The organism is Aliivibrio sp. S2TY2 (assembly GCF_028765525.1).
GTDB lineage: Bacteria > Pseudomonadota > Gammaproteobacteria > Enterobacterales > Vibrionaceae > Aliivibrio > Aliivibrio finisterrensis_A.
In genome coordinates this window covers 692,060-748,975 of sequence record NZ_JARACS010000001.1, presented here as the reverse complement: position 1 = coordinate 748,975, position 56,916 = coordinate 692,060, and the positions used below count along the sequence as shown (strand labels likewise).

At 38.0% G+C, this 56,916-nt stretch carries 63 protein-coding genes and 5 pseudogenes (2 of these 68 only partly in view); 60 read left to right on the top strand and 8 right to left on the bottom strand.

What is annotated here, in order from left to right:
• The 7 genes from PVK63_RS03425 to PVK63_RS03395 form a co-directional block, all read left to right on the top strand.
• A protein-coding gene (locus PVK63_RS03425) for a GNAT family N-acetyltransferase (protein ID WP_130087188.1) crosses the window boundary here: on the top strand, window positions 1-153 show its end. It extends 294 nt beyond the left edge of the window; 153 of the gene's 447 nt are visible here — the last part of the coding sequence; its start codon lies off the left edge, out of view; it ends in the stop codon at window positions 151-153.
• Between the two features lie 48 nt (window positions 154-201).
• Window positions 202-621, top strand: coding sequence for a GNAT family N-acetyltransferase (locus tag PVK63_RS03420; protein WP_130047497.1), 420 nt, complete (start codon window positions 202-204; stop codon window positions 619-621).
• A 9-nt stretch (window positions 622-630) separates the two neighbouring features.
• Window positions 631-1,422 carry an SDR family oxidoreductase gene (locus tag PVK63_RS03415; RefSeq protein ID WP_130087186.1) on the top strand — a complete coding sequence of 264 codons (792 nt, stop codon included), beginning with the start codon at window positions 631-633 and terminating at the stop codon, window positions 1,420-1,422.
• Between the two features lie 36 nt (window positions 1,423-1,458).
• A complete protein-coding gene (locus PVK63_RS03410; RefSeq protein WP_130087184.1) occupies window positions 1,459-2,319 on the top strand; it encodes a sulfurtransferase in 861 nt (286 codons plus the stop codon).
• An 18-nt stretch (window positions 2,320-2,337) separates the two neighbouring features.
• A complete protein-coding gene (locus tag PVK63_RS03405) occupies window positions 2,338-2,556 on the top strand; it encodes a DUF6500 family protein (RefSeq protein ID WP_130087182.1) in 219 nt (72 codons plus the stop codon).
• Entirely contained in the window at window positions 2,557-3,006 is a 450-nt protein-coding gene (locus PVK63_RS03400) for a GNAT family N-acetyltransferase (RefSeq protein WP_130087180.1), read from the top strand. It abuts the gene before it with no gap.
• Window positions 3,007-3,128: 122 nt separating this feature from the next.
• A complete protein-coding gene (locus PVK63_RS03395) occupies window positions 3,129-3,593 on the top strand; it encodes a GNAT family N-acetyltransferase (RefSeq protein WP_130087178.1) in 465 nt (154 codons plus the stop codon).
• Between the two features lie 7 nt (window positions 3,594-3,600).
• Here the strand turns inward: PVK63_RS03395 and PVK63_RS03390 are convergent, their stop codons facing one another.
• Window positions 3,601-4,254: a glutathione S-transferase gene (locus tag PVK63_RS03390; RefSeq protein ID WP_130087176.1), complete on the bottom strand. Its 654-nt coding sequence runs from the start codon at window positions 4,252-4,254 to the stop codon at window positions 3,601-3,603.
• 182 nt (window positions 4,255-4,436) lie between these two features.
• On the opposite strand from PVK63_RS03390, the gene PVK63_RS03385 reads away from it, so the two are divergent.
• The 8 genes from PVK63_RS03385 to PVK63_RS03350 all read left to right on the top strand — a co-directional run bounded on the left by PVK63_RS03385 (window position 4,437) and on the right by PVK63_RS03350 (window position 17,829).
• Window positions 4,437-6,689 (top strand): peptidase U32 family protein, encoded by a 2,253-nt coding sequence (locus tag PVK63_RS03385; RefSeq protein ID WP_130087174.1) that lies wholly within the window; start codon window positions 4,437-4,439, stop codon window positions 6,687-6,689.
• A gap of 133 nt (window positions 6,690-6,822) precedes the next feature.
• Window positions 6,823-7,353, top strand: coding sequence for a GNAT family N-acetyltransferase (locus tag PVK63_RS03380; protein ID WP_130087172.1), 531 nt, complete (start codon window positions 6,823-6,825; stop codon window positions 7,351-7,353).
• A 62-nt stretch (window positions 7,354-7,415) separates the two neighbouring features.
• Window positions 7,416-7,766: a hypothetical protein gene (locus tag PVK63_RS03375; protein WP_130087171.1), complete on the top strand. Its 351-nt coding sequence runs from the start codon at window positions 7,416-7,418 to the stop codon at window positions 7,764-7,766.
• A gap of 124 nt (window positions 7,767-7,890) precedes the next feature.
• Window positions 7,891-9,051: a serine hydrolase domain-containing protein gene (locus PVK63_RS03370; RefSeq protein ID WP_130087169.1), complete on the top strand. Its 1,161-nt coding sequence runs from the start codon at window positions 7,891-7,893 to the stop codon at window positions 9,049-9,051.
• Between the two features lie 73 nt (window positions 9,052-9,124).
• On the top strand, window positions 9,125-12,016 hold the full coding sequence (locus PVK63_RS03365) for an alkaline phosphatase family protein (RefSeq protein ID WP_130087167.1): 2,892 nt from the start codon (window positions 9,125-9,127) through the stop codon (window positions 12,014-12,016).
• Window positions 12,017-12,304: 288 nt separating this feature from the next.
• Window positions 12,305-14,197, top strand: a complete 1,893-nt coding sequence (locus tag PVK63_RS03360) for a methyl-accepting chemotaxis protein (RefSeq protein ID WP_274439842.1) — start codon at window positions 12,305-12,307, stop codon at window positions 14,195-14,197.
• Window positions 14,198-14,443: 246 nt separating this feature from the next.
• A complete protein-coding gene (gene mltC, locus PVK63_RS03355; RefSeq protein WP_130087163.1) occupies window positions 14,444-15,598 on the top strand; it encodes a membrane-bound lytic murein transglycosylase MltC in 1,155 nt (384 codons plus the stop codon).
• Window positions 15,599-15,771: 173 nt separating this feature from the next.
• On the top strand, window positions 15,772-17,829 hold the full coding sequence (locus PVK63_RS03350; protein WP_274439841.1) for an HD domain-containing phosphohydrolase: 2,058 nt from the start codon (window positions 15,772-15,774) through the stop codon (window positions 17,827-17,829).
• A 60-nt stretch (window positions 17,830-17,889) separates the two neighbouring features.
• Here the strand turns inward: PVK63_RS03350 and PVK63_RS03345 are convergent, their stop codons facing one another.
• The gene (locus PVK63_RS03345) at window positions 17,890-18,732 is read right to left on the bottom strand and encodes a formate dehydrogenase accessory sulfurtransferase FdhD (RefSeq protein WP_130047487.1); all 843 of its coding nucleotides are present in this window, start codon (window positions 18,730-18,732) and stop codon (window positions 17,890-17,892) included.
• Between the two features lie 133 nt (window positions 18,733-18,865).
• On the opposite strand from PVK63_RS03345, the gene PVK63_RS03340 reads away from it, so the two are divergent.
• The 23 genes and pseudogenes from PVK63_RS03340 to PVK63_RS03225 all read left to right on the top strand — a co-directional run bounded on the left by PVK63_RS03340 (window position 18,866) and on the right by PVK63_RS03225 (window position 38,276).
• The gene (locus PVK63_RS03340; protein WP_130044544.1) at window positions 18,866-19,327 is read left to right on the top strand and encodes a DUF3305 domain-containing protein; all 462 of its coding nucleotides are present in this window, start codon (window positions 18,866-18,868) and stop codon (window positions 19,325-19,327) included.
• Window positions 19,308-19,880: a DUF3306 domain-containing protein gene (locus PVK63_RS03335; protein WP_130087161.1), complete on the top strand. Its 573-nt coding sequence runs from the start codon at window positions 19,308-19,310 to the stop codon at window positions 19,878-19,880. The genes PVK63_RS03340 and PVK63_RS03335 overlap by 20 nt, the downstream gene beginning before the upstream one ends.
• Before the next feature lie 203 nt (window positions 19,881-20,083).
• Window positions 20,084-21,760 (top strand): 4Fe-4S dicluster domain-containing protein, encoded by a 1,677-nt coding sequence (locus PVK63_RS03330; protein ID WP_165371197.1) that lies wholly within the window; start codon window positions 20,084-20,086, stop codon window positions 21,758-21,760.
• A gap of 5 nt (window positions 21,761-21,765) precedes the next feature.
• The gene (locus PVK63_RS03325) at window positions 21,766-22,365 is read left to right on the top strand and encodes a TorD/DmsD family molecular chaperone (protein WP_130047484.1); all 600 of its coding nucleotides are present in this window, start codon (window positions 21,766-21,768) and stop codon (window positions 22,363-22,365) included.
• A gap of 79 nt (window positions 22,366-22,444) precedes the next feature.
• Complete coding sequence (locus PVK63_RS03320) at window positions 22,445-22,642, top strand: twin-arginine translocation signal domain-containing protein (RefSeq protein WP_130044540.1); 198 nt, start codon at window positions 22,445-22,447, stop codon at window positions 22,640-22,642.
• A 12-nt stretch (window positions 22,643-22,654) separates the two neighbouring features.
• A complete protein-coding gene (locus PVK63_RS03315) occupies window positions 22,655-25,510 on the top strand; it encodes a formate dehydrogenase subunit alpha (RefSeq protein ID WP_130087157.1) in 2,856 nt (951 codons plus the stop codon).
• A gap of 13 nt (window positions 25,511-25,523) precedes the next feature.
• The gene (gene fdh3B / locus PVK63_RS03310) at window positions 25,524-26,132 is read left to right on the top strand and encodes a formate dehydrogenase FDH3 subunit beta (RefSeq protein WP_130044538.1); all 609 of its coding nucleotides are present in this window, start codon (window positions 25,524-25,526) and stop codon (window positions 26,130-26,132) included.
• A 16-nt stretch (window positions 26,133-26,148) separates the two neighbouring features.
• Window positions 26,149-27,171: a formate dehydrogenase subunit gamma gene (locus PVK63_RS03305; protein WP_130087154.1), complete on the top strand. Its 1,023-nt coding sequence runs from the start codon at window positions 26,149-26,151 to the stop codon at window positions 27,169-27,171.
• 208 nt (window positions 27,172-27,379) lie between these two features.
• Entirely contained in the window at window positions 27,380-27,574 is a 195-nt protein-coding gene (locus PVK63_RS03300) for a CPXCG motif-containing cysteine-rich protein (protein ID WP_130044536.1), read from the top strand.
• A gap of 311 nt (window positions 27,575-27,885) precedes the next feature.
• Window positions 27,886-28,425: a GNAT family N-acetyltransferase gene (locus PVK63_RS03295; RefSeq protein WP_130044535.1), complete on the top strand. Its 540-nt coding sequence runs from the start codon at window positions 27,886-27,888 to the stop codon at window positions 28,423-28,425.
• 196 nt (window positions 28,426-28,621) lie between these two features.
• Complete coding sequence (locus tag PVK63_RS03290) at window positions 28,622-29,881, top strand: hypothetical protein (RefSeq protein ID WP_130087152.1); 1,260 nt, start codon at window positions 28,622-28,624, stop codon at window positions 29,879-29,881.
• A 746-nt stretch (window positions 29,882-30,627) separates the two neighbouring features.
• Window positions 30,628-30,933, top strand: coding sequence for a hypothetical protein (locus PVK63_RS03280; protein WP_130087150.1), 306 nt, complete (start codon window positions 30,628-30,630; stop codon window positions 30,931-30,933).
• 142 nt (window positions 30,934-31,075) lie between these two features.
• On the top strand, window positions 31,076-31,909 hold the full coding sequence (locus PVK63_RS03275; RefSeq protein WP_130087148.1) for a hypothetical protein: 834 nt from the start codon (window positions 31,076-31,078) through the stop codon (window positions 31,907-31,909).
• A gap of 1,326 nt (window positions 31,910-33,235) precedes the next feature.
• Window positions 33,236-33,568 carry a type II toxin-antitoxin system RelE/ParE family toxin gene (locus PVK63_RS03270; protein WP_023603298.1) on the top strand — a complete coding sequence of 111 codons (333 nt, stop codon included), beginning with the start codon at window positions 33,236-33,238 and terminating at the stop codon, window positions 33,566-33,568.
• Window positions 33,555-33,869 (top strand): helix-turn-helix domain-containing protein, encoded by a 315-nt coding sequence (locus PVK63_RS03265; protein ID WP_105054776.1) that lies wholly within the window; start codon window positions 33,555-33,557, stop codon window positions 33,867-33,869. Before PVK63_RS03270 ends, PVK63_RS03265 begins: the two co-directional genes overlap by 14 nt.
• A 703-nt stretch (window positions 33,870-34,572) precedes the next feature.
• Complete coding sequence (locus tag PVK63_RS03260) at window positions 34,573-35,142, top strand: sugar O-acetyltransferase (RefSeq protein WP_130087146.1); 570 nt, start codon at window positions 34,573-34,575, stop codon at window positions 35,140-35,142.
• A 177-nt stretch (window positions 35,143-35,319) separates the two neighbouring features.
• Window positions 35,320-35,574: a type II toxin-antitoxin system Phd/YefM family antitoxin gene (locus PVK63_RS03255; RefSeq protein ID WP_011263488.1), complete on the top strand. Its 255-nt coding sequence runs from the start codon at window positions 35,320-35,322 to the stop codon at window positions 35,572-35,574.
• Window positions 35,565-35,879, top strand: coding sequence for a type II toxin-antitoxin system RelE/ParE family toxin (locus PVK63_RS03250; RefSeq protein ID WP_274439836.1), 315 nt, complete (start codon window positions 35,565-35,567; stop codon window positions 35,877-35,879). Before PVK63_RS03255 ends, PVK63_RS03250 begins: the two co-directional genes overlap by 10 nt.
• Window position 35,880: 1 nt before the next feature.
• A pseudogene (locus tag PVK63_RS03245) lies at window positions 35,881-36,204 on the top strand (adenylate kinase); the annotation flags it as partial.
• Window positions 36,179-36,589, top strand: a pseudogene (locus PVK63_RS03240) (NAD-dependent epimerase/dehydratase family protein); the annotation flags it as partial. The pseudogenes PVK63_RS03245 and PVK63_RS03240, both read left to right, overlap by 26 nt.
• Before the next feature lie 379 nt (window positions 36,590-36,968).
• The gene (locus tag PVK63_RS03235) at window positions 36,969-37,355 is read left to right on the top strand and encodes a VOC family protein (RefSeq protein ID WP_130087143.1); all 387 of its coding nucleotides are present in this window, start codon (window positions 36,969-36,971) and stop codon (window positions 37,353-37,355) included.
• A gap of 155 nt (window positions 37,356-37,510) precedes the next feature.
• Window positions 37,511-37,659: pseudogene (locus PVK63_RS03230) on the top strand (histidine phosphatase family protein); the annotation flags it as partial.
• A gap of 137 nt (window positions 37,660-37,796) precedes the next feature.
• Window positions 37,797-38,276, top strand: a complete 480-nt coding sequence (locus PVK63_RS03225) for a hypothetical protein (protein WP_130087141.1) — start codon at window positions 37,797-37,799, stop codon at window positions 38,274-38,276.
• A gap of 90 nt (window positions 38,277-38,366) precedes the next feature.
• Here PVK63_RS03225 and PVK63_RS03220 read toward each other — a convergent pair whose 3' ends face one another.
• Window positions 38,367-38,873 carry a GNAT family N-acetyltransferase gene (locus PVK63_RS03220; RefSeq protein WP_130087139.1) on the bottom strand — a complete coding sequence of 169 codons (507 nt, stop codon included), beginning with the start codon at window positions 38,871-38,873 and terminating at the stop codon, window positions 38,367-38,369.
• Entirely contained in the window at window positions 38,870-39,142 is a 273-nt protein-coding gene (locus PVK63_RS03215) for a type II toxin-antitoxin system TacA family antitoxin (RefSeq protein ID WP_065610351.1), read from the bottom strand. The genes PVK63_RS03220 and PVK63_RS03215 overlap by 4 nt, the downstream gene beginning before the upstream one ends.
• 146 nt (window positions 39,143-39,288) lie before the next feature.
• On the opposite strand from PVK63_RS03215, the pseudogene PVK63_RS03210 reads away from it, so the two are divergent.
• The 6 genes and pseudogenes from PVK63_RS03210 to PVK63_RS03185 all read left to right on the top strand — a co-directional run bounded on the left by PVK63_RS03210 (window position 39,289) and on the right by PVK63_RS03185 (window position 41,505).
• A pseudogene (locus PVK63_RS03210) lies at window positions 39,289-39,556 on the top strand (VOC family protein).
• A gap of 11 nt (window positions 39,557-39,567) precedes the next feature.
• Window positions 39,568-39,663: pseudogene (locus tag PVK63_RS03205) on the top strand (YnfA family protein); the annotation flags it as partial.
• A 20-nt stretch (window positions 39,664-39,683) separates the two neighbouring features.
• A complete protein-coding gene (locus PVK63_RS03200) occupies window positions 39,684-40,136 on the top strand; it encodes an NUDIX hydrolase (RefSeq protein ID WP_130087136.1) in 453 nt (150 codons plus the stop codon).
• Between the two features lie 219 nt (window positions 40,137-40,355).
• Window positions 40,356-40,820 (top strand): hypothetical protein, encoded by a 465-nt coding sequence (locus tag PVK63_RS03195; protein WP_130087134.1) that lies wholly within the window; start codon window positions 40,356-40,358, stop codon window positions 40,818-40,820.
• Window positions 40,821-40,895: 75 nt separating this feature from the next.
• A complete protein-coding gene (locus tag PVK63_RS03190) occupies window positions 40,896-41,030 on the top strand; it encodes a hypothetical protein (RefSeq protein ID WP_274439833.1) in 135 nt (44 codons plus the stop codon).
• A gap of 79 nt (window positions 41,031-41,109) precedes the next feature.
• Window positions 41,110-41,505, top strand: coding sequence for an ACT domain-containing protein (locus tag PVK63_RS03185; protein ID WP_130087132.1), 396 nt, complete (start codon window positions 41,110-41,112; stop codon window positions 41,503-41,505).
• A gap of 124 nt (window positions 41,506-41,629) precedes the next feature.
• Here the strand turns inward: PVK63_RS03185 and PVK63_RS03180 are convergent, their stop codons facing one another.
• Entirely contained in the window at window positions 41,630-43,675 is a 2,046-nt protein-coding gene (locus PVK63_RS03180; RefSeq protein WP_130087131.1) for a tetratricopeptide repeat-containing diguanylate cyclase, read from the bottom strand.
• 296 nt (window positions 43,676-43,971) lie between these two features.
• Here PVK63_RS03180 and PVK63_RS03175 point away from each other — a divergent pair, with 296 nt between their 5' ends.
• From PVK63_RS03175 to PVK63_RS03145, 7 genes are all read left to right on the top strand, one after another.
• Window positions 43,972-45,003, top strand: a complete 1,032-nt coding sequence (locus tag PVK63_RS03175; RefSeq protein WP_130087129.1) for a cytosolic protein — start codon at window positions 43,972-43,974, stop codon at window positions 45,001-45,003.
• 169 nt (window positions 45,004-45,172) lie between these two features.
• The gene (locus PVK63_RS03170) at window positions 45,173-45,508 is read left to right on the top strand and encodes a zinc ribbon domain-containing protein YjdM (protein WP_130087127.1); all 336 of its coding nucleotides are present in this window, start codon (window positions 45,173-45,175) and stop codon (window positions 45,506-45,508) included.
• A gap of 5 nt (window positions 45,509-45,513) precedes the next feature.
• Window positions 45,514-45,867, top strand: coding sequence for a YkgJ family cysteine cluster protein (locus PVK63_RS03165; protein ID WP_130087125.1), 354 nt, complete (start codon window positions 45,514-45,516; stop codon window positions 45,865-45,867).
• Between the two features lie 160 nt (window positions 45,868-46,027).
• The gene (locus tag PVK63_RS03160) at window positions 46,028-46,375 is read left to right on the top strand and encodes a RidA family protein (RefSeq protein ID WP_130044516.1); all 348 of its coding nucleotides are present in this window, start codon (window positions 46,028-46,030) and stop codon (window positions 46,373-46,375) included.
• An 86-nt stretch (window positions 46,376-46,461) separates the two neighbouring features.
• Window positions 46,462-46,776: a cupin domain-containing protein gene (locus PVK63_RS03155; protein WP_130087123.1), complete on the top strand. Its 315-nt coding sequence runs from the start codon at window positions 46,462-46,464 to the stop codon at window positions 46,774-46,776.
• A 9-nt stretch (window positions 46,777-46,785) separates the two neighbouring features.
• A complete protein-coding gene (locus PVK63_RS03150) occupies window positions 46,786-47,043 on the top strand; it encodes a hypothetical protein (protein ID WP_130087121.1) in 258 nt (85 codons plus the stop codon).
• On the top strand, window positions 47,040-47,585 hold the full coding sequence (locus PVK63_RS03145) for a sugar O-acetyltransferase (RefSeq protein ID WP_130087327.1): 546 nt from the start codon (window positions 47,040-47,042) through the stop codon (window positions 47,583-47,585). The genes PVK63_RS03150 and PVK63_RS03145 overlap by 4 nt, the downstream gene beginning before the upstream one ends.
• A gap of 62 nt (window positions 47,586-47,647) precedes the next feature.
• Here the strand turns inward: PVK63_RS03145 and PVK63_RS03140 are convergent, their stop codons facing one another.
• Window positions 47,648-48,100 (bottom strand): hypothetical protein, encoded by a 453-nt coding sequence (locus tag PVK63_RS03140; RefSeq protein WP_130087119.1) that lies wholly within the window; start codon window positions 48,098-48,100, stop codon window positions 47,648-47,650.
• A gap of 62 nt (window positions 48,101-48,162) precedes the next feature.
• Between PVK63_RS03140 and PVK63_RS03135 the strand changes: the two genes are divergently transcribed.
• The 9 genes from PVK63_RS03135 to PVK63_RS03095 all read left to right on the top strand — a co-directional run bounded on the left by PVK63_RS03135 (window position 48,163) and on the right by PVK63_RS03095 (window position 54,994).
• Window positions 48,163-48,825, top strand: a complete 663-nt coding sequence (locus PVK63_RS03135; RefSeq protein ID WP_165371195.1) for a hypothetical protein — start codon at window positions 48,163-48,165, stop codon at window positions 48,823-48,825.
• Between the two features lie 139 nt (window positions 48,826-48,964).
• Window positions 48,965-49,420 (top strand): PaaI family thioesterase, encoded by a 456-nt coding sequence (locus tag PVK63_RS03130; RefSeq protein WP_130047377.1) that lies wholly within the window; start codon window positions 48,965-48,967, stop codon window positions 49,418-49,420.
• Window positions 49,421-49,541: 121 nt separating this feature from the next.
• A complete protein-coding gene (locus PVK63_RS03125) occupies window positions 49,542-50,090 on the top strand; it encodes a VRR-NUC domain-containing protein (RefSeq protein ID WP_242511069.1) in 549 nt (182 codons plus the stop codon).
• A gap of 73 nt (window positions 50,091-50,163) precedes the next feature.
• The gene (locus tag PVK63_RS03120) at window positions 50,164-52,089 is read left to right on the top strand and encodes a transglycosylase SLT domain-containing protein (RefSeq protein ID WP_130087117.1); all 1,926 of its coding nucleotides are present in this window, start codon (window positions 50,164-50,166) and stop codon (window positions 52,087-52,089) included.
• A 136-nt stretch (window positions 52,090-52,225) separates the two neighbouring features.
• Window positions 52,226-52,654: a PACE efflux transporter gene (locus PVK63_RS03115; RefSeq protein ID WP_130087115.1), complete on the top strand. Its 429-nt coding sequence runs from the start codon at window positions 52,226-52,228 to the stop codon at window positions 52,652-52,654.
• Window positions 52,655-52,683: 29 nt separating this feature from the next.
• Window positions 52,684-53,283, top strand: a complete 600-nt coding sequence (locus PVK63_RS03110; RefSeq protein ID WP_130044507.1) for a sugar O-acetyltransferase — start codon at window positions 52,684-52,686, stop codon at window positions 53,281-53,283.
• Window positions 53,284-53,407: 124 nt separating this feature from the next.
• Window positions 53,408-53,782, top strand: a complete 375-nt coding sequence (locus tag PVK63_RS03105; RefSeq protein ID WP_130044506.1) for a hypothetical protein — start codon at window positions 53,408-53,410, stop codon at window positions 53,780-53,782.
• Between the two features lie 213 nt (window positions 53,783-53,995).
• Entirely contained in the window at window positions 53,996-54,652 is a 657-nt protein-coding gene (locus PVK63_RS03100; protein ID WP_130087113.1) for a Qnr family pentapeptide repeat protein, read from the top strand.
• A 51-nt stretch (window positions 54,653-54,703) separates the two neighbouring features.
• Window positions 54,704-54,994 (top strand): putative quinol monooxygenase, encoded by a 291-nt coding sequence (locus PVK63_RS03095; protein WP_130044504.1) that lies wholly within the window; start codon window positions 54,704-54,706, stop codon window positions 54,992-54,994.
• A gap of 115 nt (window positions 54,995-55,109) precedes the next feature.
• On the opposite strand, the gene PVK63_RS03090 is transcribed toward PVK63_RS03095, so the two are convergent.
• Both PVK63_RS03090 and PVK63_RS03085 read right to left on the bottom strand, forming a co-directional pair.
• Window positions 55,110-56,330: a NupC/NupG family nucleoside CNT transporter gene (locus PVK63_RS03090; protein WP_130047371.1), complete on the bottom strand. Its 1,221-nt coding sequence runs from the start codon at window positions 56,328-56,330 to the stop codon at window positions 55,110-55,112.
• Between the two features lie 250 nt (window positions 56,331-56,580).
• On the bottom strand, window positions 56,581-56,916 hold the final stretch of the coding sequence (locus tag PVK63_RS03085; protein ID WP_130044502.1) for a LysR family transcriptional regulator. Its footprint extends 576 nt past the window's final position; only the last 336 of its 912 coding nucleotides appear in the window; its start codon lies off the right edge, out of view — the gene reads right to left on this strand; its stop codon occupies window positions 56,581-56,583.

Sequence of the window (56,916 nt, the reverse complement as noted above, 5' to 3'; positions counted from 1 at the left end):
CAATATAAGCGATTATTATTGACGGTGTGCCCTAAAAACACAGGAGCGTATACCTTATATCAATCATATGGCTTTTACTTAGTAGAAGAAGAGCAAGACTATTTTGATATTGGTGAAGATCGTTTAGTTCTTGCCCTAGATATTGTTGAATAACTTGTTATTGTGTCTTTAAAGAATTAACAAGATTGAGACGGAGAGAATATGGAAATCGATTATAAAGTAAATGAACCGATTAGTGCTGAGCAGTTTATAACCTTGCTAAAGAAAACGTCTTTAGGTGTACGTCGCCCCATTGATAATATTGAAAAAATACAAGCTATGTTAGATAACTCAAATTTGATTGTTACGGCATGGGGAGATGGCGAACTCATTGGTATTGCTCGTTCAGTGACAGATTTTAATTTCTGTTGTTATTTATCTGATTTAGCTGTTGATGAGAGCATTCAATCAATGGGTGTAGGTAAGTACCTTATTTTAGTGACAAAAGAAGAAGTATCTTCTGACTGTAAGTTGATTTTGTTAGCTGCCCCACAAGCAGAAGGTTATTACCCAAAAATTGGTTTTGAAGCGCACAACAGTGCATGGGTTTTATCCGATGAAAGTCAGTTGAAGCTGTTCTAAGGAAAAGTCATGACATCAATCAGTGTATTAGGGTGTGGCTGGTTAGGCTTACCGTTAGCAAAACATTTAGTTACTAATGGCTTTGCTGTTAAAGGCTCTGTTCGCAGTGAAGAAAAAATAGAATCTTTGGAAGCTATTTCTGTTACTCCATATGTTTTGGATATTGATGGTGAGATAACAGAGCAATCATGGGGAGCATTTCTAGATTCAGATATTCTAGTTATTGCGATCCCATCTAAGAATCAAACTGGCTTTAGTGCTTTGATCCGTGTCTTAGAGTCTTCATCTATTAAGCATGTGGTTTTTGTTAGCTCAACTTCGGTATATGCGGATAATAATGGAGTGGTTACTGAAGATATTGCTGCATCTGAATCTTCTGCATTATTTCAAATTGAATCGTTGTTTTACCAATCATCGGTATTTACAACAACGGTGATCCGCTTTAGTGGTTTAGTGGGATATCAACGAAATCCAGGGCGATTTTTTCAAAAAAGTGGTCGTTCTGTGAATAACCCTGATGCTGCTGTAAATATGATCCACCAAGATGATTGTGTGGAGCTAATTACGCAGATCATCAAACAAGAAAAATGGAACGACCTATTTAATGCATGTGCTGATAGCCACCCAAGTAAACGCGAGTTTTATACTCAAGCAACTCAGCGAATAGGAGTGAGTACACCTGAGTTTATTGAAGCAGACACTCAAACGTTTAAAATCATCAGTAATGAAAAAATTAAAAAGGCATTGGGTTATGAGTTCATTTACCCTGATGTAATGCAAATTACTTACGATGAATGTTAATTAACAAAAAACGCGATTCAAATTAAGGACAGAATAATGAGTAATCCAATTGAAACTAAACCATTAGTAGCTAAATCATTAGTAACATCGACATGGTTAGCTCAGCATATTGACGATGAGAATCTCGTTATTGTGGATGCCTATATGACGAATGTCGTAGGTAAAGAGCCGTTAGTTTATGATACTTTTTCTTGCCTACCTACAGCGCGTAAATTGGATGTAGAAGCCGATTTTTGTGATCATACTTCTTCTCAAATCCATGCGCTTCCTAATGAAGAGCAGTTTACTCAGGCAATACAGAAGCTAGGTATTAATTCTGATTCAATGGTTGTTATATACGATAACCAAGGTATCTATTCTGCACCAAGAGCGTGGTGGACGTTTAAGGTGATGGGATTTGAACATGTTTATGTCTTGGATGGTGGATTACCTCAATGGCTCAAAGAGGGAAGAGAGACTGCATCAGAATACACAACAACATCGTTATTAGGTAATGCGACTGCGAAAGTGATGAAAGGCTTAGCGTGTGACTCGGACGAAGTACTTAGCGTAATAAATACCGATGTTGCAATTTTAGATGCTCGTGGAGAACTGCGTTTTCTAGGCAAAGCACCAGAGCCACGTGAAGGTGTTCGTAGTGGTCATATCCCAAGCTCTAAAAATCTCCATTTTTCTATGTTGTTAGATAACTATACATACAAAGATGAAGATACATTACGAACTATTTTTGAGGAACGCGTACCTTCAGTAGATACAAAAATTTACTTCAGTTGCGGTTCAGGCATAACAGCATGTATTTTGATGTTAGCTGCTGTATCAATAGGTTATAAAGAAGTCGTTTTATACGATGGTTCTTGGGCGGATTGGGGAAATAATCACTCGTTGCCGATAGAGTAATTAAAATAAGGGTGATCAATGAGAGATACTTTAAGAGCCAAAATCATCACGGTATGTGATAAGAAAATAGAGCAAAAAGGAGAGGGTGTTGGCTTATCTTTTTATGCTTTTTTTGCAAATAAGAACGATGATCCAGAGCTGCTTATGGAGGCAGCAACGTGGTGGATCTCAACACATCAGTTGGATCATTTTGAAAAAGCAATAAAGATAAAAACGATGGTACAGGATGGTTTATAAATGGAAATAGAAGTACGTAAAGGCACAATAGATGATGTAGTTGAGGTTGATGCTCAGATCCCAGAGTTCGATGGTCGAAATACCAAAGAGAAATTAGAGCAACGCTTACGTGATATACCGTATCTAATTTTAATTGCGACGCATAATGACCAACCAGTAGCGTATAAAATGGGTTATGAGTTATCAAATCTTGAATTTTACAGTTGGCTTGGTGGTGTTGTTCCTATTGCTCGTAAAAAAGGGATAGCGACTCAGTTACGCTTAGCACAGGAATCTTGGGCGCATGGGCAGGGTTATACTACGATAAGTGTCAAGTCTATGAATCGATATCCACCAATGTTGCAGCTGTTAATCTCTAGTGGCTACCATATTTCTGGTTATGAAGATGAAGGATCAACGGATAAAAGTAAAATTAAGTTTATAAAGTACATTATGGCCGAAGGGGTATAGAGAGCTCAGGTGCACTAGAAAAGAATTGCTCTTTATAGTCTACAATTAAGACACCATAAACTTATAACCAAACCGTTATCAGTAGTATGTTAAAGCTACGATCGAGAATAAAGGATGATTCAATGGAAAGAATTACGTTTAAAAAAGTCACATTGTGTGAATATCCCTCACTGTTTGGGATATATAAAACGTACTTTCATTCTATAGTCGAAGGTTCACTTGGTTGGGATGAAACTTTTCAACAACAACGATTTATGGAGTCATACCCTCAAGAATGGTTTGATTGGGTGATGTTCAGTGGAGAGCGCTTAGGGCTCATTTGTACCCACTTAGAGCAAAGTAAAGCTCATGTACATCTGTTTATTATTTTTAAAAAATATCAAAACAAAGGGGTTGGTGGCTCAGTGATGAAATGCTATCAGCACCATTTTAGTGATCGCGTTGGAAAAGTGAGTTTATCTTCTTTTAAAAATAACCCTAAAGCCATTCGGTTTTATCAAGGATTAGGTTATCAGATCATTAGTGAAGATGAGCATTTTGTAGATATGGAGCATTCGCTGCTTTATTCTGGCGAAATAGGGTATTAAACAATGCTTAAAAATCACCAAAAATTATGTCATCTGCATCTTTGTGCCATTTTGGGTAGGTAAACATCGCTTTTGAGAAAGTTGGATCATTATAATGATTCACCAACCACGCTCTTAAATAAGGAAGTGGAGCTTGAGCGTACCATTTTTTATCGACTCGTGAAAACTGACGAATAAAGGGTAAGATAGCGTAATCCACCAAGCTGACTTTCTCTCCCATAATATAAGCATGCTGAGTTAGAACGTGTTCAATCTCCATTAACCATTCACAACAGCGCTCCCTGCATTCTTCTTTATTGCTATCGTGATAACGAGAAGCAGCTCGATATTTCTGTAATGCATCAACAAACTCATGATCACTTCGATGGATCAACTCAAGCATTTGGGGGAGTTTCTGTTTATCATGTGAATAGAATAGGTTATTAGGATCCGATTGAGTTAGTGCCCAAACCATCACATCAAGACTTTCGTCGATTACTTTACCATCACTTAACTGCAATACAGGAACCGTACCTTTTGGTGAAATCGATAGCATTTCTTCAGGTTTATTCTTCATATCAATATCACGCAGCACCACTGTTTGTTGTGCATGTAAAATACCCAAACGAGAACGCATCGCATAAGGACACTGTCGAAGGGAGTAAAGAATAGGCATTGTCATGATTAAATACTCAAAAGCTAACGTGTTTTAAATCATATTAATGGAATAAATCCTTGGTTTCACGTTTATTTCTTTATGATCTGGATCAATGAAAGCGTAATGAGTGGTAATGAAAGCGTGAGACGAGTAGAATACTCGCTCAAAAAAATTATTACATATAATAAGAAGCGAGCAATTTCATAATGAGTAGAAAACTTGAATTATTGGCCCCAGGTGGTGATGTAGAAGCGATTAAAGCAGCCATCGTAGCAGGAGCAAATGCCGTTTACTGTGGTTTAGATGTATTTAACGCACGTAACCGCGCTGCCAATCTTTCATTTGATGAGCTAAATGGTGTATTACGATTAGCTCATGAATATGGCTGTGAAGTTTTCCTAACATTGAACATCGTTCTTCTTGAGCATGAAATTAAATCAATTTCAAAGCTACTTAACCAACTAGTAAACACCACTATTGACGGCATTATTGTTCAAGATCTTGGTATGTTTAATCTAGTAAAAAAATACTTTCCAACACTAGATATCCACGCTTCAACACAATTAACAACACATAACGATGGTCAAATTCAGTTTTTATCTAAGTTAGGTGTTTCACGCGTTAATTTATCTCGAGAGCTTAATATTGGTGAGATTAAATCCATAACAGAGCTAGCGCATGAGCACGGTGTATTAGTGGAAGTATTTGTTCACGGTTCATTATGTATTGCTTTTTCTGGTCAATGCTATTCAACATCAGTCAGTGTAGGTAACTCTGCAAACCGTGGACGCTGTAGTCAAGCATGTCGTGATGAGTATGAAGAGACTGATGTTGGCAATAAATACCCATTAAATTTAAAAGATAACTCAGCTTACTTTGAATTACCTGAATTGGTTGATGCTAAAGTAGATTCACTGAAAGTAGAAGGCCGTATTAAAGGCGCTCATTACGTTTATACCGTTATTGAAAACTGGCGTAAAAATATCAATAAGTTTGTTGAGTCGGGTGAGTTGTATGAAGATGATTCAAACCTACATAAAGTATTCAATCGTGATTTTACCAACTCATTCTTGAAAGGTAATTTAACTAAAGACATGTTTATCGATAACCCGCGCGATAATAGTGTGAATTATGCCGTTCAACAAAGTAATGCGATTGATGTAGTACAAATTCAAGAAGTAAAACAAGAGCTTTATAGTGATAAAAACGCACTTGGGGCAACACTAGAAGAAAAAATCAAGTTCTTAGATATCAATAAGATTTCTATCACGATCGCTTTTAAAGCGGTTCTTGGTGAACCATTAGTTGTAACGATAACATCAAGTAATAAAGAGCAAGAAACGTTTGAGGTGAAATCGCAATCTCTGCTAAGTGAAGCGGGCGAGAAATCGATTACTTCGTCAGAATTAGAAAAAAGATTCAAAGGTGTAATTAACGCTAATTACGAACTTACCGGTTATGATTTTTCTGAGTTGGCGGATAATTTAGCTATTCCATTTAGAGAGTTAACAGAACTTAAAGATCAAGTGGCTTATTTACTAAATGGTTCTAAAGAAGTACTTAAGTTTGTTGATGTACCAGCATTACCTAAGTACGCGAAAGTAGAAGAGAAACTTAAACTATCAATGCTGATTGCAGATGTCGCAGACTTAAATGTATGCGATGCAACAGATGCAGATATTTATTTTAAATTACCTGAAAGCTTTAGAAGAAATGACACTAAGTACATTAATATCTTCTTAGAAAACCCTCGTTTAATTCCATGGTTCCCAGCGGTATTGATTGGTAAAGATTATAATGAAGCGGTTCGAGTTCTTGAAGAAGTTAAGCCAGCGCGTATCGTAACAAACAATACAGGTATAGCGTATAAAGCGTTTGAGATGGGCATTGAATGGATTGCAGGTCCATTCTTAAATACCACTAACTCACACGCATTAGTGACAATGAAAGAAGAGTTTAATTGTTCGGGTGCCTTTATCTCAAATGAGATCAATAAAGGACAAATTAAGCATATTCGTCGTCCAGAGAACTTTAAACTACTTTATAGCATTTACCACCCGGTATTAATGATGACAAGTCGTCAGTGCTTTTTCCAACAAACAGTTGGCTGTAATAAGCGTGCAATTGAAGCAGGTTGTATGTTGAAGTGTGAAAAAGCGACAACAATAACCAATACAAGAGGTGTTTCTTTTGCGGTAGATAAGCAAAAAGGCGGCTACCCAAGTATTTATAATCACGAGCAATTCTTAAATATGGATATTGTGACTGATATGTCGGATTTATTTGATGAGTTCTTTATTGATTTAACTAACATTGGTGGTGGTTCTAAAGTTCAAGCTGATAAAGTTGAATTAGTAAAACATTTTGAACGTTTGTTGAATGGCGATGAGCAAGTACAAGAAGAGCTGTTTACCATGGTGCCAATTAATACACATGACCAATATAAAGTAGGTCTATAAGCGTTAATTGTACTGATAATCTTAAGATAGAAGCCGTGATCACATATCACGGCTTTTTTTTGTCTATAATTCAATAATAAATATGAGTTTGATATAGCAAAAGTGCAATTATAAACAATGAGAGGAATTGGCTATGGTGACACTACAACTACTCAAAACAGAAGATGCAGAAGCGTTATTAGAGTTTGAATTGGTCAACCAAGAATGGTTTGAATCCTATATTGAAGCGCGTGATGAAGACTTTTTTACTGAAGAAGGGATCAAAGAGCATATTGATTTTTATCTTTCTGAATATGAACAAGACCGAATTTATCCAATGTTACTGAAAAATGCCCAAGGAACCATTTGTGGGCGAGCTAATCTTTATAATATTAATAGAGAAAAAGAATCCGGTTTTATTGGTTATCGAATTGGAGAAGAATTTATTTCTCAAGGACTCGCAACTTATGCGACTGAAGTGCTAATTAATGTAGCAAGAGAGACGTTGGCGTTGAGCGAATTAATCGCCACTGCAACAACGGATAATTTAGCCTCACAAAGAGTATTAAGTAAAAATGGCTTTAAGCAAGTTGGATTTAAGCCTGAATTTACCATTGTGGATGGCGAGATCATTGATTGTTATGAATATCGTTGTGTAATTAAGCAGTTATCAAGTGTGGTGTAGTTTGAGCGTAGCCGTAGAGCGGGGCTTGATATATACTTTCTTATTTCAAAGGAATCTCTATAATGGAAATGATAATCGTCTCTTCTGAGCGACAAAAGCGTATGATCATGATTTTTGGTCGCATGAAAGCAAAAATGTCAGATAAGGCACTGTTGAATAGTTTAGATTCACGTGAAGTGAATTCAACAGCTTATCCTGCATTTAAAAAAGCACCAGATCTACGTGTTGAGCGCATTCAACTTCCATTCGGTGATGATAAAACAGGCTCTTTAGATGGTGGTGATTTCTTATATCGTTACTTATCAAAAGGCTATATTTGTTTAGGTGATTTTGAAGGTCAACCAAAGCCAGATCTAGCACCATGGGGCGTTCGCTCTGTACGTCGTCAACCTAAAATTGGTTTCGGACTGTAATCGATTAAATTTATCAATTACATGATAGCAATAACTGCATCGTAATATTTACGATCTAAGCAGAATTAAATTGCAATGGGAGTATTCTATAAAATTCATATTATGAGTTTTGTAGAGGACTTCCATGAATAAATCTAGATTCCCACTCCTTATATTACCTTTGTTGTTTACTTCAACTTTACCCGCAAAAGAATTTGATTTTTCACGCTATTTTTCAATACAAGATAATGAAACGCCAGGCTGCGGTATTGGTGTTATTAAATCAAATAAATTAGTTGATCAATACTATGTTGGCCAATCCAGCATTAAATACCAAGTTCCCATTGATAATGAAACAGTTTTTGATATCGGTTCGGTCAGTAAGCACATGACTGCATACCTTATTATGAGCTTAGAAGTGGAAGGAAAGTTATCTCAAACTCAAACTTTAGCCGATTATTATAAAGAGGGGCCTGATTGGTTTAAAGACGTCACACTGTCACATTTAATGAATCATCAAAGTGGTATTCCGGACTATTTGAATGATGAGAAAGCAGCTCTTTATTTAATGCAGCGATTTAAAAAGAATAATGCAGAGTTAAATAATGCACTCTGGGGTGGAATGGTCGATAAAGCATTTATGTTCTCTGAAATAGTTGAATACAGTAAACAGATTAACACGCCAACGTTTACTCCGGGCTCTTCCATTTCTTACAGTAATACTGGCTATGTACTTCTTGCTGATATTATTGAAAAGGTGACGGGCGATAAGTTTGAAGAGGTCATTGATCGTCGAATTTTCACACCATTAAACATGAGCAGTAGCCAAGCATCAGGAAAAAACAATTTTATTTTAGAATGGAAAGCATCAAGCTACTATGTCGATAAATATGGTAACTACGCTCATAGTCATTCTGCCTTACCGGTTCAAGGTGATGGTGGTATACAAAGTACAGTTCCTGATATGGGGAAATGGATAGGTCACCTCATAAAGCCTCAATATGAAGATAAAGCGCGACTTAAATTACTTGCGTTATCACAAGGTGAGCATCCCACTTTTACTCCGAGTTGGGGTACGAATGAATTTAGAATGGGTGATTCAAAGTATGTGAATGGGCTCATTGCGAATAATTTATATGATGGAGAGTTTTATAGTCATTCCGGTTACTCTCTGGATGGAATGGTGAGTGAGTTTTGGTTCTCTCCACAGCGAGAGATTGGGTATATTCAAATGTGTAATTATAAATACTTAAGAGTGCCACCAATGAAGCAAATCATTCAATATTATCTAACATCTTCGAATTAACTATTTGATAATTCTGTATACTAAGCGGCTCTGAACGATAACTTATTCAAATCGCGATAAAAAGGAAGTTAAAGTGAAATACAGACCGTTTTCGTCAATATTTACGATCAGTGTGTTGTCTCTTTCGATGTTAAGTGTAAACAGTTTGGCCAACGTCAGTTCAATACCTGTCGTTGGCGGAGTTGTTAACTCAGCAGAAATACTTAAAAATCAGATACATTCTTCTGTAATATATACAACGGAAACGGTTCGTGATGCCGCTATTTTTACTATTGCAGGCATCACATTAGATGCTTACATTTTATCTCTTCCACTGGATAATGATGTTAAAAAAAGCATCATTGCAAAACTATCCAATCCCTCATACGCGATCCCTTTAGGTCATTTTCTTTATACCTTTGTTGATAAATACGGAGATATGGATAATGAAGATGCTTTTAAAGCCTATTTAAAAACTCAATATGATGAAGAAACACTTAATGGGTTCAGTCATTCTTTGTTTACTTTAAATGATGTTAAAAAAGAAGAGAAACCTGAGTTAGCTGATAGCCATCATCAAGGGCTAAATATTGATCGTAAATTCATTGCGAACATGGTGATTGTTTATGATGAATTAGTGCAAATTGGTGAATGGAAGGATCTTGAGGTTTTACCCGAGCGCTATACTTATCTCTCTGATACTCCAGAAGACCGGAAAATAATAGATAAAATTCAACCAATCATCATTGCTGGAATGACAAAAGCGGTCACAAGTATGGATGAGGGAGAAATGCGTGGGGCGTTAGAACAAATCATTGAAGAGGGTAAGCCTGAGCATAAAGGCTCTGTGAATAATAAAGCAGAAGCATTAACCATTACTCTTATTGATTTTGTTCGTCTTAATGTATTGAAATCATATCGTCAGTTTGTTTACCAAGAGCAGCGACAAGAGGTGCTGAATAAATGGTTACAAGAGAGCTTTAAAGAGAATTCAGAGACGGTTATTGCTTATTTAGAATCTCGTCAGCAACGTAGACTAGCCGTTCAGATCACGGTCGATGGTTTGCAACAAGGTCTGCTTGAAGGTTTAATGTCACCGATTGAAAAGCCATTTATCAAACAGGTGTATAAAGATCATCTTAAGCATGAAACCTATAAGCCTCAGAATGAAATCACCACGCAACCAGAACATGAACAGCAATTATCATTCTTAAAAAGGCTGACAGAGAAAGAGTATAACGACTCATCTTACTTGCCGTTTTTTACTGAGTTATACCAAAATTACGATAAAAGTATTGTTAATGCTGGGATATCATCAACGCCCACCATCAGTGTTCGTAATTTACCGATAATAAAGACGGGTGCGAAGGTTTCTGGTAAAGGTGGAACTGGAATACCGAATTTCCACTTTGTTGACCGACAAGAAGATCGCGCTTATTACTTTTTCGGCAACGATGCTTTGCAGCTTGATCGCCTAATGGATGCGAAAAAAGTTCAAACCATGTTTGATCGCCTGGATTACCTAGTCACTTTAAATTGCAATGCTCAATACGATTGGAATGCACATACGACTTATGATGGCTTAGTGAATCTAGGAGCCGGTGAGAGTTTACGAGACTTTGGTGAAAAACGTTGTTTACGAGAGTTAACACAACGAGCCAAAGTAGAAAAAACGATTGTAAAGATGCGCTCAGAGTTAATTGATGATATTCGTGTTTATGATGATATTTTTGCTTTGGATATCTACAGTAAATTAACGCAAAAATGGAAGATCCAACAGAACTTAAAATCCTTATCGAAATTAGAACAAAAAGGCATGCCAGATTACGCTTTAATCTATAACCCATGGCCTGATCATTTTGCTCATTTCACCGGCCCGTTTAGTGATGAAATTCTCATGCCGACAGGGGAGTTGAATCGATTAGATTATTGGTTAACGCAATTTACTAACACATATAAAGAAGCGGGTGTATACGACAGAACACTTTGGGGGATGGCTGGGGATCACGGTTTATCGCCCGTGTATTACTCTCTTAATCCAGAAAAACAGGTGTTCGACTCTCTTCAAACAGAGCTTGGTTATCCGTTAGTGGTTAAGAAGATCTCTTCGGATGAAGGTGAAGGACCTAAAATTACTAACGCGCTTAATTATGAAAGCAATAAAGAAGTTGATGTGGTGGTCGCCTCTACAGCAGGTGGTAACTTTATGATGGATTTCTTTAATTCAGCCGAAGGCTGGAAAGTGCAACCTACATACGCAGAGCTAACAACGTGGACGCCTGTTAATGCTCAAAAAGGAGGCTTTATTAATGTGGTTAATGAAATCGCATCACGCTTAAAAGAGTCGTTAGATTATCTCGTTGTTAGAGAAACAAACTGCACGCTAGAGGAATGTAAAGCTCGAATTATTGGTTTTAAAGACGGTGTTAGAGTTGATGAATTAATATCTAAAAAAGGTAATCGACTGTTTTACCAACCAGTGATTGGCTCATCCCAGCTACTTGAACTTGATATTTTAAATCCATATAAATCGCAGCTAACTGACGCTGAATTAGCATCATATCAAGAGTTATATCAACGATGCATGGTATCTGCTGTTAGCGACAATGTGAAATCATGGTGTACAGAGCAAGAGTGGAGAGAATTAACGGCTTACACTGCGCGACCAGATTCTGTAAATCAATTAGCTAAATTGTATGAAGAAGACAGAGCAGGGACGATAAACTTATTCCCTAAATTTGGGGTTGGTTTTAATACTAAAGTACCTGGCAGACATGCAGGAGAGCATTACTTAGAAAAAGATGCCTTTTTAGGGTTCTGGGGAGCACCCGTAGGATCGGATGCGTCGGAATTGAAGAGTAACGCGAATGGTTCACTTGCTCCGACACTATATGAATACCTTACTCAAGAAACGGTTATCGAGAATGAAAATGGATGGGGATTTCCTTCTTTGCTTTCAGAACTGGATATACAAAAAAGCAAATAAAAAAGAAGAGCAAATACCATTCTCTTTTGAGTTGGTTGTGAGCATATCGTTAAGTGTGCGCACTTATAATGTTAAGCATTATCTTTGTCAAAAAATGAAAGTGATCTCATGCATATTTTTGAATTTATTTTGTGAAAAAGAGCACATTTTTAAATGATAAGACTGTTAAGATGACTCATAATTTAACCGCTTGTCTCATTGGTGAGTCGCGCAATGTGGAAGGTGTAGGCTCCACTGATAATTCTGCATTGCTTTATATTATTTAGAATTATAAAAAGTAGACATATTATGTATTTAACATTAAAAACAAAGCTTGTCATAACAAGTGTTGCTCTTATCATCTTAACGATTATCTCGCTGGGTACTTTTTCATATCAAACAATGAAAACCCAAGCATGGGATGGTATTCGTAGTGAGAGTGGAAATACTGCAAAAGCATACAGTTTGGGCATTGGAGATTGGTTCAAAGGTCGTCAAGATGCCATTACGGGCATGAAAGAAGCCATAGAGCGTAATCCTAATTTAGACCCTGTTGATCAGCTAAAACAAACATTAACGTCAGGGCGCTTTGGATTAAGCTTCTACGGTAATGAGAAAGGAGTAATGGAACGTCATGATCCTTCGTTGAATCAAGCGGGTTACGATCCTAGAACTCGCGGTTGGTATAAAGAAACTTTAGCTGCCAACAAAGCGATTACCACAAAACCTTATGTTAGCCACACGATGCAGGCATTAGTAGTCACATTGACTGAACCAGTACGTGAAAATGGAAAAATCATTGGTGTTACAGCATCTGATCTCTCTTTATCAACTTTAATCGATGATGTACTGGATATTCCTGTCCCAGGAAAAGGTTACGCCATGCTGCTTGATGTCAGCAATAAAATTGTCGTTGCTCATCCAAATGAAAAAATGACACTAAAGCCGATTTCAGAATTAGGTCAAGGGTTTGATGCAATAAACTTAAATAGTGAGCTTGCCTCTGACGGCTTCTTTTTTACTGAGCAAAATGGAGTAAATAAAGCCGTAATGGTAACGGCTGTCCCTAATACTAGTTGGGCTATTGCTCTTGTAATGGATCAAGACACGCTAGAAGCGCCGTTAAATGCAATGCTATTTAAATTAATACTTATTGGCGGTTTAATTTTATTATTTGTTTCATTATTTACGGGCTGGTTAGTCACTCGCCAATTACGTGAATTAGGTACCGTATCAGAAGCCTTAGCAGATATTGCAAATGGTGAAGGGGACTTAACGGTTCGTATTAATGTTAAATCTGATGATGAAGTGGGTAAACTTGCTGAAAACTTTAACCAGTTTGTTTCTCGTCTTCATACAATGGCATCGAATTTAAGATCAATTACTTTAGAACTTAATCGCTCAGCGGCAGATTCGGCAGAGTCAGCCCTGCAACGTAGCCAAAATATTCGCCACCAACAAGACGAAATTACTATGGTCGCGACTGCGGTAACAGAAATGGCGAGTGCAACGCAAGAAATAGCAGGTAATGCGGAGAATACAGCAAAATCTGCAGAGCAAGCGGTAACTTTAACCCAAGAAGGGGATAGTCAAGCAGACCAAAGCCAAACATCGATTGGTAATCTTGCACGTGAAGTAAACAGCGCAGTGGGTATCATTGAAGATCTGAATGGTCATGCTCAAAAGATCAGTTCAATTCTTGCAACTATTCGCTCGATTGCAGAGCAAACGAATTTGCTTGCATTGAATGCGGCAATAGAAGCAGCAAGAGCAGGGGAGCAAGGACGTGGGTTTGCTGTTGTTGCGGATGAAGTTCGTGTGTTATCTCAACGAACTCATACTTCAACAGAAGAAATTCAATCGATGATTGAAACATTGCAATCTACAACACAAGAAGCAGTATCTGTTATGTCAGACGGCCATCACTTGGCAGAAACCAGTGTAAAAGATGTCGATAAAGCGGGTATGAGTATCGAAAATATAGCGGCTCAAATTAATGTGATTAGTGATATGGCGACTCAAATCGCTTCGGCAGCAGAAGAACAGTCAAGTGTCACAGCAGAAATTAGCCGTAACACAGAAGGTGTGCAAGAAGTTGCAAACCAAATGGCGAATGAAGCTGAAACCGCAGCACAACAAGCTGAGGCATTAAAGTCACTAGCAGATTCATTAGAAGAAGAAATTAAACGTTATAAATTGTAGTAATTAATATTTTAAATATACGCAGGAAACCGTCTTTTTTGACGGTTTTTTTGCGTCAAAAAAATGTGATCTTCATTCAAAAATGACGCTAAGGCAACGACTTACAAAATATTTGATAAACATCTTTCATTAGCTATTCCCAAAAGTAAAACAAGGTGTAGAATACGCTTCCTTATCGGCTAACACAGTATGTGTAATCTATTCCAGTGTATTGAAAAATAAGATGAATACACTATTAGGACATAAATGAAAAACGTATTATTTGCTCTTGTTATTTCTTTAGCAACCGTTTCTTGTACTCCAATTTTTGATGGTAACTATAATCAATCTAATCCAGAGTATTGTGATTGCAGTAATGGCTCATCAAATTCAAACGCATGGCAGCCCGGTTCATCAAAGCCAAGCACATCAAAACCAACCCAAACGGTGGAAGAGCAATTAGCAAATCTTGCTAACCAAGTACACAATAAATGGGGAGATAAAGAATTTCTTGAAGCGGGTAAGCATCGTTATGTGAAGTATCTTGATGGATATCGTACTCGCGCACATATTGATTTTGATAAAGGTAAGATTTATATCTCTACCATTTCACAATATCAACCAAAAGAAACGTTGAAGAAAGCGATCATTGGTACCGTATTGATGCCTGCTGACCCATCACATGTCGACTTATTTAGTGATAAATCAATTCCGTTGCGTGGTCGTCCATTCTTACTTGGCCAGATTAAAGATCAAGAGAATAAAGACATTGAATGGCCATGGAGAGCTGGTCGTTATGCCGATTATTTAATTGAAAATAAGCTGCAATCTAAAACGATTAAAAACGGTAAGGCATATTACGTTGAGATCTCAATGGTAGACGACCATTTGGAACAGCGTGAATTTCAATATGCTGATTTGATCAAAAAAGCGTCGAAAGAATACGATATTTCAATTGATTTAATTTATGCCATTATCCAGACAGAAAGCAGCTTCAACCCTTATGCAGTAAGTCATGCTGGGGCCTATGGTTTAATGCAAGTGATCCCAAAAACAGCAGGAGCAGATGTATTTAAACTAGTTAAAAATAAATCTGGTATTCCAACAAAAGAGTATTTATTTAACCCTGCGAATAATATTGATACAGGCACCGCTTATTTTTATATCTTAAAGAATAGATACTTACGAGATATTACTCATGGAACCAATAAACATTACAGCATGATCTCAGCGTATAACGGGGGTTCTGGTGGGGTATTTTCAACGTTTGATCCAAGCAAGACTAAAGCAATTAGTGAAATCAATAGCTTAAAACCAGATCAGCTATATTGGGCATTAACTAATAAACACCCTAAGGCTGAAGCGCGTCGTTATCTTGAAAAAGTATTGAAGTTTCAAAAAGAGTTTAATGAAAAAGTGTAGATAGAATATGTTAATTGAGACGATGAATAAATTGAATTATGCATTCCTAATACGATTTGTTTGCTTCTCATTCTATTAAAAATATAATCAAATTAGTTGGTGGTAACGCTAGATTGAAACAGATTTTCTTTTGTTTATTGTGTTTATATTCCTCACTTTCATGGTCGTTTGAATTGACCACCGAAGAACATGAGTGGCTTAAGCATAATCAAAATTTCACATTTTATAATGATGACTACGATTCGAGGATTTTCTTTGTCGATAATGGAGTTCAAAAAGGACTTTATCCTTATCTTATTGAAGATATTAATAAAAAATTAAATACGAAATTTTCAATAGAAGTTAAAGATGTTGATGTATTACATGAACAATTTAATAAACTTGAAAATGGTGCTTATTTTGATTTTGCGAATACAAAAGAAAGACGTGAAAATTACTTCTTTGTTCCTACTTTATATCGGGTAAGTACTAAGATTTTCTTTAAAGATAGTAAAAATATTAAAGATTTAGTTAGTTTGAACCATAAAAGGATTGGCCTTGTTGATGATTGGTATTCTACAACTAATTTTGTGAATCAATACGAAAGTTCGTTACACTATATACCAGTAAAATATAAAAGCTTAAATGAATTAACGGCAGCTTTGCAGGTTGGAGATATTGATGCTTTTGTGGCCGACACGCAGGTGATTACAGATAAAGCATTTCCAACTCTTGATTTACCTCGATTAGAGAATTTATATACATCATTCGCAATTTCAAAAAACAATATTGAGTTATATACAATTTTAGTTAAGTATTTTACTGATTTAAAATCAATCGAAGTAAAAGATATGGTGAAAAAATCGCGTGAAGATTATTTCATCTATTTATTTAAAAAGAATGAAGAGCTTAAAGGGTTAGGGGTTACTGTCGGTTATGGGATTAATGAGTTTCCAGCCAGCTATCTCATAAGTAATCAGTATCATGGTATCGCGCCAACGCTTTTTGATAGCATTAAATTGATTTTTAAAGATTCAGTTAATTTTACAGAACCAACTCTGGGTGAATGTGTCGATTATGATATTTTACTTTCTACATTTGAAAATAAATGCATAACAGATAATTACTTACTGACTAAGCCTTATTATAGTTTTGAACTTTCTGTTTTTAATAAATTAGAAGGCAACTTTATATCTCGAATTGCTGATGTTAATTATTCAACTGTCGGAATATTAAAGAATGCGTATTATTATGACTACGTGAAGAATAATACCTTAAAAGTTAAAATGGTATTTTTTGATACCTTTGAAGAGATTATTAAAGCGATAAACGATGGAGAGATAGACTACGCGTTTGGCGACCAGAGATTATTACTTAACCATACTATTAATCATGATATGTATGATTTAAAGACAGCAGGGACATTAACGAAAACGTTCTCTGTCTATATGGCAGTAAAAAAAGAGCATGAAGCGTTATTTAAAGCAATTAATTTGATATCGATAAGTTCGGATAATGAGCGTTTAATTAAAAATATCTATATAAATGAAAATGAAAAATTTAAACGTAACGATTTATGGGTACTAACGAGCGTTTTGAGTGGTAGCTTGCTTATTATTACTTTTTTATTGTTCAGAGATTATTTAGCGAAAAAATCACAACGTCGCCTATTAACTATGAATGAATCGTTGATAGGCTTACTGGAAATGGCGTCGTTGTACAGTGATGAAGAGACTAGCGAACATAACAAGCGCATTAATATTTATTCTGAGCACTTATCAAATCTTTTGAAAATGCCAAAAGCGTTTGTAGAAGAGATCAGAATGATAGCTTCTTTGCACGATATTGGAAAAATTGGTATTCCTCATTACATCTTGAAGAAACCAGGAAAACTAGATCCTGATGAATTTGATGTAATGAAACAACACGTAAACATTGGCTATGAGATAATAAAGAATACGGACCTTAGCCTGATAACCAAAAATATTGTGCTGTATCATCATGAAAAGTGGAATGGGAAAGGGTATTTACATCTTTCAGGTAAAGATATTCCTATTGAAGCTCGAATAGTAAGTATTGCGGATGTGTATGATGCTTTAAGACAGAAACGTATTTACAAAGAAGGGTTTACTCATGAAGTTGCTATTAAGATCATTGAAGAAGAAAGGGGGGTATCATTTGACCCTGCGATCGTTGATGTATTTTTGAAGCATCATGAAGAGTTCAGAGCTATTTTTGAGAATAATCAATAATCAATAATCAATTGGGGCGAGTAGAACGCATATTCGCCCCTGTTTTTTGCTACCTAGTGTTTAATCCCCAAGTACGCCTTCACCTTTCACATCAAAATTGATTTTCTCATGTCCAGCAAACACTTGGAAACGCTTGCCTTTTGCTCGGGCAATAATCGTAATGCCAAATTTCTGAGCCAAATCTAAACCCATTTGCGTTACGCCTGAGCGAGAAAGTAAAACAGGAATACCCATTTGAGCGACTTTAATGACCATTTCAGAGGTTAAACGACCCGTAGTGTAAAACAGTTTGTCATCACCGGTTTCTTGTTTTAACCATAACTCACCCGCTAAAGTATCTACCGCATTATGGCGACCAACATCTTCCACAAATGAAAGCACTTTATTGTCTTTGCACACCGCACAACCATGAACCGCACCAGCCGCTTTGTAAGTATCATTGTGATAAGTCAGCGCTTCTAACGATTGATAAAGGTCGGATTGGTTAATCGTCACTTGTGGTACTTGATAGTTTTCAAGCTGCTTCATTACGTTGCCATACATGGTGCCTTGACCGCAGCCAGAAGTAACCGTCTTCTTCTTTAGGTTTTCTTTTACATGCTCAGTGGTTTCTTTGGTATTTACCGCGGCTGTTTTAGTTTCCCAATCAATAATGACGGATTCTAAAAGAGAAGCGTCAGTAACAAAATGCTGGTTTTTTAAGTAACCTAAAACTAACTCCGCAGGGCGAGCACCAAGCGTCATTAACGTTACCACTTCTTGCCAATTCAACATCACGGTTAAAGGTTGTTCGCAAGCGATCTCTTTTGTCAGTTTTTCGCCATATTCGTCATACACATCAACAGAGATGGTTTGGCTTGGTACAGCACCTGTTGTAATTATTGTTGGTGATGGTTGATTCACGGCAACGCTCCAAAAAATTAATAAAGACTTGATAAACTAGGCAAATACTATACCACTCTTAATAAAATGAAAGGAGTTGGTATAAGGTTTGCTTTAATTTAGGTAATTATAATCGACATGACGTAGGTGACTTGTGGGTAAAAAGACAGAAAACCAATGGCCACTTCAGTTTGAAGTGATTGAAGAAATCAAACAAGTAGGGCGTTGGAGCGCACCATCATGGCGCATTGGTGACGTTCATCTTTATGAGTCAAAAACACAAGCAGCACAAAGCAATGGCATCTTATTTGAGCGTGATCTTGAAATATTTTTAGATGAACGAACTGATTACCGTTTTAACTTAAGCTCTCAAGATCCAAAACTATTTTTTGCCTTTGAAAATGATAATGACGTACTCATTCCAGTGATGATTACTGCTTCACAAAGCTTGATAGGGCAATACATGGATGGTGATTACGTTGTGTTATCCATTGGAATGCCACTACCAGTACAAGCATGGTTAGAAGCTTTTATTGGCAAAAACGGTGAACTGATAGAAGTTCGTAGAAAGAAACGTAAAGGTGCGGGGCGCGCGAGTGAGCAACTTCCTAAGTAGATGGGTACTGAGAAAACAGAAGGTAAAACAAGGTGAAGAGGTCAGTGATGAGCCTATTCAAGCATCGTCAACACCTGTTATTGAAGCCTCTATCGATGATGTTGAAACAACATCAATCCTAGAAGAGTCAGAAGTAACGCCTGAGATCGAGCTGCCTACAGAGGCCGATCTGGGTGAAATTACAGGAACCAGCAATGTCAGCCAATTTATGGCAACAGGGGTAGATAAAAACCTGAAAAAAGCCGCATTACGTAAGATGTTTTTGAATCCTGAATTTGCAATGGAAGATGAGCCAAACTACTCAACACCACCAAAGCTGGATAGTGAAACTGCTGCCAAATTAAGAGATTGGATGGTAGAGCCTGTTGAAGAAGAAGGCGAGAGTGAGCAAGAGTCAGTGGCAGAGCAATTACCAGAACCATTATCAAAAGAAGCACCAAAAGAACAACAAGAATTAACCGTTAAAAATGAAACAATAAACAGTAATGATAATGAATATCAATACGTTACTGGCAACGAAAAAACGTCAAGTGAGACAAAAAAGACCATTTAAACAATCGGGACATTTTGAACCAAGGTGAGACAAAATGTCCCGACAAAAAACACCGCCTGCCAAATAGTCTAAAAATACCGCATTTTACCCAATTAATATTTCTAATAATTACCCATTAAGTTGGTACGGTTATTGCGATATACCACCTAGAAACCAGTCTTAGAACTGAATAGGCCCAAATGGGGTCAAGAATAGGTGAAGCAATGTTAACCCAATTTTTAGCACAATCTGAAACAACGAATGCCAAAGCGCGTCAGTTCGCTATTGCGCAAACCGTTGAGTTAAACAACTTAATCCCACCAACGGTAAGTTACGAAAGCCGTGGTAACTTGATCATCATTGGACCTACTAGCATTATTGTTGATGTTGCCGAGCAGTTCTCAGAGCTGAACAGCATCACACTGGTCTCAACCGAATCCGATGCACACGATAAAGCGACTGAAAGAACGGTTTACCACGCTAAAGATCTAAGCATCAAAGGCTTTTTAGGCGCATTTGATGTTGAGTGTACGCTAAATGGTGAACGCGTTAATCTTGCAAAAGCAACCATTGGCGCTGCTGCATTCGATCTTGTGTTAGACATGAAACTAGACAGCGTAATGTCAGAGCAAGTGCCAGTACCGGGTTACTATCCTGTAGGTCGTGGTTACCCAACGCTTGCACAAGTGCTTGATGAATTACCAGCGCTTGTTGGTACGTTTGATAAACCAAAATACTTTCGCTTAAATCCAGAGTTATGTGCACACAGTTCACGTGGCGTAAAAGGGTGTGAGCGTTGTGTTGATGCTTGTCCTGCTGGCGCACTAACCAGTGAAGGTTCAGATCAAACAGGCCACCACATTCAAATTAACCCATATCTTTGTCAAGGGGTTGGTACCTGTGCAACGGCTTGTCCGACTGAAGCGATCAGCTATGCATTGCCAGAAGCCGAGAAAACACAAAACTTCGCTACTCGTCTATTAGCAAATTACAAGAAAGAGGGTGGTGAAACACCGATTATCGCTTTCTGCAGTGATCGCCATGAAAACTTTAACGTGATGGCATTAAAAACCATGCCAGATCATGTTATCCCAGTGGTTCTTGATGAGCTTCTTTCTGTTGGTATTGATACCTGGTTCTCTGCACTTGTTAATGGTGCAGCGCAAGTTCTGTTTATTGCAAGCCGTAGAATGCCAGAAACCATTCAGCGTGTATTAACGCAAGAAGTGGAAATTGCACAGGCTTTCTTATCTCAACTAGGGTTAGATCCTCAACGCATCCAAGTCGTTTACATGGAAGCGTTACATGAAATGACGCTTATCGATACGCCATTAGCGGTAATTGAACAACCATTAACGGGTAATAAACGTGCACGCTTAATGGGCGCGTTAGATCACCTCGCTGCTGATGCAGCTTCAAACCATATCGAAATTACAGAAATTCAATCTCTGCCTTCTCATGCGCCTTATGGCAGTGTGAGCTGTGAAACGAAAGACTGTACGTTATGTATGGGTTGTGTGGCGGTTTGCCCAACTCGTGCACTTCATAGTGATCCCGATTCACCAACATTAAAATTCATTGAGCAAGATTGTGTTCAATGTGGCCTTTGTGTCAGCGCCTGTCCAGAAAAAGTATTGAGCATGAAAGTTCAAATGAACTGGAGCCAAACACAGCGTCAAGAAACACAAATAATGCATAAAGAAGATGCCGCGTGTTGTATTACTTGCGGAACACCTTTTGCTCCAGCATCAATGATTGAAATGCTGCGCACTAAGTTACAGGGTAACCCGCACTTTAGTGATGAAGCCTCTATTAGCCGTCTATACATGTGTGAAGATTGTCGAGTAAAAGACATCTTTACTGATCTGTCTGCAAACCCAGAAAAACAATTAAAGGTGTAATGACCATGAATGAACAACAGCAAGTAAGACAAGAAATCTATGGTTTATTAGCGCATTTATTTCGCATTGCACCAGATCAAATGGTGATTGATTGGTTAAGTACGCTTGAAGTAGAAAGTAACGATGATCATGCAATGAGTAAAGCATGGTCTGTTATTTCAAAAGCGGCTCAAGAATCAAATCAAGAAGCCCTAACAGACGAATACCAAAACCTATTCATTGGCGTTGGCCGTGGTGAAGTGATGCCGTTTGGCTCATGGCACATAGCGGGCGCATTAATGGAAAAACCGTTAGTGGCACTTCGACAAGATCTAATGCAATTAGGTTTTGAACGTGCCGATGACGTAAAAGAGCCTGAAGATCATATCTCAGCATTATGTGAGGTAATGGCTATGCTTATTGAAGCGGGTGATGCTGAAGTTCTGCAACAACGTTTCTTTAATCGCCATATTCAACCTTGGTATGTTTCACTGTGTGAGCAAATCAATAATGCAGAAAATGCAGATTTCTACAAATCAGTGACAGGTTTAGTAGAGGCGTTTTTCATTGTAGAACAAACGCGCTTTGCAAAAAATCCAAACGCAATTGAAGTCACAGAAGTATAAAAGCCGTTGTGACTTAAAAGAATTAAAACCATAAAAACAGACGCCCATTCCAAGTACATTGGAAGCAAAGGAGCATTGAATGAGCAATAAAAATACGGACCTAAACCGCCGCACACTACTGAAGGGCCTTGCAACTGCAGCTGCCGCAGGAACAGTAGCAGCAGCGGTATCAGGAACAGCAAGCGCAAACACAGTAACGGATAAAAAAGACGTTGAGAAGAAGGGCGATGGATATCGCGAAACTCAACATATTCGTGATTATTACGATAGCCTATAACGGAGCTTAATAATGAAATTAACTAAACGTTCCGATTCGGTACAAAAGCAAGAGAACCAGCTTGGCATTACACGTCGTATGTTCATGCGTACTTCAACGATTGCTGCGGGTGCAGTAGCAAGTGCAAGCATGTTTGTTCCAAGCATGATGAAAAAAGCACAAGCGAAAGAAGTGCCAGTTGATGCGCCAACAGAAGTGAAACGTACTATTTGTTCACACTGTTCTGTAGGTTGTGGTATCTACGCTGAAGTACAAAATGGCGTATGGACTGGTCAAGAGCCAGCATTCGATCACCCATTTAACGCAGGCGGTCACTGTGCAAAAGGCGCAGCACTGCGTGAGCATGGTCATGGTGAACGTCGTCTAAAATACCCAATGAAGCTAGAAAATGGCAAATGGGTAAAACTGTCTTGGGATCAAGCGATCGAAGAGATCGGTAACAAAGCACTTGAGATCCGTAAAGAATCAGGTCCTGACTCAGTGTACTGGTTAGGTTCTGCAAAGCACAACAACGAACAAGCGTACTTGTACCGTAAAATGGCGTCACTATGGGGTACAAACAACGTCGATCACCAAGCGCGTATTTGTCACTCAACCACAGTAGCCGGTGTTGCAAACACATGGGGTTACGGTGCAATGACAAACTCATTCAATGACATGCATAACTGTAAGTCTATGCTATTCATTGGTTCAAACCCTGCAGAAGCACACCCAGTAGCAATGCAACATATTCTGATCGCAAAAGAGAAGAATGGTTGTAAGATCGTTGTTGCCGACCCACGTCGTACACGTACAGCAGCAAAAGCAGATCACTATGTTTCATTGCGTCCGGGTTCAGACGTTGCCTTTATTTGGGGCGTACTGTGGCATGTATTTGCAAACAAATGGGAAGATCAAGAATTCATTAACCAACGTGTGTTTGGTATGGATGAGATCCGCACAGAAGTAGCAAAATGGAACCCAGCAGAAGTTGAGCGTGTAACAGGCATCACTGAAGCTGAAGTTTACGAAACAGCAAAACTGCTTTCTGAAAACCGTCCAGGCTGTGTTGTTTGGTGTATGGGTGGTACTCAGCATACTACGGGTAACAACAACACACGTGCATACTGTATCCTAGAACTTGCTCTTGGTAACATGGGTAAATCAGGCGGTGGTGCAAACATCTTCCGTGGTCACGATAACGTACAAGGCGCAACGGATTTAGGTGTTCTTTCTGATACGCTTCCTGGCTACTACGGTGTTGGTGAAGGCGCATGGAAACACTGGACTAAAGTATGGGATCTAGATTACGAGTGGGTTAAAAACCGATTCGACCAAGGTAAATACAACGGCAAAACGCCAATGAATAACTTTGGTATTCCTGTATCTCGTTGGGTTGATGGTGTTTTAGAAGACAAAGCAAACATCGAACAAAACGACAATATCCGTGCAATGTTCTACTGGGGTCACGCAGTAAACTCACAAACACGTGGCACTGAGATCAGAAAAGCAATGAGCAAGCTGGATATGATGGTTATCGTCGATCCATACCCAACCGTTGCAGCAGTAATGAACGATCGTACCGATGGCGTATACCTTCTTCCTGCAACAACGCAGTTTGAAACGCACGGTTCTGTAACCGCATCAAACCGTTCATTCCAATGGCGTGAACAAGTCATTCAGCCGTTGTTTGAATCAAAACCTGACCACGAGATCATGTACCTACTGACTAAAAAGTTAGGTTACTCAGATCAACTGTTCAAAAACATCAAAATTGATCAGAACAACCAACCTGTAATTGAAGACATTACCCGTGAATTCAACAAAGGTATGTGGACAATTGGTTACACAGGTCAAAGCCCAGAGCGTATTAAAGCGCACACAATGAACTGGCATACGTTCCACAAAACAACGTTAGAAGCAGAAGGTGGACCTGTAAACGGTGAAACCTACGGTCTTCCTTGGCCTTGTTGGGGTACACCAGAAATGAAGCACCCAGGTACGCACATTCTTTATGATACGTCTAAACCTGTAGCACAAGGTGGCGGTAACTTCCGTACCCGTTTTGGTGTGGAATATGAAGGTCAAAGCCTACTTGCTGAAGACAGCTACCCAGTAGGGTGTGAAATTGAAGATGGTCACCCAGAATTCACTGACAAACTGCTTAAGCAACTTGGTTGGTGGGACGATCTGACTGCGGCTGAAAAAGTAGCAGCAGAAGGCAAAAACTGGAAAACCGATTTATCTGGCGGTATTCAACGTGTTGCAATTAAACACGGTTGTATGCCTTTTGGTAATGCAAAAGCACGTGCGATTGTATGGACGTTCCCTGACCGTGTTCCACAACACCGTGAGCCGTTATACACACCACGTCGTGATTTAGTTGCTGATTACCCAACATGGGATGACCGCGCGGCTAACTTCCGTATTCCAACGTTGTACAAAACAATTCAAGATCAAGACAAGTCAAAAGAATACCCAATTATTCTGACGTCTGGTCGTCTGGTTGAGTACGAAGGTGGCGGTGAAGAAACGCGTTCAAACCCATGGCTTGCTGAGCTTCAACAAGAAATGTTTGTCGAAGTTAACCCGAAAGACGCAAACGACATCGGCTTTAAAGACGGTGACATGGTTTGGGTTGAAGGCGCAGAGAAAGGTCGAATTCACGTTAAAGCAATGGTGACACGTCGTGTTAAACCTGGCTTAGCGTTCGTACCATTCCACTTTGGCGGTAAATTCCAAGGTGAAGATTTACGTAGCAAGTACCCAGAAGGCACTGACCCATACGTAATCGGCGAAGCAGCAAACACAGCAACCACTTATGGTTATGACCCTGTAACACAAATGCAGGAAACCAAAGTGACACTATGTAAAATCACGAAAGCGTAAGGGGTGATATAAAATGGCTAGAATGAAGTTCTTATGTGACACCAAGCGTTGTATTGAATGTAACGGCTGTGTCACAGCATGTAAAAACGAAAATGATGATGCGCTAGAGTGGGGTATCCAACGTCGTCGCGTAGTAACACTAAACGACGGTGAGCCGGGTGAAACCTCAATCTCTGTGGCATGTATGCACTGTACCGATGCGCCTTGTATGGCCGTTTGTCCTGCGGATTGTTTTGAACATACAGAAGATGGCATCGTACGTCACAACAAAGATCTTTGTATCGGTTGTGGTTACTGCCTATTTGCTTGCCCATTTGGTGCGCCGCAGTTCCCTAAACAGGGTGCTTTTGCTGAGCGTGGCAAAATGGACAAATGTACATTCTGTGCTGGTGGCCCGGGTGTAGAACCAGGTTCACAAGAAGAGCGTGAAAAATACGGCGCAAACCGTATCGCAGAAGGCAAATTACCAATGTGTGCTTCTTTATGTTCGACTAAAGCACTGCTTGCTGGTGATGCAGAGAAAGTATCTGACATCTTCCGTCAACGTGTTGTAGAACGTGGCGCAAAAGACGCTGGTTGGACAGATGGTGAAGATCTTTCGTTTGATGCGACTAAGAGCTAATCCAGTGGAGAGAGTGATGTTTACACAATTAAAACGTCTTTCTCTTTCGTTATTGCTGCCAGTATTGGCAGCATTAACGCTTTCATTTGCTGCACCTAGTATGGCAAATGAAAGCACAGCGAATAAGAGTGCAGAGAAAGAGATGACCCAACTTGCAGGCGCTGATTTTTGGCGTGAAGTAAAGGCCGGTCAAGAAGGTTATACAACGTCTCAATCACCTGAGCATGGTGTACTTATTAGTACCGCAGGTGAAACGTGGTTTGTACTAAAAGAAAAGTGGATGTCACCATTAGGTGCTCTTGCTATTTTTGGTAGTTTAGTAATGGTAACACTAGCGTATTTCGTTGTGGGCCCATTAAAACTAAGTAAACCAAAAACAGGCCGTAAGATAAAACGCTGGTCTCGTATGGATCGCGCCTTACACTGGAGCATGGCATTTACATTTTTAACACTGGCATTTAGTGGTTTATGTTTAGTTTATGGTAAACACTTTTTAAAACCGATTTTACCAAGTGAAATCTGGGGCATGATTATTTATGCTGCGAAGCAATACCACAACTACATGGGACCGATCTTCTTTATCCTACTAATGTGTGTACTTCTGAAATGGTGGAGAAAATCTATCTTCAACAAGACAGACATTCAATGGTTCATGAAAATGGGCGGCATGGTAGGTAAACACAAAGGTTCGCATCCATCAGCTGGTTTCTCAAATGGTGGTGAAAAAGCAATTTACTGGTTATTAATTGTATTTGGTACTGTTGTTGCTTTTAGTGGTTTTGTATTAGATTTCCCTATTTTCGGCCAGCTACGCCGTGACATGGAGCTATCTAACCTTGTACATATGCTATCAGCACTTATCCTGATCTGTGGTTTCATCTTCCACATCTATATCGGCTTGTTCGGTATGGAAGCGGGTCTAGATGGCATGGTAACGGGTGATGTTGATGAGACATGGGCAAAAGAGCACCATGACTTATGGTATCACGAAGTGAAAGACCTTCCTGAAAACCAACCACAAGATAAGAAAGTAGACTAAGTTAATTCATTACTTTTATTGTCATAAATTCAAAAGCCGAGCAGGGTAACTTGCTCGGCTTTTTTACGTTTAAATTAGTAACGATGTCGGACCTATTTATCTTTGCTATATTAATAACGTTAATGTTTTCGACAGAATATGTGCGAAAGCAAACTCAAAGTTCAATAATGGTAATAACGGTATTGATATTATGCAGAGGGAAGATGGGATGGAATTATTACATGAAGAAAAAGTATGTTGCCCTTATTGCAATGAAGTGATTGTAATTGTCGCCGGTCCTGAAGATCTTGGCCAAGAATATATTGAAGATTGTAGAGTTTGTTGCCAACCGATTAGCGTTCAAGTTACCACCAACCTCAATGATGAATTAATGGTGATTACCAATAATGAAAATGATGCCTAGTTGATAGAACCATTGCTCATACTCAATCGAACAGAGTAACTTACTTATTTTTTGCGTGTTTGAAACTTAGCAAAACACAATCAATTCCCGTTTACTTATTACTAATACTATCAGTAGCTTGAATCATCAAAAAATACAGTTCTAAAAAGGAAAAATGAAAAGAAATAGAATGAAATCCATTTATGAAAGGGTATGATGTACGAATGGAAAACATACATTTTCATTAATTTTTAACGACAAGATTCGAAATCAATAAGCTTGGTTGAGAGCTTGAGTGTATGTATAACGGTTATATTGGCAAAAGGTGAATTATGTTTACAGTGGAAATTGATAGTGAATTGAAATTGGCACTTATTGAGCCATCTTTTGCGAAAAAGTACTTTGACATCGTATCAAAGGAAGAGGCCTATTTGTCTCAATGGCTAGCTTGGCCACCACACGCAAAATCTGAAGACTTCTTTCTACGCTTTGTGCGTAAATCGTTACTTGATTATGCCGAAGGTAAAGGAATGGTTTGCGCCATGATTTACCAAGGTGAATTGGTTGGTAATGTCAGCTTCAATACGATTAATCACCAGTTAAAAATGGCTGAGATTGGTTATTGGCTTAGTGAGTCTTATCAAGGTAAGGGCATTATTACTCGCGCTGTCTCTAAGTTAATCGAGATTGCATTCACAGATTTACAGCTTGAGAAAATTCAAATAGCAGCAGGCGAGAATAACTTACCAAGCCGTAAGGTTTGTGAGCGGTTGGGTATGACATTAGAGGGTATTATTTCTAATCGAGAAAACCTGAATGGTCGCATTATCAATCATGCTATTTATGGTTTATCGAAGCAGCCTGTGAGCTAACCGCATAAAGCGACACGTTGTCGTATAGCATGAAAGCACCGACTAATGTTATGTGCTGTATCGTGTTGATTTATTCAATTTTAGAAAAAGGCTAGATGCCTTAATGGAATAACTAGTGACAAATGTGGTAGGGAACTATAAGACATTTTGTCGTAGAAAGAGCGTTATGACACTGAAATAAATATAAGGGTTGTTGATGGCTTGTCCAATGTGTTTTTTCCGTGATATAAATCAGCGGAGCTTAAAGTTGAAAACTTTCGGATTGTCACGTTTTGAAAGTAAAATAGTCAAGTACAAAGAGTTGTATGTTGAAGGGGTTAAAAACCTTACTTGTCTATCTAAATGTAATTGTTATGCTGAATACAATGATCCAAGCCTTGTTGAGTGGACAGGGGAATTATTACACGACTTACAGAGTAATATTGACCTTATCGAAACAACTTTTGATGAAATAGCAACTTGCTACTACAATTTTCTTGTTAAAAATCAGCGCTCAGCAATAAATTATCTTTACGACTTTCTTAATGGCAATGGGTTTCTTCAACATCAGGTTGATGCATCTGAACTTATTAAAATACTGTTTCGAGCTAGAGGTAAAGGTGACTATGACTCTTCAGAGATAAGAGAGTTTTTCCATATACCTTTTACTCTAAGGCATTTTGTTGGCAGCCAGAGGTTCAGTATAAATGGTCAACCATTATTATATTTAGGCAGTTCAGTTCTTACGGTTGAAAAGGAGCTTGAGTCTAATTTTGAGACGCTTAATTATTCTGCATTTCTACCCAGTTATTCCGATACACATCGGTTTAGAATTTTCGATCTCAAAAACTCTATTGATTATCTAATGACCAACTTGCCAGGTGTTCTTGGTGCAGGGGTTCCTTATAGTTACGCTGAAAATTATAAACCTCGTTTTGAAATGGAAGTTAGAAGAAGCATATTGCTACAGATCTGTTCATTTCCTACGGAAATGAAGGGGAGCTTTATACCCGAGTATGTAATACCACAGATGTTAACGGCTGTTTTGCAAGAGTCTGGTTTTGATGGTTTAACTTTCCCATCGACGAAATGTTTTGAAAGCCTTGTTGACAATCACAGGTTTTCTAGCCACCACTTAAACTTTGTATTTTTCACAAAATACAGCGTTAAGGATAGTCATGACGTTAACTTACTAAATAAATTTTATACGTTTACTAATGACCTCTCAGAGACCATTGAAATACAGGATGTTTTAAGAACTATCGAGGATGCTTTTGAATTAAATCGAAGTGCTGATGTAAATAATTCAGACTTTATTCTTCCTTTAGTCAGAGCACAATTGCAGATAGAGTACCTACAAGATTCAACAGTTGATGCCGTTCCGTACTTTTCTACTCAAACAGGAGTTGTTGAGCTTCAATTGTATAAACAGTTAGCCGACCTGATGTTTGATAAAATCAGTGCACGCGTGGCATAACAAACTGTTTAAGAGTGATTCGCAACGCGTGGCATTTTTACTATGCGTTGTGTTTAGTGTTTAAGGTGGTATGCGGTAGCATCGGTATTGCGTTGCTCACACCTTAACAGGGCGTTAGTTTACAAGAATAGAAAAGGGGTTTTATTCCGAGAGTTTGTCCGGTGATTGTGATTTGCACTTGTCTGTTTGCTAATCACAGGAACTTTCCGGTGGCACTATATGGGAAGCGTTCGCGGTTGGATAGCCACTTACTGGCTCTAACTTTTTTGTAATGGTTCTTTGGCTCGGCTTCTTTCTCTTTTGTGACTAATTCATGAATATTGGTTTTAGTCGCACTTGGTTGTCAGACTGGTCGAACGAATCCTTTGTCAGTTTGAGTGGTTTCAATCTTGGTTGTTTAGCGCATGTCGCTTCTTAGCTAAGTTCGTTTTGTCGGTTGGGTTTGAGTTTCGCAGTTTTCAGTTTTACTTTTGCGCCCAATGGCAGTATTTTTATAACTAATTCAGCATCTTGGCGCTAAATTTTGGTTTTATCATGTAGGTAAACTAACAAGGCATTTAAGACAGATTCGCAACACTCGGCGTTTTCACTTCAAGTTGAGTTTTGTGTTTACGGCGTAATGGTTTAGTAAAGTGGTAGTGTTGCTCACTACTTAATGCGGCGTTATAAAACTAGCAAATATCGTAACTCGACCTAAAGTATGAAGTGCTGTATAATTCAAGAAAATAGACTACAGGTTGAACTCCATGATGAAAATAGCAAACGTTAAAATGTCTAATGGCAATGTAGATGAATTAGGTTATCGAAATTTAGCAGATATGCTTGCTGATGGTTGGGTCGATACATGGAAGTTAAATGTTGAACGCTTGAAAACTCAAGATCGTATTCGCGTTTGGAATGTGGGTCAGAAGCAAATACTTGATGCGTCCATTAAACAAGTAGTTAATCATCCGAAAGAACCAAAAATCATTTTGGGTGACGATGCGAAAATCGTCGATATGGAACTTCCTTGGATCGCTGGTCCTCAACGAAGAAAGTACACCGAAGAATAGTTTTATAACAAAGCGTTTAAGACAGATTCGCAACACTCGGTATTTTCAATTCAAGTTGAGTTTTGTGTTTAAGGTGTAATGGTTTAGTAAGGTGGTAGCGTTGCTCACTACTTAACGCGGCGTTATAAGAATTTGGTGAGTTATGTACTATTTGAAAAAAAATGTAATAGGCAAAGTGCCTGTATTAGAGATCAGTGAGTCAGAGTACATTGAGATCGCTAAAGCAAAAAAAGTGCTTAGGTGTGGGCTGTCTATTGAGGAAAAATTCGAAATTTTGCATTCTAACTTTACTGAGTTCGAGTTTGAAGCTAGTGATGAATTAGCACTTCAAGACGCATTTAATTCAGTGGATTACAGGAAGATATTTGATTTCCGAATTTTAGCTGAACGTAGGTTAGCAAACCTTTTGACTTCGACTAAAACGTATGTTGATCAAATACCTTCGGCAGCGAGAGATACATTCACTGATCAACCGGAAGTTCTCGATGCTGCGAAAAAATATTTTCACGAAGCTCATGATTCATGCTTTGAATATCGTTTCATGGAAATGTTGAGAAATCACGTACAGCATAATGGCATAGCTGTACATTCCTTGAATCATAGTTCTAAACGTACAGAAGATGGCATTGTTACCGAAATTTCGTTGTTAGCGACAAAAGAACAATTAGTACAGAATAGTAAAAATAAGAAAGTCACATTAAACGAAATGCCACAGAAAGTTGATCTTTTGAACGCGGGTAAAGCTTACGTCCAACAATTAACTAATGTCCATCGCCGTATTCGTGACTTAACGTCAGAGAACATTTTAGCTGCACGTAAAGTGTATGAATTGGCTATTTCCCGTTATGAAAACTTGGGTGGCGAAAGTTTAGGGTTAACAGCCTTTGATTCCGATAACCAAAATGACGGGGCTATTTCTATGACGTTAGAGTTTGATAATGTGCGCCTCATGCTCCTTGAGAAGAATGTCCTGTGATTAATGTGGGAAAATTCTTATAACAAAGCGTTTAAGACAGATTCTCAACGCTTGGCATTTTTCATTCCATCGTTGGGCTTTGTGTTTATGGTGCAATGGTTTAGTAAGGTGGTAGTGTTGCTCACTACTTAATGCGGCGTTAGTTTACAAGAGTAGAAAAGGGGCTTTATTCCGAAAGCTTGTCCGGTGATTGTGATTTGCACCTGTCGGTTTGCTAATCACAGGAACTTTCCGGTGGCACTATATGAGAAGTGTTCGCGGTTGGATAGTCACTTACTGGCTCTAACTTTTTTGTGATAGTTCTTTGGTGTGTTTTCTTTTTCTTGGTGGCTATATTGCTCATAAAATGGTTTGTCGCACTTGGTTGTCAGGCTCATCAAACGCATCCTTTGTCAGTTTGAGAGCTTTAAATCTTGGTTGTTTAGCGCATGTCGCTTCTTAGCCAAGTTCGTTTTGTTAGTTGGGTTTGAGTTTCGCAGTTTTCAGTTTTACATCTGCGTCCAAAGCCAGTAGTTTTATAACTAATTCAGCATCTTGGCGCTAAACTTTGGCTTTATCATGTAGGTAAACTAACAAGGCATTTAAGACAGATTCGCAACACTCGGCGTTTTCACTTCAAGTTGAGTTTTGTGTTTACGGTGTAATGGTTTAGTAAAGTGGTAGTGTTGCTCACTACTTAATGCGGCGTTAGTTTACAAGAATAGAAAAGGGTTTTTATTCTGAGAGCTTGTCCGGTTATTGTGATTTGCACCTGTAGGTTTGCTAATCACAGAACTTTCCGGTGGCACTATATGGGAAGTGTTCGTGGTCGGATAGCCACTTACTGGCTCTAACTTTTTTGTGATAGTTCTTTGGTGTGGTTTCTTTTTCTTGGTGACTAATTCGTGAATATTGGTTTTAGTCGCACTTGGTTGTCAGGCTGGTCAAATGAATCCTTTGTCAGTTTGAGAGCTTTAAATCTTGGTTGTTTAGCGCATGTCGCTTCTTAGCCAAGTTCGATTTGTTAGTTGGGTTTGAGTTTCGTAGTTTCCAGTTTTACATCTGCGTCCAAAGCCAGTAGTTTTGTAGTTAATTCAGCATCTTGGCGCTAAACTTTGGCTTCATCATGTAGGTAAACTAACAAGGCATTTAAGACAGATTCGCAACACTCGGCATTTTCAATTCAAGTTGAGTTTTGTGATTACGGTGCAATGGTTTAGTAAGGTGGTAGCGTTGCTCACTACTTAATGCGGCGTTATAGCTCAGGTCAGCATCGCTTTCAAAAAATTAACTACGTTAATAACGTACAGTTTTGCTATCTGTACGTTACTTGCGTATACTTTGCGTATGAAAAGTATATTTGTCGAATCGACCATATTTGAAAAGTACCGTAATGAGTATCTCAGCGATGAAGAGTTTAGACTTTTTCAAGCTGAATTAATGTCTAACCCGAAACAGGGTGATGTGATTCAAGGTACAGGTGGTTTGCGAAAGATTCGAGTTGCAAGTAAAGGCAAGGGCAAGCGTGGTGGCTCTCGTGTTATCTATTACTTCCTCGATGAAAAACGTCGTTTCTACTTGCTGACAATTTATGGCAAGAATGAAATGTCCGATTTAACCGCAGACCAAAAGAAACAATTAAAGGCTTTTATGGAGGCGTGGCGTAATGAGCAATCGTGACCTATTTACAGAGTTAAGTTCAGCTATTATTGAGGCTAAAGAACATTCTGAGGGTAAGTTAACCCTTAAGAATCATCAGGTTAACGATTTTAGTGAGTTAGATATTTCACCTAATGAAATCGTGAGTATTCGTGAACAATTTAATATGTCTCGTGGTGTGTTTGCGCGTTTATTGCATACATCATCTCGTACATTAGAAAATTGGGAACAAGGGCGTAGCGCACCAAATGGACAAGCGGTAACCCTTTTAAAATTGGTTCAGCGTCATCCAGAAACCCTGTCACACATCGCTGAGCTATAACAAACAATTTAAGAGTGATTCAGCACGTTTGGCACTTTTGGTTTGAATTTAGTTCAGGGTTTACGGTGTTCAAATTGGGTGTAGGGGTAGCGTACTTCACACCTTAATTGGGCGTTAGTTTACAAGAGTAGGAAAGGGATTTTATTCCGAGAGCTTGTCCGGTTATTGTGCTTTGCACCTGTTGGTTTGCTAATCACAGGAACTTTCCGGTAGCACTATATGGGAAGTGTTTGCGGTTATGCAGTTACTTACTGGCTCTAACTTTTTCGTGATAATTCTTTGGTGTAGTTTCTTGTTCTTGGTGGCTAATTCGTGAATATTGGTTTTAGTCGCACTTGGTTGTCAGGTTCATCGAACGGATCCTTTGCCAGTTTGAGAGCTTTAAATCTTGGTTGTTTAGCGCATGTCGCTTCTTAGCCAAGTTCGATTTGTTAGTTGGGTTGGAGTTTCGTAGTTTTCAGTTTTACATCTGCGTCGAAAGCCAGTAGTTTTATAACCAATTCAGCACCTTGGTGCTAAACTTTGGCTGCATCATGTAAGCAAACTAACAAAGCGTTTAAGACAGATTCCCAACGCTCGGCATTCTCGGCTCAAGTCGAGTTTTGGTGTTTACGGTGTAATGGTTTAGTAAGGTTGTAGTGTTGCTCACTACTTAATGCGGCGTTAGGTGCTTTGGGCACTCTTCAATAAATCGGGAATAAAAATGGATGTATTGAGTAACAGAGCAAAGAGCCATATTAGCGGTGAACTGTATAACCCTAACTCAGAAGGTTTACCTGAAGATAGGCTTAAGGCAGCTAAATTGTGTCATCAAATCAGCACATGTTTTGAGGCTAATGAAAAGAATGCCTTGATTCGAACTCTCTTTGGCGGCTCTGATGAAACAACTCAGTTAAATGGACAGTTTTTCTGTGATTATGGTTATAACATAGAAGTCGGCAAAAATTTCTATATGAATACGAATGGTGTCATTTTGGACTGCGGTAAGGTCATCATTGGTGACTACGTAATGATAGGTCCTAACGTCACTCTATGTACTGCTGGTCATCCTCTTGATGCTGCCACCCGTTATACTTACGAAGAGTTTGCTAAACCAATCCACATAGCGGATAAAGTGTGGATTGGAGCTAATGTGGTTGTTTTACCCGGTGTAAATATTGGCTATGGTGCTGTTATTGGTGCGGGAAGTGTCGTGACTAAAGATGTGCCTGAAAATACAGTTGTAGTCGGTAATCCTGCGAGAGTCGTGAAAGAAAACATCAATCCAGAGTAAGGGTAAACACGCACCTAACAAGCATTTAAGAGTGATTCGCACGCTTGCCGTTTTCGCTTCGCTCAAAGTATAGGTAAGCGCCGCTCACACCTTAACGCGGCGTTAAATGACCTGTCTCAATGGATAATTAAGTGATACAATAGTGATACTTTGTTCTTTAGATAATGGAAACTGAATATGAAAGTTGAATTAGTCACTACATTAAAACGTCAAGCAACCAAGATTCTTTCTGAACTTCATGCTTCAAAAGAACCAGTGTTAATTACAGAGCACGGTCAACCGTCTGCTTATTTGTTAGATGTTGATGATTATGAGTTTATGCAAAAACGAATAGCTATTCTTGAAGGTATTGCTCGCGGTGAAAAAGCAATTTCAGACAATCGTGTAGTTTCTCATGAAGCCGCAAAAGAGAAGATGAATAAATGGCTGTAATTAATTGGACTGAATCAGCATTATTAGATTTGGACGAAATTGCAGAATATATCGCTATTAATAATATTTTATCGGCTAAGGCGTTAGTTCAATCAGTTTTCCATCGTGTTGAGCGTTTAGAGGATTTTCCATTATCAGGACGTAGTGTTCCTGAGCTTCCTCATTTAGATTATCGTGAAATTGTATTGCCGCCATGCCGTATTTTTTACAAAGTAACCAACGATGATATCGTATATATTCTTTATGTCATGAGGGAAGAGCGCGAGTTACGCCAATTTGTTCTCAATGACCGTGGTTTGCAGTAAGAGTTCCTTTAACGAGCGTTTAGCGGTAGCTGACACACTGGTCTACATCGATTTACCATATTCGGTCAGTTACTGGTTTGTGACTAAGCGCCTTCTCAAAGGACTCTTTGTAAAGCCAGAGGGGTGGCCAGAAGGAAGTTCGATATTAAAAGGCACAGTGAATAGCTACAAGACACTTAAGTTGTGTCCTAAGTTCTGGAACGATGATTTCACCTCTACGGTAATGGAATACTCGAGCAGTAAAGAAGTTTACATAATTAAAACAGTGTCTGAGTTAAATGACTTTGCTTTGACGCAAGCTAAAAATGTCGAGATGCTTTCCTGAGTCTGCGGATTTAATGGTAGTATTTCGTTTGACTCGTGGTATTGATGCTCGCGATGTAGCAAATGCTCATTTATGTGCAGTGGAAAAACGGCTAAGCGGCTTTAATCGTTTTATAATCTCAGGGGCAACTCCTTTTCATCTTTCTGATTGCGAAGCCCTATATACTGATGCCGAAGCCGAAGCTGTTATCAAGCGTAAGTGCCCTGAAATCGTACTAGCATTTAAACAAAGAAATTGGCAGTTACCTCAAAGTTTAGATCGCGTATATGATTCATCGTCCGCACGTGAGAAATTAGGCTGGTTACCTATACATGGTTTTGAAAGTGTTTTGGAAATGCTAGATACTGAAACAGCAGAAGTATTACCAATTTTGAAACGCAGCTAACAAACATTCAAGAGTGATTCTCAACGCTTGGCGTTCATTTAAGAAAACTCTATTATTTGGCGTTTAGCTTAAAAGTAATCTCTACACCTAAAAAATTAATTTGACCTAAACTTAGCTTGAGGTTTTATGCTTATCCTAAATAAAAAAAGAAGAGGATAGGTTATGCAAAATCATTGCATAAAAGAACTGGCGTCCAAGAGTTATCAAGAAGAACTAGCAAGGGAATACATTACTTCACAAAAGCATACATTTCATTATCCGAGCTTTTTTACAGGTTTAATTTCAGCGGTGTTTTTAGTAGGTCTTTTTTGATTCAAGTTAACATCGGTATTTGGCAAAACCACAAAGAATGTAGTAGATATTTATACAAGGAAAGTAAATGAATTTTAATCAAGTTACCCTGGCAGTTCATGACATAAATTTAGCTGTCGATTTCTATAAAACCCTTGGGTTAACTCAAATTGTTGCTGATGAGCATTATGCTCGTTTTTCGTTTCCTGATGGTGATGCAACATTCTCTATTTATCTTGATACTGATAAAAGAGATCTAGATTGTCGAGGTGTTATTTATTTTGAACATGAAGAACTCGAACAATTGGTAGAGTCCCTAAAAAGTAAAGGTATAGTCTTTTCTCAAGAGCTGACAATGCAATCTTATCTGTGGAAAGAAGCGGGATTAAGTGACCCTTCAGGAAACAAAATAAAATTATATTGGGCTGGAGAAAATCGTCTGAACCCACCTTGGAAGCTTAAAGAGCATATCTAATAAAGGCATATATTAACTTAGTTAAAGACCAATCAATAGTACTTAACTTATTGTTAATGCTATCAATAACTTGAATCATCAAAAAATACAGTTCTAAAAAGAGAAATGCTATGTGGACTATTCTGAAAAATAATGTGGAGGCTGATAATGTGTCATATGAGTATTGGGATGCACTTAAAAGCCGCGCAGAAAATGTGTTATCTAGATATACGCGTTACTCAAGGTAATCGTAGTATCTCATTTCAATGTGTTCGAAGGTTTGGCAGGTTATCAAGATAACGGCATTGATTGTGGAAATTATCGTTCAAGATGGATTCACAACGCTTGGCGGTTTTGGTTTGGGTCTAGTTTAGTGTTTACGATGTTCCAGTCGAGTGTCGTAGTAGCGTGGCTCACACCTTAATGCGGCGTTATGTTTCTAAGGCCTTATGGACAAGAACAATGAAAAAACATCTAGAACCAACAGTAAATGAGTCATTAATGCGATTTATGATCCCGGCTTCTGGATTGGTTGTAGCGATCTATCTTGCCTCTTCTGAGCACTTAGTTTCGGCTCTTATTGCTCTAATTATAAGCATTTATATTTTCCGGAAGGTCAAGCGCAATTTGTTACTAAGAAATACTGGTTACCCATCTAACTTAGCGAATTATCAGAATTGCAAGAGTGCAGCAATAATTAATGGTTGGAGTATGGTTAGTGATGTTGAAATGGTTAGGTTAGAGTTTGAGTCGAGTTCTACGTTAGGTAGCTGGGGGGAGCTAATTACAATAATGTTTACTTCTAATGGTATTCTTATTAACAGTAGACCATCCCCGCTAAAACGAGCGTCAATAACCTCATTAGGTCGAAATAGAATGAATGAACAAAAGGTGATCAATATGCTAGAGAAAAACCCGTATGTGGGAAAGAAACAGAAATAGTAGGAATTAAATGATGAATACAAATATAGCTTTACCATTATAAAAAAGGCTCAATCTCACGTCTTAACAGGACGTTAACTGCTTCTCGGTTTAAATTAATTCACCGATACTGGCTCTAATGTCTGCAATTGTAATAAACAGTTTGTTATCAGCGTCTTTGAACGCAGTAAAACCGTATTTTTCATAGAAATATTCAGCGCCATCTTTTGCGGCAACAATGACAACAGGGAAGGCGACTGTTTCACTTGCCATTAATAGCTTTCTAAGTGCATCAATCAAAAGCCATTCACCGAACCCCTGACCTTTGTATCTATGGTCAACGGCTAAGCGGGCAATCAAACCACCAGAAGTTACACTGTGATGTTTCTTCTGTAATTTAGGAGGTAAATCCTGAAGATCAATTGGTGTCATTGTTAATGTGTAATAACCAATAATGTGATCAGGACATTGTTTATCTTCAAGAACAAAGGTACGAGTATTGTCTTTCTTAGCTTGTTGGCTTGCCATAACTTTCAAGTAATTATTGAGTGGGGTAATACCACAATCAAAACGATTTCGGTCATGTTTAGCTTTTTCTAATTGGACCGTATTCATTATTGAGTTTTATCCATGTAACGTGAAGCGGCTTTTTGTAACTTGCTATTTGGTTTGGCTGGTTGGTCTAACGCAGTCATTAAACTCATAGCATCTTGCTGACTTAGTTGTAAGGCACGTTCACGTTCCATAATAGTTTTTGCTTTTTCTACAGCTGCACTAAGCACAAATGAGTTAATGCTAGACATACCGGCAATAGCCGCAGCTTGAGACAGTAGTTCTTGTGTATCAATATCTACACGTGCTGTAATACGAGGTAATGCAGTAGCCATAATAATCTCCATTCAGTGTCAAAGTGGCACAAGTGAATTCTAGTTTAATTATTATACGATGACAAGTTTTGTGTCACTTTGGCACGCAATTAGCAAATGCATTAACACAACTTACCGCGCTCGGGGAAATCAGAAAGGGGTACGAAATGAATCAGCATGAAAAACTAAATTATGTAGAGTTTGGTGCAAAGGACTTAGAATCAACTAAATCATTTTTCTCTTCAGTTTTTGGTTGGAATTTTGTCGATTATGGTCCGGAATATTCAGCGTTTTCCAATCAGGGTTTAGACGGTGGTTTCTTTAAGGCAGATTCTTGCAGCCAGAAAAATTCTGGCGGGGCTCTTTTGGTCTTTTACAGTGCGGATAGAGCCAAGCGGCAATGAGTTCGCAGTTTGGTCGGAAGCTCGCATATAACAAATAAGGATGTAGATGGCATTCGTCCTAGCTTATGGGATATTGTAGGTGCTTTAGTAGCGATACTAGGAATGGCAATCATAATGTTCTCCCCAAGAACCACATAACAACACTTTAAGAGGTTAATATGATCCCATTAAATACATCAATAGTGTCAGGCGTGGCATTATCTAAAATTGATGGCGAAGTGAAAATGCTACTCATGAAAAGAGTCAAAGGTGGCTTTTGGTGTCATGTTGCAGGCTCAATTGAAGAAGATGAAACTGGCATTGATGCTATCGTTCGTGAGTTTAAGGAAGAGACTCAAATTGAAGTGTCAAACCTATATAATGCTCAGTTTTTAGAGCAGTTTTATGAAGCGAGTGTGAATGTAATTCAGCTTATCCCTGTTTTCGTTGTGATGTGCCCACCAGAGCAAGAAGTGGTGCTAAATGAAGAACACACAGAATATAAGTGGTGTAGTTTAGAAGACGCGCTAGAGTTGGCCCCATTTCCAAATCAACACGCAGTGTTTAAGCATGTGTGGTCGTATTTTGTAGAAAAGCCAGTCAATGCGCTTTATCGGGTAGATGCTGGCTAAGAAACACTTAAAATCTTTTATGGTGGCGTTGCTCACTCCTTAATTCAGCGTTTTCTTTTATTTAAGTCATCAATTTCCCTTGTTATATTGAATTATATATTCGAACGAGTTCACACTTTTATATCGATAAAATTAATAGTCAGATTGTAAGATAACCAAACACATTATGATCTTCATAAGTTGATAGGTCATTCTCTTATAATATTACAGGTGATTTATATGTATTCTCGATTGTTTAAGTTAGTTTTCCTTTTAACGTTAACTGGCTGTGTGTCGACTCCTTACGATGAGCCAATATCTAATAATGTAGCAACAATTAAATTTTCCAATCAAGGGAGAGGTGATGCTGAAATTTTTATATATAAAGATGCACAGTTTTGTACTGGAAAACAGAATGCCGGTAAAGTGGATAGACTTTCATATAAAGAATTAACTCTCTTAGGAGGTGAAAAGCAAAGTTTTACATTTGGGTATGGTTTTGATGATTATAATGGTGTGAAATCTTGTTCTATTACTGCAACATTTACCCCTAAAATAAATGGTGTTTATGAGGTATTAATGGTTTCTTCTTATAAGGGATGTGTTGCCTACTTGTATGAATTTAACAACGGTAAAAAAATATCAATAGAAGGTGAACAAAGAGACTATTCTAGTCCGGTAGCAAGTGATGATTGGTGTGAATAATTGAAATAGAAAGTTAACGATTACAATTATGGTAGCATTGCTTGAACCTTAATTTGAGATAATGGAGGATTTTTAATGGGAACTATAATTGGTTTTGTTGTTTTAGCTGCTATAGATTGGTTTATTGTTCGTAAAACTGGACTTCATATTCATCAATGGGTCTCTAGAAAGTACGAAGAGTATTTACAGGGCAAAGAAAACGATAAATAGTATTTTCTTAGCCTACGAATTAAAAGGCATAATAAGGTACTTAATTTAACGCCTAACGCATAATAAGGAGATCTGATACATGTCAGGTATTACAGATTTAGATGAATTATTGCGTTCGATGAGGCCAAAGTTACTTGCTGCTGAGTTCGTGTTTTGTACTGTCTCTGGCGGACTCAAAGAGTATATTGGGTTAAATCCAATCGCGACATTTTTTGAACCTGAAGGGTTAACTCTCGTTCTTGAAAAGTCAGTAGCTGAGACCAATGGGTTATCGTTTGAAGGTTCCTACAGTCAAATCACATTAACTGTTCACTCGAGCTTGGAAGCCGTTGGTCTGACCGCCGCCGTCGCAAGTAAGTTAGCATCAAAGGGTATTAGTGCGAATGTCATTGCAGCTTATTATCACGATCATATTTTTGTTCAAACTAGCAAAGCAGAAGAGGCCGTATCTGCGTTAGAGGAGTTCAGCGCTTAAGACTGATTCACAACGATCACGACTTAATATAGTGGCTATGTGCCATGGAGGATGCGATGTCTAAAAATACAGCAACATATTGGAATTATGATTTTTAGCCGAGTGTTACTCGGCTTTTTTATATTCAAATATCATAAAAGTGGGTGTTTTGATTTCTGCCATTGTTCTTTGAATAGTACAACGCCTTATCTGCTTTGATTATCGCCTTTTCATTATTTGCACTATCTTCTTTATTAACAGAGTAGGTTGTAATCCCCATGCTTAAGGTAATAAAAGAAGACACATCAGAGTTCTTATGAGGAATAGATAAAGACGCGACACTGGCTTGAATGTTTTCGGCCATCTTTATTGATTCTGCTTTATTGGTATCCTTCATTACAATAATAAATTCTTCACCGCCAAATCGAGCGAGAAAATCATGATCTCTACAGCTTTCTTTTAACGCTTTAGCGACTGCGATTAATGCTTCATCACCTTTTTTATGGCCATAGGTGTCGTTGTAATTTTTAAAGTAATCTATATCTATCATCATGACAGAGCGAATAGTTATATCTTGCATGTTCTCTAAGAAGTGCAATTCTAATGCTCTTCTATTTGGTACTGCTGTTAAACCGTCGGTTAAACTAAGCTCATGTAATTTAATATTAAGGGCATTGATCTTTTTGTTTTTGCTGAACAAAATTCGAACAAAAACAGCGATAACGACAAGAATACAAAGCAGAAAACCAGAAAAGAACATTATCTTATTGGCGTTTTTTTCAAGTTCTAAAATTCGACTTTCTTTCTTTTTATTATCAAAAGAGTGAAGTAAAAATTGAGTTTGTGCTTGGTTATTATCATTCAACTGCTTCGCCTTTACCGCGTGGCTTTTTTCTAAATAGAAAGCGGCTTTTTGGTAGTCTTTTTGTTGCAGGTAGGCATCATATAAATAGGAGTATGTTTCATCTTCCAAGTAAAAGAGTTTACGCTTTTGAATCGCCTCTTTTGCTAAAGTGTGGTGATGAATAGAGTCATCATATAAACCTAAATGATTGTAAACCTTACCATAAGTATTATTTAAGGTGACATCAAAGTGATAAAAGCTGTTTGAAAGCCCATTTGCGTGACGCTCACTGGCTTGTGTTAGTAGCATAAGTGCTTCTTCTGCTTTTCCGGTAATCGAAAGGTACTCAGCTTCTAGTAATAATTGGTTTGTTTGGAAGTTTTCTTTAACAATCGAGTCACTTTGTGCTCTAAGAAGTCTCTTTGCTTCATCTAAGTAATACTTTGCATTTGCCATATCATTGATTTGAAGGTATGCACTATAAAGCTTGTATACGATGTAATAAGCTTCATCAGGTTCTGTGTTGTTATTTTTATTTTGATACTCAAGTGCTTGCGTCAATTGGCGAATCGCTTCGTCATAGTTTTTTAAAAAAAGATAATCGATACCAATGTCCGTTAAGGTATAAACAATATCGCTATATTGCTCTTTCTTTATGTAAATATTTAGCGCTTTTAATTTAAAATCAATACCTAGAATGGTTTGATTGTTGTTCCAATAAGAAAGGCCAAGAATGAAAAAGACTCGTTCCATTTCTGGATATTTGATTTCTTGTGCGAATTCAAGTGTTTTTTGAGCTTGTTGAATACTGAGTAAGCTTCCTTTTTCAACATGAGCAAGATCATAAGTTCGACCTAATGAGATCGAGATAAAGGTATCGCTATAATCTTGGTTTGAATTAAATAAATTTTCCGCATTTTGGTAGCTAAGTTTCGACCTTTCGTACTGTTTTTGCTCTATTTCAATATAACTTCTTTCATAATAAAAACGAGAGAGTACATGTGCAGGAAGATCGGTATATATGTATTGCTTAGCATAATTAAAATGCTTTTCAGCCAGTTCAAATTGGTTGTTAGCTGAAGCTATATAGCCTTTAAGAAATTCAATATAGAAGATATCTGATTTTTTTGTTTGTAACGTTGTAGGCTGAGAGATTACAGAGACTAAAAAATCAAGATGTTCCCCGCGGCGGGCTGACTGAATGTTAAGGATTAACTCAATGGCTTTCTTGATTGAAGGCGATTCTTTAGATGAATTTACAGGTGTATCTTTCGATAAAAGGCTAATAGAAAGAACAAGAATCAAGATTATAGAAATCAGCGTAGCTGTTAAAAGCCTTAGTTTCATGCAGGAATATCAAATAGAATTAAGTAATATTTATTTTATCAATAGAATAAGGATAAATATACATTAAAATCTTATTATTGAGAGGTTGTTTTTGTTGTTATGTGATATTCAACAATAAATGAAAATGCGAATAATCAGTTCTAGTGGATTTCTTTCATAATTACTGCTTGTTTTTTATTCTTCTGGATCAACTGCTTATTAAATTTATTTTAGTTATAAATATTAGTGTTCAAACTAAATTTTCGTTCAGCGGCTATCTTTGATACAATCTCGCGCCTGTTTTAGAGGAGAGCTAAATGAAATTACTGTATTGGTTAGATGAGTGGTTAACCAACTCACGTTCAGAGCAACAAGCAAGACTTCCAATGACTGGAAGCGATTTACTTGACGATGTCTTTGTTAAGTATGAGTTTATTGACTTGGATAAGCCATTACTGTTTACGTTTTCTCCTGCTGGAACTAACCTAAAAGAACAAGATCTTCATGATGACTTTGCACCGTGGGGTTATCACTTGGCGCAAAAGCAAGAAGTGAATATCATTGCTTTTCAACATTTAGGTCAAAGTAATTGGTTCCGTAATCGCAATTTAATCTTCTTCCTCGAACAATTATCCACATTACTCGAACCGTTTAAAAACCGATTGGGTTATGGGTTAAGTCGTGGTGGTTTTGCCGTTGGTGCTTTTGCTGATGTGTTGCAACTCGATCAAGTTTTGCTGTTTCACCCTGTGAGCACTAAAAACCAGAAAATAGCGCCATGGGATGACAGATCAAGCACAGAGATAGCACAACAATTTGATTGGGAAGGGGATTACCACGATCTTAATTTAGGCAAAGCGAAAGGTTATATCATTTATGATCCGACTAACCGCATTGATCGCCTGCACGCAAAACGTTATCCAGAATTGACACATTTACGTGTGTTTGGCATGGGGCACGGTACTCATGCAACGTATTTGAATAAGTTTGGTTTTTATAAGCAAGTGGCGGTTGATTTTATGCGTCACCAACAAATCGATATTGCTCAGTTCCGTCAGCAGACTAAAACATTGCGTTTTAAAGAAGATTATTACAAGCGCCTTAATAAAGCCAATTCAAGCTCTGAGCATCGTCTGGGTTTATTGAGTAAAGCACACAATATTGTTCTTGGTGAGAAAGAAGCGCACGTACAAGAGCACCAAGCTCAAATAGACGTACAACCTTTGATCGATATCGCAATGAAGCATCAAGATGAGCACCCACAGGATGCGATTCAACTGTTAGAAATGGCGCAGTTATTAGTGCCTGATGACCCAATGGTTGAGCATAAATTAAGACAGTTAGCTTAGCGCTTATTGCTGATAATTAGTGCTTGTACCGATAACTGAATAAAAACGCCTCATCATGACTGGGGCGTTTTTGTATGTGCGCTTTAATGATATTTCACTAAGGCATTTCATTCTTTATATAGACCTATTACTATAAAGATTAAGTCCTTTAAATAAGAAGTAATCGAATATGTCTCTTCCTCCTTGCCCTGCATGTCATTCAGAATTTGTTTATCCAGATCAAAACCATCTCATTTGTCCTGAGTGTGCCCATGAATGGAACCCTGAAGAAGTCTTTATGGAAGAGATGGTGAGCGTAAAAGACGCGAACGGAACCTTGTTAGAAGAAGGCGACAAAGTTACGGTTGCTAAAGATCTCAAAGTAAAAGGCAGCTCTTTAGTGATTAAAGTCGGCACAAAAGCAGTTATTAAACGTATCGTTGATGGAAAAGATCATCAGTTAGATTGTAAAGTCGATGGCGTTGGTGAAATGATGGTCACTGCTCAATTTGTTAAAAAAGCTTAACTATTATGAATGATGATCGAGAAGTCATTGAGATTTTACGACAGCGTATTCCATCGTTCGAATGCACAAAAGGGTGTCACGATTGCTGTGGACCAGTCACGGCATCAGCAGAAGAAATGCGACGTTTGCCTGTTAAAACAGACGCTGAACATGAAGCCGCACTAGAAGCGTATAATTGTGTGCACTTAGGTCCGCATGGATGCACTGTATATGAAGAGCGTCCACTGATCTGCCGCTTGTTTGGTACAACACCACGTATGGCCTGTCCAAATGGATGTAAACCTGAGCAAATGATAGATGAGAATATCGAAAAATTAGTGCATCACTTTAATAGAAGTACACGGCAAGTGTTGGTTTGAATACAATAAAGACTCAGATATTAATACCTTACTGCCATAGTATAATTGTCCAAATTTGAGTCGCATAAATCATGTGCATTTTTTATAAATTTAGAGTGACAAAATGGTAAATCTTGAGCAAAATGCGCCACGATAATTTATAACTGAGTGTTATTGAATAATGGATATCCAACGTATTAATCCAAGTGAAAAATGGTCTGATGTAACTGTGTTTAATAAGATGGCGCATTTTGTAGAAGTGCCAGCTGATGAAACTGCAGATATGCTAGGTCAGGTAGAGCAAGTGTTTGTTCAAGCAGAAGCGATGCTAGCAAGCGTAAACAGTGATAAATCACGTCTTGTTTCAGTCACTATCTATGTTACTGATTTTGCAAATCTAAGCATTTTAAATGAAGCATGGATTAAGTGGTTGCCTGAAGGCTGCGCACCAAGCCGAGCTTGTTTAAAAGTTGAGTTAGCTGATCCTGATTATTTAGTTGAAATTGCTTTTGTAGCAGCAGTGAAATAACAAGACGATTTGTATTAAAATAAAGCTCGATAGGCAATGGTTTATCGAGTTTTTTTGTTTTTAATGCTATGCAGGGAGAGCAGCAGATGAATAATGTATTTGAAGATATTCCAACCACTGTCCCTTCTGAGATATTTGAAGAGATAGTGACAACTCAGAATCTCCGCATTGAGCGTATTTTATCTTATGGACAGAGTTCGCCAGCGCAAGGGTGGTATGATCAGGATGAAAATGAGTGGGTGGTGGTGTTATCTGGTTTTGGTGTCATAGAGTTTGAAGATGGCCGTGAAGTACACTTAAAGAAAGGCGATTACCTTAATATTAAAGCGCACGAAAAGCACAAGGTTAAAGCAACATCTTTAAAAGAAGTAACGGTTTGGTTAGCTATTTTTTATGTTTGAGTAATAGAGATGGATAAAGCACAATTTTTTGGTTTATTGGCTTCATTTTTTACGTTAATAGGACTTATTGCTTTGTTATCTGCAGGTTCACATTCCCCTGTTTATCAATGGCCTTATGAGGCTTTTCAGGGATTGGTTTTCGCGTTAGCTTGGGGATTTGGTTTTTCTGTAGGGATCAGTTATCTGGTGTCTACCGTATTTGTTTTATTGTTGCTTATTATCGCTTTTATTACAGGAACTAAGGCATCTCGATGTGTATTAAAATGACTGAAAAAGAAAAAATGCTTGCAGGTTTACCTTACGATGCTTGGGATGACGTTTTGCTCAGTGAAAGGATGAGAGCGAAGGCAATATGTCATCAATTTAACTTGGCTGATCCAACCAAGCTAGGTGAAAGGGCTGAGATTTTAAAAGGTCTGCTTTGTATAAAAGATCACGTAAATATAGAACCGAATTTCTTTTGTGATTATGGCTATAACATTGAGCTAGGGAGTAATTTTTATTCTAACCATAATTTGACAATATTAGATGTGTGTAAGGTGACGATTGGTGATAATGTTCTGTTTGGTCCGAATGTTATGATATCTACGGCAACGCATCCGTTAGATCCTATTGAGCGCCTAAGTACAGAGTATGGTTCTCCAATCACTATTGGCAATAATGTTTGGTTTGGAGGTAATGTATCAATATTACCTGGGGTTACTATTGGAGATAACTGCGTGATTGGAGCGGGGAGTGTGGTTACGCGTGATATACCAGAGAGCTGTGTTGCCGTTGGGAATCCATGTCGCGTAACAAAATCAATATAAGTAAATTTACGCATTAAAAAGAGCAAGTTGAGTTAATAGTACATATCACTTTTTACTTATAGTTATGTGTACTTTTGTATAAATGTAGATAAATATCCAATGCCGGGTTCTCCGTTTTGTTCTGCTTTCCAGCATTGGTAAATAGCAGTCTCGTGGTCTGCGATTAACTGGAAGACTTCAATATGGTCTTCAGCTTCTAGAGCCCACTCACGGTATTTTTTTTCGTATGGCTCGACCCAATCGGTGAGTGTATCTACAAGCTCTTTCCAAGGCAGAGTAAACCAGCGTTTTGCATCAATAATGCCTTTATCGATCATTAAATGGTCGTGGCGTTCAAACGGTATTTGAAGCTTGTGTAGGCTGATCTCAAGTAGATCTGCCGTTACTATCTCAACTTGAGTCAAGGCTAACCACAGTGGGTGAGATGTTTTATCAGTATAGTTATCTGAAAAATAAGTAAAAAATGAAATACCATAGATTTCACCTTTGTATGCACTATGTATGCGTTTTTTCATCAAGAGCCTTCTTTATTTTTATCCAAGAGTTTACGTAACCAAAAGAGTGTAAATAAGCCGTTATGGACAGTTTTTTTAGTAGTGAGATTATACTCTCCAATTCAACGTTTTTCTTCTTTATGACCTTACTTCTTACTGGAGTTTTACATATCCCTTTGTGGTGTGGCAAAAACCTATCTAAAGTGCAATGGAAAAAAGTCGATTATCTTTGGCCGATTGTTGCTGGCATAGGATTGATGGGAACCGTCTCTGAAGTCAGATCAAGAGTAGCCAGTGATTGGGCTGAGACAGAGCATACTCGTGCAGTGTTAAGCCTTGAATCCATTAATAAGTATACCTCCAATCAGCTAGAGAGTTTCTTATGTACGAATGAGAAAGGCGTCGATGAGGAGGTTGAGTCGCAACAATCTTGTGCTTGGTTCTTAGAATCAACAATGTATTTACGTTCGATGAATTTTAATGAACTTCCTAATATTACGTTTGATAGCTTACCAAGAATCACTTTTAGCTCGGGGCTAATTGAATCTAATATCATGTACTTAGAAGGTATGTTTGATAACTATCAGAGTCAAAAGCATGTGTATGAAACTACGATGCTAGAAACCAAAAAACATCCACTGGAAGAAGCTTTTTGGTATTTAAGCCCTTATTTGATTTGTATTGCAATTTCAGTTCGCGTAACTAAAGTCTCTGCAGAATTAAAAATGGAAAAGCAAAATAGTTAGCAGTTGTTAAGCGGCCCTGGTCTGTCCAGTTGTTACTTGGTTCACACTATGACGAATGGATAATGGCATTCCCTTAATTAAGCAGTATTTTTACTAGATGTAGATAATAATTCTAATTAAATATACATAGGGAAATGCAATGCTTAATGAAAAAACAACAGGTTTAGAGCTTTTGTCTGGCTTAGAACTGATGCAAGCAATGGTGACTGGTGACTTCCCACATCCATCAATGTCGGAAGTTGTGCCAATGAAAATCACTGTTGCTGAATATGGAAAAGTGATTTTTGAAGCGATGGCGGATGAGCGTCATTTAAATCCTCTTGGTGGTGTGCATGGCGGTTTCTTTGCAACAGTAATGGACTTAGTAACAGGCTGTGCCGTTCATACCACCTTAGAACCTAATGTAGGTTATGGGACGATCGACCTGCATGTGAAAATGTTGAAGGCAATACCCCAAAACATACTATTGATCGCCGAAAGCCGTGTCATACAGTCAGGTTACTCTTTGGGTATATCAGAAGGAAGCTTGAAAGATAAGCAAGGTAACTTGTATGCGCATGCTACAGCTACCTGTATGATCTATCGAGATAAATAATTTTTCCGCTAGTTGAAAATGTGCCACTTATCAAATTCCATAATGACAATTCAACGTATTATAGATTAAGAAGTTAGATAACTGATTTATTTTTAAAATATTGTCGTAGTAAATGGAGTTTATGATGATTCACACGATTAAGGAAACCGTATTACATTACCCTCAAACGTTGTTAGATAGCTGGAATCAAGGGAAGATGGATTGGGTATCATCTGATTTATTTGTTCCTTCTGAGGTTTATGAAGAGCCCTCATTATATTTTTCTAAGTATTATACGCTTGCTCAATATAACGATAAGGGGTGGTTAGGTACGGTATTTTACGCTCTAGGTAATTGGGAGGTTGAAAACCCAACCTATCACTCAGGACGAGTATTGATTGCTCAATATATTGATCCAATTAAGCTTTCTCTTTTTAAAGGACTACGAACAGGAATTACCTCGGGAGAGCCAGATCTATTTTTATATAAGCCAGATGGAACATTGTTATTTATTGTAGTTAAGCAGGCTAATGAGAGCTTAACTGATGCGCAATTGATCTGTTTATCAAACATTAAATCTGTTTTGGAATGCGATGTGGAAATCGTATCTTTAGTTGAAGAAAGTCATCAATACGCGGCGAAAAGCTATGAGATTAAAGTGGTTCAATTTCCTAAGCCTCTTGGGGTCTGATATCAATGAATGGAAAATAATCAATAAATAGACCACACTTATTGATTATAAAAAGTAAAATAAAGGATAGCTGATGAACTTAAGGATGAGGCATTGGTGTATAGGGATGATTTTTACTGGCTATTGCTCAGAGGCAGTGTCGGTTTCTGAATTATGGTTAGATCGCTATGCGTATGACGCCATTCAGCAAGGTTTTAATAAGAAAGACATTTCTGTTTATTATAAGAAGCGCGCCAGTATTGATGATTATGCATTAGCAGCATATACAGATTATCGTGCATTTTTATTTGATATTACCAACAAAACACCGGATCAAGTGACCCAATTTTCAAAAGAATATTCTGATTATCCGTTTTCTATTTCAATTCGTGCAGACTATCTTAATGCCTTAATTAGATCTAAAAATTGGAAAGCACTTACAGAGTATCAAACCACGTTACCTCGGGATCAAGATTACCAATGTTGGTATTACACTGCCCATTACCATCAAGGTAACACAGAGATGGCATTTAAAGGGGCGAAAATGCTTTGGTTAAACGGTGAAAGTGTCTCTAATGCTTGTAATGGTTTGTTTTCATATTGGACACAGGCAGGAGAAAAAACAGATATAGAGATCCTTCAGCGTGCATTATTAGCTGTAAAGAGCCGAAATCCACGTCTAATTACTTATTTACGAAAATTAGCATCTAGTGAGCAGAGTAAGGATGTATTGACCGAAATGCTAGATCTATATCAAAAGCCAAACAAAATGATAATGCGCTTTGAAACCAAAAAAGATAATTCGTTTAATCGTGCTTATGCTCAAACAATGTTTATGCATGTAGCTCGCCATGATGTCGCTAAAGCCTATCCTACGTTTCAGTTTTTAATGGATCATTTTAAGTTTGAAGAGGGAGAGTTTCAACCGGGGTTAGAATTTGCTGCTGTACGATTATTAGAAGCAAAAGATCAAAATGTAATTGAATGGCGAGATCAGGTATTTAAAAATTCAAGCAATAAAACAGCATTAGAGCAACGAATCCGATTGGCGATTAGAAAGGCTGACTGGAAAGGTATTCAACATTGGGTCTTGAAGTTACCAGAAGAGAATATAACGTCGTATCGCTGGCAATATTGGTTAGGACGAAGTGAAATTGAATTGGGCGATAAGGCAACGGGAGAAGCGAGATTAAAACGTATATCAGGGGAGCGTCACTTTTATAGTGTGGCTGCAGCAATCAGTCTTAATAGGCAAGTTAAATACCCTATAGCACGGGCTGAAGTAAACAGTGAAAAGTTGTCTATGTATGAATCTGATATAGCTAGAGTACATGAATTGTTAGCACTTGGAAAAGAGGGGGCAGCAAAGAGTCAATGGCGCCATCTAATTAGTCGAACACCAATGAAAGACAAAGCTTTACTTACTGCTTATGCGAAACAACAGAAATGGCAGGCTTTTGTCCATGATGCGACATTGGTTGGCCAACTATGGGATTACATTTATTTGCGTTTTCCTGTTCATTATTATGATGTATTTGAGCGCTATGGTAAGAAACATAAGGTTGATGTGATTTCGTTATTGTCATTAACACGGCAAGAGAGTGGCTTTTCTCCGTTCGCTCATTCTCCTGTGGGGGCTTTGGGCTTAATGCAGGTTTTACCAAGTACAGCAACGTACATCACAGATAAATATGATATCAGTTATCAGCAAAGAACTGAGCTGTTTAACGCTGAAAAGAACATTGAAATTGGCAGTCGCTATCTTGGTCATTTATTGAATCACTATGATCAAAATAGGATTTTTGCTTACGCTGCGTATAACGCGGGGCCAACGATGGTGTCTGTATGGCGACGACAGTCTAACCCGAATATTGATATCTTTGCGTATATCGAGGGCATTTCATTTAAAGAGACCAGAGTTTATGTGAAAAATATTTTAATGTTTGAAATGTATTATCGAGAAATTATGGGTCGAAAAGGTCCTTTTCTAACACAAGCAGAATCAAACTGGCATCCATAGCGCAGCAGTTAAATTACTAGAAGTGACAGCGTCACCTGTTAGTGTTATATGCATCCGAAAAAGAGATGGTTTCTAACTTTATCTGGTCGCTATTATTTATATAATGGCGCCAACATTAACCTTTGGAGTTTTTATTATGAGAAGTCGTTTTGACCGAATTCGCCACGCTATTATGTTTGAATTGATAGGTCTTATTCTTATTGTCGGTGTTTTGAGTCAATTTGGTTTTGAAATGGGTCATGTTGGCATTATGGGGGTTGTATTTTCTCTTGTCGCCACTGGATGGAATTATGTTTATAACATCCTATTTGATAAGTACATGATGAGAAAAACAGGCACTACGATTAAATCAACATTAAACCGTGTTGTTCATAGCCTAGGGTTTGAAGGTGGGTTATTGTTTTTAACTATTCCTGCAATGGCATGGTTTTTAAATATTAGTTTATTAGAAGCTTTTATTCTTGATATTGGTCTCGTTGTTTTCTATCTGTTTTATGCGTATGTTTATAATTTAGCTTATGATAAAGCTTTCCCTATTAATGAGATAAAACAAGTCACTCAATAGATAGGGATTCGCTTAACTAAGGAGTGGTTATGAGTCATAAGTTGTCAGATTTTTCAGTTCAAATTCCTATTAACAAAGAACTGTGTGCATTTCAGGATGAAGTAAAAGAACAACTGTATGACTTTAATCACTCTCGTCCATCTGAACATCAATTAAGGGCAGATGTATTACAATCTATATTAGGTAATTATCAAGGTGTGATTATCGTCCCGCCATTTTATTGCGATATGGGAAAGAATATTCATTTCGAATGTGGTGGTTTTTTAAATTCAGGAGTTAAGATCTTAGATCTTGCTCCTGTTTTTATTGGTGAGTACGTTCAAATTGGACCGAATGTCGTAATAAGTACAGCAGGGCATCCTTTTGATTTAGCTGAGCGAGTGTTACCAATTGCTTCAGCTAACCCAATAAAGATTGGAGATAATGTTTGGATTGGGGCAAATGCTGTGATTCTTGATGGCGTAACAATAGGAGATAGAAGTGTTATTGGTGCAGGCAGTGTAGTAACTAAAGATATCCCACCAGACTGTGTAGCTGTTGGTAATCCTTGCCGAGTTATTAAAACCATCACGCATTCAGAAATGCCAACAGATGAAGAGCTTGAGGAAATGTGGGCAGATTTAACATAAGTTTTACTGTCAATAAAATACACAATTGAACGATTTGTGAACAATAATATTTATTCGTGATCATAACGTCATATTGCTTTAAAAAAATCTCCTAGAATATATTTATAACCACAAGGAGGTAATTATGGACAGTGTCACTATTGCACTACATCAATTAAATAGAGCAATTGATCTTTATTTTAATGACCGTGATTTTATTAGCACGCTCACTTTAAGTAATTCAGCACAGGCTATTCTAAGAAAGAAACTGATTTCACAAAGTCAGGTAAAAGCCTGTGAAGATGTAATTTTCAATAAATCCTTAACTACTTTTCAGCAAAATTCAAAGACAGAACCATGCGTATCGTTTCACTCATTAGAAACTGAACGTGAGTGGGAAGAGAAAGCGACAGAAGTTTTAATGACTTGCTGTGAAAGTGTAATGAAGCTTAATTTACCACGCAGTATACAAGTATCGGCATTTGTGAGAGCAAAAAGCAAAATGTTTGTCTGTTCGTAGATAAAAGCAAATACACTAACTTACCACGCTGTAAGCCTCGCTGTTTTGCAAAATGGCGCTTGATTGTAAGTTTAAAGTGCCGTGAACCCCTTTTATAGCTCGTTCTAGGTGGTAAAAATAGCGAATTTAAGTTGTTGATATTAAAGGTTTTGTTTTTATTGAGTTTATTGTACTTACTGGTAGTCTTCTTCTTAACAAGTTTAAGGAGTATTTATGGCTATATATAATGAAATATTTAATTCTGTTGATTTTTCACGTCAAGATTTGAGTCATGCTTATTATGAAGGGTGTAAGTTTTACTTATGTGATTTCTCTAGAGCAAATTTAAGGGATGCTCAATTTGTTGATTGCAGTTTTATTGAACAAGGTGCAATTGAAGGCTGTCATTTTGAATATGCAGATTTACGAGATGCGTCCTTTAAACATTGCAAGATAGCAATGGCCAATTTTAAAGGCGTAAATGCTTTTGGCGTTGAGTTTAGAGAATGTGACTTAAAAGGGGCAAACTTTACTCAGGCCAGTTTTTCAAATCAAATTAATCACCAAATGTACTTTTGTTCAGCTTACATTACAGGCTGTAATTTATCCTATGTAAACTTTGAACGCTTATGCATTGAAAAGTGTGATTTATTTGAAAATAAATGGAATGGGGCGAATTTACAAGGGGCGTCCTTTAAAGGTTCTGACTTATCTCGAGGATCGTTTTCTGAAGACGCTTGGGAGCAGTTTAAAATGCAAGACGCCAACTTATGCCATTGTGAATTAGAAGGCTTAGACCCGCGTAAAATAGACGTGACGGGGGTTAAAATTTGTAGTTGGCAACAAGAGCAATTGCTAGAGTCATTAGGATTAGTTGTACTCCCCGAATAAAAAGAGTCTAATAGAAAATCATGAGCTTATTCAGTAGAGCGGAAGCATAAAATGACACAGATATTAACGATTGTTGCAAGAATTGAAGCCCAAGAAGGGAAAGCGGACTTTGTTAAGGCAGAAATGCTTAAGTTACTTGAACCAACACGCAAAGAAGTTGGTTGCATTCAGTATGATTTACATCAAGACAACGATAACCCACATGTATTTGTATTTCATGAACAGTGGGAAAGCGAAGTACTTTTACAAGATCATTTAAATACGGCTCATATTGCTGAGTATGTAAAAGCGGTAGACGGCTCAATCACTTCATTTGTACTTAATCGTATGACGAAACTTTAATAGACGTTAAGTGATTAGCCATTATTAGGTTACCTAACCCATTTATAAACAAAAAAGCCACTCACGTATTACCATGAGTGGCTTTTTATGTCTTATGTTATCAGGACTGACTTCTTTAGAAAGAAAGGAAGATGCCTGCAACGGTTGCACTCATCAAGTTTGCTAATGTTGCGGCAAAGATAGCTTTCATGCCTAAGCGTGCAATGTCCGGGCGACGACTTGGTACAACGCCACCTAATCCACCCATTAACATAGCAATAGAGGTTAAGTTTGCGAAGCCACATAAAGCGAAAGTTACAATCGCTTGAGAATGCTCACTTAATTGATCTTTTACAGCCATTAAGTCAGCAAAGGCTACGAATTCATTAATTGCGATTTTTTTACCAATTAAACTTGCTGCGATGGTTGCTTCTGACCATGGAACCCCAATTAGCCATGCAATAGGTGCAAATAGGTAACCAAAGATCAGATCTAGGCTTAAGTTATCAAAACCAACTAATAAACCTACTTTATGTAATCCACCATTAACCAGTGCAATTAAACTGATAATAGCTAATAAGCTTGCGCCAACCGCAAATACAATTTGTAAGCCATTTAATGCACCTTGTGATGCGGCATCTATAATGTTTACTGGTGCATCATCAACGATATCGTCTTCATATTGCTCGGCTTCGTTAATCTCTTCGGTTTGTGGAACCAGAAGTTTTGCCATCATTAGACCAGCAGGAGCAGACATAAAGCTTGCCGCAATTAAGTATCGTAATTCAACACCTAACCCGGCGTAACCTACCATTGTGCCACCAGCAACAGAAGCTAGACCACCAACCATTACAGCAAACAGTTCTGAACGAGACATTTTAGCAAGGAAAGGACGTACAACTAATGGCGCTTCAACCGACCCAACAAAGATATTTGCGGTTGCTGACATTGATTCGGTGCGAGTTGTACCAAGAAAGCGTTGTAATCCGCCACCAATAATTTTAATTACCCAACCCATAATACCTAAGTAATATAAAACAGAGATTAGGGCTGAGAAAAATACAATGGTAGGTAAAACGTTAACGGCAAAAATAAAGCCTAACTTGTATTGAGCAAGATCACCAAAAAGGAATTCGGTACCAACTCGACCATAAGCAATAATGTCTGAAACAGCCATAGAGATACTATTAAGGATAGTTTGGCCAATTGGTACGTAGAGGATGAACCCAGCGAACAATAACTGAATTAAGAACGCGCCTAATACAGTGCGCCATTTGATGGCTTGTCGGTTTTCTGAAAAAAGAAACGCAATCGCGAATAGGCAAACAATGCCTAAAATACTGACCAAAAAGTTCAAGGTCAAACTCCAAAAGTATTTAGTTGATGATTGCGGGGGTATTCTAGTCAAAAATAAAAGTGTGACAAGGATCAAAATGTTATTGGATCCACATAGCAATAACAAAAATAAGGCTATTTGTTTATACTTTCATCAATAAACGGTCATTTGAGAACTTTATCACATATAAGAGAGTCAGTTGTTACTATATGGGATAATGGGGCAATTTATTAGACCTAACTATCCCTAAATTAGAGTGGTGGTTATATGATTAGATGTTATCAATTTTGTCTGAGTTAATGTGCTCTCGAACAAACTCCATAAAAATATGAACTTTTTTCGCTAAGAATTTATGGCGTGGGTAAACGGCATAAAGTGGCATGGATTGATTTAATTCCCAATCAGGTAAAAGTTGAACTAGCTTTCCATTACGCAGTTCATCAGAGAGAAGATAAGTGGCAATATAACCAATGCCATTACCTGACACGGTCGCATTACGAATCGCATCGGCCGAATCAATACGATAATTCCCCGATACTTTTATTTGTAGATTCTCATCACCTTTATGGAAACCCCAGACATTATCTTTACGTTCACGACTCATATA

Bases quoted from the DNA above. Each gene is read 5' to 3' on its own strand.
- PVK63_RS03115 (WP_130087115.1), top strand. From the start codon at position 52,226: ATGAGAAGTCGTTTTGACCGAATTCGCCACGCTATTATGTTTGAATTG.
- PVK63_RS03170 (WP_130087127.1), top strand. From the start codon at position 45,173: ATGTCTCTTCCTCCTTGCCCTGCATGTCATTCAGAATTTGTTTATCCA.
- PVK63_RS03145 (WP_130087327.1), top strand. From the start codon at position 47,040: ATGACTGAAAAAGAAAAAATGCTTGCAGGTTTACCTTACGATGCTTGG.
- PVK63_RS03165 (WP_130087125.1), top strand. From the start codon at position 45,514: ATGAATGATGATCGAGAAGTCATTGAGATTTTACGACAGCGTATTCCA.
- PVK63_RS03225 (WP_130087141.1), top strand. From the start codon at position 37,797: ATGAAAAAACATCTAGAACCAACAGTAAATGAGTCATTAATGCGATTT.
- PVK63_RS03420 (WP_130047497.1), top strand. From the start codon at position 202: ATGGAAATCGATTATAAAGTAAATGAACCGATTAGTGCTGAGCAGTTT.
- PVK63_RS03325 (WP_130047484.1), top strand. From the start codon at position 21,766: ATGAATGAACAACAGCAAGTAAGACAAGAAATCTATGGTTTATTAGCG.
- PVK63_RS03160 (WP_130044516.1), top strand. From the start codon at position 46,028: ATGGATATCCAACGTATTAATCCAAGTGAAAAATGGTCTGATGTAACT.
- PVK63_RS03140 (WP_130087119.1), bottom strand. From the start codon at position 48,100: ATGAAAAAACGCATACATAGTGCATACAAAGGTGAAATCTATGGTATT.
- PVK63_RS03290 (WP_130087152.1), top strand. From the start codon at position 28,622: ATGGCTTGTCCAATGTGTTTTTTCCGTGATATAAATCAGCGGAGCTTA.
- PVK63_RS03300 (WP_130044536.1), top strand. From the start codon at position 27,380: ATGGAATTATTACATGAAGAAAAAGTATGTTGCCCTTATTGCAATGAA.
- PVK63_RS03375 (WP_130087171.1), top strand. From the start codon at position 7,416: ATGGAAATGATAATCGTCTCTTCTGAGCGACAAAAGCGTATGATCATG.
- PVK63_RS03400 (WP_130087180.1), top strand. From the start codon at position 2,557: ATGGAAATAGAAGTACGTAAAGGCACAATAGATGATGTAGTTGAGGTT.
- PVK63_RS03410 (WP_130087184.1), top strand. From the start codon at position 1,459: ATGAGTAATCCAATTGAAACTAAACCATTAGTAGCTAAATCATTAGTA.
- PVK63_RS03155 (WP_130087123.1), top strand. From the start codon at position 46,462: ATGAATAATGTATTTGAAGATATTCCAACCACTGTCCCTTCTGAGATA.
- PVK63_RS03360 (WP_274439842.1), top strand. From the start codon at position 12,305: ATGTATTTAACATTAAAAACAAAGCTTGTCATAACAAGTGTTGCTCTT.
- PVK63_RS03395 (WP_130087178.1), top strand. From the start codon at position 3,129: ATGGAAAGAATTACGTTTAAAAAAGTCACATTGTGTGAATATCCCTCA.
- PVK63_RS03195 (WP_130087134.1), top strand. From the start codon at position 40,356: ATGTATTCTCGATTGTTTAAGTTAGTTTTCCTTTTAACGTTAACTGGC.
- PVK63_RS03130 (WP_130047377.1), top strand. From the start codon at position 48,965: ATGCTTAATGAAAAAACAACAGGTTTAGAGCTTTTGTCTGGCTTAGAA.
- PVK63_RS03250 (WP_274439836.1), top strand. From the start codon at position 35,565: ATGGCTGTAATTAATTGGACTGAATCAGCATTATTAGATTTGGACGAA.
- PVK63_RS03315 (WP_130087157.1), top strand. From the start codon at position 22,655: ATGAAATTAACTAAACGTTCCGATTCGGTACAAAAGCAAGAGAACCAG.
- PVK63_RS03295 (WP_130044535.1), top strand. From the start codon at position 27,886: ATGTTTACAGTGGAAATTGATAGTGAATTGAAATTGGCACTTATTGAG.
- PVK63_RS03120 (WP_130087117.1), top strand. From the start codon at position 50,164: ATGAACTTAAGGATGAGGCATTGGTGTATAGGGATGATTTTTACTGGC.
- PVK63_RS03110 (WP_130044507.1), top strand. From the start codon at position 52,684: ATGAGTCATAAGTTGTCAGATTTTTCAGTTCAAATTCCTATTAACAAA.
- PVK63_RS03405 (WP_130087182.1), top strand. From the start codon at position 2,338: ATGAGAGATACTTTAAGAGCCAAAATCATCACGGTATGTGATAAGAAA.
- PVK63_RS03200 (WP_130087136.1), top strand. From the start codon at position 39,684: ATGATCCCATTAAATACATCAATAGTGTCAGGCGTGGCATTATCTAAA.
- PVK63_RS03370 (WP_130087169.1), top strand. From the start codon at position 7,891: ATGAATAAATCTAGATTCCCACTCCTTATATTACCTTTGTTGTTTACT.
- PVK63_RS03100 (WP_130087113.1), top strand. From the start codon at position 53,996: ATGGCTATATATAATGAAATATTTAATTCTGTTGATTTTTCACGTCAA.
- fdh3B (WP_130044538.1), top strand. From the start codon at position 25,524: ATGGCTAGAATGAAGTTCTTATGTGACACCAAGCGTTGTATTGAATGT.
- PVK63_RS03105 (WP_130044506.1), top strand. From the start codon at position 53,408: ATGGACAGTGTCACTATTGCACTACATCAATTAAATAGAGCAATTGAT.
- PVK63_RS03275 (WP_130087148.1), top strand. From the start codon at position 31,076: ATGTACTATTTGAAAAAAAATGTAATAGGCAAAGTGCCTGTATTAGAG.
- PVK63_RS03235 (WP_130087143.1), top strand. From the start codon at position 36,969: ATGAATTTTAATCAAGTTACCCTGGCAGTTCATGACATAAATTTAGCT.
- PVK63_RS03385 (WP_130087174.1), top strand. From the start codon at position 4,437: ATGAGTAGAAAACTTGAATTATTGGCCCCAGGTGGTGATGTAGAAGCG.
- PVK63_RS03265 (WP_105054776.1), top strand. From the start codon at position 33,555: ATGAGCAATCGTGACCTATTTACAGAGTTAAGTTCAGCTATTATTGAG.
- mltC (WP_130087163.1), top strand. From the start codon at position 14,444: ATGAAAAACGTATTATTTGCTCTTGTTATTTCTTTAGCAACCGTTTCT.
- PVK63_RS03175 (WP_130087129.1), top strand. From the start codon at position 43,972: ATGAAATTACTGTATTGGTTAGATGAGTGGTTAACCAACTCACGTTCA.
- PVK63_RS03415 (WP_130087186.1), top strand. From the start codon at position 631: ATGACATCAATCAGTGTATTAGGGTGTGGCTGGTTAGGCTTACCGTTA.
- PVK63_RS03280 (WP_130087150.1), top strand. From the start codon at position 30,628: ATGATGAAAATAGCAAACGTTAAAATGTCTAATGGCAATGTAGATGAA.
- PVK63_RS03390 (WP_130087176.1), bottom strand. From the start codon at position 4,254: ATGACAATGCCTATTCTTTACTCCCTTCGACAGTGTCCTTATGCGATG.
- PVK63_RS03320 (WP_130044540.1), top strand. From the start codon at position 22,445: ATGAGCAATAAAAATACGGACCTAAACCGCCGCACACTACTGAAGGGC.
- PVK63_RS03270 (WP_023603298.1), top strand. From the start codon at position 33,236: ATGAAAAGTATATTTGTCGAATCGACCATATTTGAAAAGTACCGTAAT.
- PVK63_RS03125 (WP_242511069.1), top strand. From the start codon at position 49,542: ATGATGATTCACACGATTAAGGAAACCGTATTACATTACCCTCAAACG.
- PVK63_RS03330 (WP_165371197.1), top strand. From the start codon at position 20,084: ATGTTAACCCAATTTTTAGCACAATCTGAAACAACGAATGCCAAAGCG.
- PVK63_RS03135 (WP_165371195.1), top strand. From the start codon at position 48,163: ATGGACAGTTTTTTTAGTAGTGAGATTATACTCTCCAATTCAACGTTT.
- PVK63_RS03305 (WP_130087154.1), top strand. From the start codon at position 26,149: ATGTTTACACAATTAAAACGTCTTTCTCTTTCGTTATTGCTGCCAGTA.
- PVK63_RS03255 (WP_011263488.1), top strand. From the start codon at position 35,320: ATGAAAGTTGAATTAGTCACTACATTAAAACGTCAAGCAACCAAGATT.
- PVK63_RS03380 (WP_130087172.1), top strand. From the start codon at position 6,823: ATGGTGACACTACAACTACTCAAAACAGAAGATGCAGAAGCGTTATTA.
- PVK63_RS03185 (WP_130087132.1), top strand. From the start codon at position 41,110: ATGTCAGGTATTACAGATTTAGATGAATTATTGCGTTCGATGAGGCCA.
- PVK63_RS03215 (WP_065610351.1), bottom strand. From the start codon at position 39,142: ATGGCTACTGCATTACCTCGTATTACAGCACGTGTAGATATTGATACA.
- PVK63_RS03150 (WP_130087121.1), top strand. From the start codon at position 46,786: ATGGATAAAGCACAATTTTTTGGTTTATTGGCTTCATTTTTTACGTTA.
- PVK63_RS03095 (WP_130044504.1), top strand. From the start codon at position 54,704: ATGACACAGATATTAACGATTGTTGCAAGAATTGAAGCCCAAGAAGGG.
- PVK63_RS03180 (WP_130087131.1), bottom strand. From the start codon at position 43,675: ATGAAACTAAGGCTTTTAACAGCTACGCTGATTTCTATAATCTTGATT.
- PVK63_RS03260 (WP_130087146.1), top strand. From the start codon at position 34,573: ATGGATGTATTGAGTAACAGAGCAAAGAGCCATATTAGCGGTGAACTG.
- PVK63_RS03190 (WP_274439833.1), top strand. From the start codon at position 40,896: ATGGGAACTATAATTGGTTTTGTTGTTTTAGCTGCTATAGATTGGTTT.